Annotated in this window: 46 protein-coding genes, 1 other RNA gene and 2 pseudogenes (1 of these 49 running past the window's edge); 22 read left to right on the forward strand and 27 right to left on the reverse strand. The window is 41.1% G+C overall.

Annotation, left to right across the window (positions count from 1 at the left end; genetic code table 11):
• On the reverse strand, positions 1–167 hold the 5' end (the start) of the coding sequence (locus tag H6G86_RS05540) for an MBL fold metallo-hydrolase (protein ID WP_190933478.1). Its footprint begins 1,504 nt before the window's first position; 167 of the gene's 1,671 nt are visible here — the first part of the coding sequence; its start codon is at positions 165–167; its stop codon lies off the left edge, out of view.
• Between the two features lie 306 nt (positions 168–473).
• A complete protein-coding gene (locus H6G86_RS40130) occupies positions 474–596 on the reverse strand; it encodes a DUF8629 family protein (protein WP_041565249.1) in 123 nt (40 codons plus the stop codon).
• A gap of 325 nt (positions 597–921) precedes the next feature.
• Here H6G86_RS40130 and H6G86_RS05545 point away from each other — a divergent pair, with 325 nt between their 5' ends.
• Positions 922–2,133: a glycosyltransferase family 4 protein gene (locus H6G86_RS05545; protein ID WP_190933479.1), complete on the forward strand. Its 1,212-nt coding sequence runs from the start codon at positions 922–924 to the stop codon at positions 2,131–2,133.
• Positions 2,134–2,396: 263 nt separating this feature from the next.
• On the opposite strand, the gene H6G86_RS05550 is transcribed toward H6G86_RS05545, so the two are convergent.
• The 4 genes from H6G86_RS05550 to H6G86_RS05565 all read right to left on the reverse strand — a co-directional run bounded on the left by H6G86_RS05550 (position 2,397) and on the right by H6G86_RS05565 (position 4,346).
• Positions 2,397–2,687, reverse strand: a complete 291-nt coding sequence (locus H6G86_RS05550; protein ID WP_190933480.1) for a hypothetical protein — start codon at positions 2,685–2,687, stop codon at positions 2,397–2,399.
• Positions 2,668–2,913, reverse strand: coding sequence for a hypothetical protein (locus tag H6G86_RS05555; RefSeq protein WP_012408119.1), 246 nt, complete (start codon positions 2,911–2,913; stop codon positions 2,668–2,670). The genes H6G86_RS05550 and H6G86_RS05555 overlap by 20 nt, the downstream gene beginning before the upstream one ends.
• Before the next feature lie 343 nt (positions 2,914–3,256).
• Positions 3,257–4,045 (reverse strand): TspO-related membrane protein, encoded by a 789-nt coding sequence (locus H6G86_RS05560; protein WP_190933481.1) that lies wholly within the window; start codon positions 4,043–4,045, stop codon positions 3,257–3,259.
• Positions 4,046–4,190: 145 nt separating this feature from the next.
• Entirely contained in the window at positions 4,191–4,346 is a 156-nt protein-coding gene (locus H6G86_RS05565; RefSeq protein WP_190933482.1) for a hypothetical protein, read from the reverse strand.
• Between the two features lie 213 nt (positions 4,347–4,559).
• Here H6G86_RS05565 and H6G86_RS05570 point away from each other — a divergent pair, with 213 nt between their 5' ends.
• The 7 genes from H6G86_RS05570 to H6G86_RS05600 all read left to right on the forward strand — a co-directional run bounded on the left by H6G86_RS05570 (position 4,560) and on the right by H6G86_RS05600 (position 16,591).
• Positions 4,560–5,504: a M48 family peptidase gene (locus tag H6G86_RS05570; protein ID WP_190933483.1), complete on the forward strand. Its 945-nt coding sequence runs from the start codon at positions 4,560–4,562 to the stop codon at positions 5,502–5,504.
• Positions 5,505–5,918: 414 nt separating this feature from the next.
• A complete protein-coding gene (locus H6G86_RS05575; protein ID WP_190933484.1) occupies positions 5,919–6,299 on the forward strand; it encodes a hypothetical protein in 381 nt (126 codons plus the stop codon).
• Between the two features lie 157 nt (positions 6,300–6,456).
• Complete coding sequence (locus H6G86_RS05580; RefSeq protein ID WP_190933485.1) at positions 6,457–8,220, forward strand: Rieske (2Fe-2S) protein; 1,764 nt, start codon at positions 6,457–6,459, stop codon at positions 8,218–8,220.
• Positions 8,221–9,149: 929 nt separating this feature from the next.
• Positions 9,150–11,822 (forward strand): beta strand repeat-containing protein, encoded by a 2,673-nt coding sequence (locus tag H6G86_RS05585; RefSeq protein WP_190933486.1) that lies wholly within the window; start codon positions 9,150–9,152, stop codon positions 11,820–11,822.
• A gap of 683 nt (positions 11,823–12,505) precedes the next feature.
• On the forward strand, positions 12,506–13,312 hold the full coding sequence (locus H6G86_RS05590; protein ID WP_190933487.1) for a hypothetical protein: 807 nt from the start codon (positions 12,506–12,508) through the stop codon (positions 13,310–13,312).
• 915 nt (positions 13,313–14,227) lie between these two features.
• On the forward strand, positions 14,228–15,406 hold the full coding sequence (locus tag H6G86_RS05595; RefSeq protein ID WP_190933488.1) for an MFS transporter: 1,179 nt from the start codon (positions 14,228–14,230) through the stop codon (positions 15,404–15,406).
• Between the two features lie 207 nt (positions 15,407–15,613).
• Entirely contained in the window at positions 15,614–16,591 is a 978-nt protein-coding gene (locus H6G86_RS05600; RefSeq protein WP_190933489.1) for a hypothetical protein, read from the forward strand.
• A gap of 263 nt (positions 16,592–16,854) precedes the next feature.
• On the opposite strand, the gene H6G86_RS05605 is transcribed toward H6G86_RS05600, so the two are convergent.
• Positions 16,855–18,300, reverse strand: a complete 1,446-nt coding sequence (locus H6G86_RS05605) for a deoxyribodipyrimidine photo-lyase, 8-HDF type (RefSeq protein ID WP_190933490.1) — start codon at positions 18,298–18,300, stop codon at positions 16,855–16,857.
• A 327-nt stretch (positions 18,301–18,627) separates the two neighbouring features.
• On the opposite strand from H6G86_RS05605, the gene H6G86_RS05610 reads away from it, so the two are divergent.
• The 3 genes and pseudogenes from H6G86_RS05610 (at position 18,628) to H6G86_RS39965 (ending at position 20,103) form a co-directional block, all read left to right on the forward strand.
• Complete coding sequence (locus H6G86_RS05610; RefSeq protein ID WP_190933491.1) at positions 18,628–19,182, forward strand: acireductone dioxygenase; 555 nt, start codon at positions 18,628–18,630, stop codon at positions 19,180–19,182.
• 61 nt (positions 19,183–19,243) lie between these two features.
• Positions 19,244–19,645 (forward strand): RpnC/YadD family protein, encoded by a 402-nt coding sequence (locus H6G86_RS39835; protein WP_313930541.1) that lies wholly within the window; start codon positions 19,244–19,246, stop codon positions 19,643–19,645.
• An 86-nt stretch (positions 19,646–19,731) separates the two neighbouring features.
• A pseudogene (locus H6G86_RS39965) lies at positions 19,732–20,103 on the forward strand (DUF4351 domain-containing protein).
• Between the two features lie 5 nt (positions 20,104–20,108).
• Here H6G86_RS39965 and H6G86_RS05620 read toward each other — a convergent pair.
• Positions 20,109–20,906 (reverse strand): hypothetical protein, encoded by a 798-nt coding sequence (locus H6G86_RS05620; protein ID WP_190933492.1) that lies wholly within the window; start codon positions 20,904–20,906, stop codon positions 20,109–20,111.
• A complete protein-coding gene (locus H6G86_RS05625) occupies positions 20,903–21,046 on the reverse strand; it encodes a hypothetical protein (RefSeq protein ID WP_190933493.1) in 144 nt (47 codons plus the stop codon). The genes H6G86_RS05620 and H6G86_RS05625 overlap by 4 nt, the downstream gene beginning before the upstream one ends.
• 231 nt (positions 21,047–21,277) lie before the next feature.
• Between H6G86_RS05625 and H6G86_RS05630 the strand changes: the two genes are divergently transcribed.
• Positions 21,278–21,724: a TOBE domain-containing protein gene (locus H6G86_RS05630; RefSeq protein ID WP_190933494.1), complete on the forward strand. Its 447-nt coding sequence runs from the start codon at positions 21,278–21,280 to the stop codon at positions 21,722–21,724.
• Positions 21,725–22,223: 499 nt separating this feature from the next.
• Positions 22,224–23,246 (forward strand): tRNA-dihydrouridine synthase family protein, encoded by a 1,023-nt coding sequence (locus tag H6G86_RS05635; RefSeq protein WP_190933495.1) that lies wholly within the window; start codon positions 22,224–22,226, stop codon positions 23,244–23,246.
• Positions 23,247–23,369: 123 nt separating this feature from the next.
• On the opposite strand, the pseudogene H6G86_RS05640 reads toward H6G86_RS05635, so the two are convergent.
• Positions 23,370–25,514, reverse strand: a pseudogene (locus H6G86_RS05640) (calcium-binding protein); the annotation flags it as partial.
• Between the two features lie 1,081 nt (positions 25,515–26,595).
• Between H6G86_RS05640 and H6G86_RS05645 the strand changes: the two are divergent.
• Positions 26,596–26,766, forward strand: coding sequence for a hypothetical protein (locus tag H6G86_RS05645; RefSeq protein ID WP_190933497.1), 171 nt, complete (start codon positions 26,596–26,598; stop codon positions 26,764–26,766).
• A 197-nt stretch (positions 26,767–26,963) separates the two neighbouring features.
• The gene (gene topA / locus H6G86_RS05650) at positions 26,964–29,135 is read left to right on the forward strand and encodes a type I DNA topoisomerase (RefSeq protein WP_190933498.1); all 2,172 of its coding nucleotides are present in this window, start codon (positions 26,964–26,966) and stop codon (positions 29,133–29,135) included.
• A 31-nt stretch (positions 29,136–29,166) separates the two neighbouring features.
• Here topA and H6G86_RS05655 read toward each other — a convergent pair whose 3' ends face one another.
• The 3 genes from H6G86_RS05655 to H6G86_RS05665 form a co-directional block, all read right to left on the reverse strand.
• Positions 29,167–30,795: a DGQHR domain-containing protein gene (locus H6G86_RS05655; RefSeq protein WP_190933499.1), complete on the reverse strand. Its 1,629-nt coding sequence runs from the start codon at positions 30,793–30,795 to the stop codon at positions 29,167–29,169.
• 3 nt (positions 30,796–30,798) lie between these two features.
• Positions 30,799–31,353, reverse strand: a complete 555-nt coding sequence (locus H6G86_RS05660) for a GIY-YIG nuclease family protein (RefSeq protein WP_190933500.1) — start codon at positions 31,351–31,353, stop codon at positions 30,799–30,801.
• Positions 31,354–31,595: 242 nt separating this feature from the next.
• Positions 31,596–32,114 carry a phosphoribosyltransferase gene (locus H6G86_RS05665; RefSeq protein WP_190933501.1) on the reverse strand — a complete coding sequence of 173 codons (519 nt, stop codon included), beginning with the start codon at positions 32,112–32,114 and terminating at the stop codon, positions 31,596–31,598.
• Between the two features lie 98 nt (positions 32,115–32,212).
• Here H6G86_RS05665 and H6G86_RS05670 point away from each other — a divergent pair, with 98 nt between their 5' ends.
• The gene (locus H6G86_RS05670) at positions 32,213–33,664 is read left to right on the forward strand and encodes an MFS transporter (RefSeq protein ID WP_190933502.1); all 1,452 of its coding nucleotides are present in this window, start codon (positions 32,213–32,215) and stop codon (positions 33,662–33,664) included.
• A gap of 233 nt (positions 33,665–33,897) precedes the next feature.
• Here H6G86_RS05670 and surE read toward each other — a convergent pair whose 3' ends face one another.
• A complete protein-coding gene (gene surE, locus H6G86_RS05675; RefSeq protein WP_190933503.1) occupies positions 33,898–34,578 on the reverse strand; it encodes a 5'/3'-nucleotidase SurE in 681 nt (226 codons plus the stop codon).
• 380 nt (positions 34,579–34,958) lie between these two features.
• Here surE and psb32 point away from each other — a divergent pair, with 380 nt between their 5' ends.
• Positions 34,959–35,690 (forward strand): photosystem II repair protein Psb32, encoded by a 732-nt coding sequence (gene psb32, locus H6G86_RS05680; protein ID WP_190933504.1) that lies wholly within the window; start codon positions 34,959–34,961, stop codon positions 35,688–35,690.
• An 88-nt stretch (positions 35,691–35,778) separates the two neighbouring features.
• On the opposite strand, the gene H6G86_RS05685 is transcribed toward psb32, so the two are convergent.
• The 3 genes from H6G86_RS05685 to H6G86_RS05695 form a co-directional block, all read right to left on the reverse strand.
• Entirely contained in the window at positions 35,779–36,162 is a 384-nt protein-coding gene (locus H6G86_RS05685; RefSeq protein ID WP_190933505.1) for a DUF4346 domain-containing protein, read from the reverse strand.
• A 90-nt stretch (positions 36,163–36,252) separates the two neighbouring features.
• Positions 36,253–37,434 (reverse strand): GNAT family N-acetyltransferase, encoded by a 1,182-nt coding sequence (locus tag H6G86_RS05690; RefSeq protein ID WP_190933506.1) that lies wholly within the window; start codon positions 37,432–37,434, stop codon positions 36,253–36,255.
• 175 nt (positions 37,435–37,609) lie between these two features.
• Entirely contained in the window at positions 37,610–38,353 is a 744-nt protein-coding gene (locus tag H6G86_RS05695; RefSeq protein ID WP_190933507.1) for a RibD family protein, read from the reverse strand.
• Between the two features lie 295 nt (positions 38,354–38,648).
• On the opposite strand from H6G86_RS05695, the gene H6G86_RS05700 reads away from it, so the two are divergent.
• On the forward strand, positions 38,649–40,778 hold the full coding sequence (locus H6G86_RS05700; protein ID WP_190933508.1) for a sensor histidine kinase: 2,130 nt from the start codon (positions 38,649–38,651) through the stop codon (positions 40,776–40,778).
• Positions 40,779–40,936: 158 nt separating this feature from the next.
• On the opposite strand, the gene H6G86_RS05705 is transcribed toward H6G86_RS05700, so the two are convergent.
• The 7 genes from H6G86_RS05705 to groL form a co-directional block, all read right to left on the reverse strand.
• On the reverse strand, positions 40,937–41,083 hold the full coding sequence (locus H6G86_RS05705) for a tetratricopeptide repeat protein (RefSeq protein WP_012407980.1): 147 nt from the start codon (positions 41,081–41,083) through the stop codon (positions 40,937–40,939).
• A 518-nt stretch (positions 41,084–41,601) separates the two neighbouring features.
• Entirely contained in the window at positions 41,602–42,690 is a 1,089-nt protein-coding gene (locus H6G86_RS05710) for a Gfo/Idh/MocA family protein (protein ID WP_190933509.1), read from the reverse strand.
• Positions 42,691–42,827: 137 nt separating this feature from the next.
• Positions 42,828–43,547: a ribonuclease III gene (gene rnc, locus H6G86_RS05715; protein ID WP_012407978.1), complete on the reverse strand. Its 720-nt coding sequence runs from the start codon at positions 43,545–43,547 to the stop codon at positions 42,828–42,830.
• Positions 43,548–43,645: 98 nt separating this feature from the next.
• Positions 43,646–44,073: RNase P RNA component class A (rnpB, locus tag H6G86_RS05720), an RNA gene on the reverse strand.
• A gap of 46 nt (positions 44,074–44,119) precedes the next feature.
• Positions 44,120–44,818, reverse strand: a complete 699-nt coding sequence (locus tag H6G86_RS05725) for a hypothetical protein (RefSeq protein WP_012407977.1) — start codon at positions 44,816–44,818, stop codon at positions 44,120–44,122.
• A 64-nt stretch (positions 44,819–44,882) separates the two neighbouring features.
• Positions 44,883–46,028, reverse strand: a complete 1,146-nt coding sequence (corA, locus tag H6G86_RS05730; RefSeq protein ID WP_190933510.1) for a magnesium/cobalt transporter CorA — start codon at positions 46,026–46,028, stop codon at positions 44,883–44,885.
• Between the two features lie 410 nt (positions 46,029–46,438).
• The gene (gene groL, locus H6G86_RS05735) at positions 46,439–48,121 is read right to left on the reverse strand and encodes a chaperonin GroEL (RefSeq protein WP_163934614.1); all 1,683 of its coding nucleotides are present in this window, start codon (positions 48,119–48,121) and stop codon (positions 46,439–46,441) included.
• A 158-nt stretch (positions 48,122–48,279) separates the two neighbouring features.
• Here groL and H6G86_RS05740 point away from each other — a divergent pair, with 158 nt between their 5' ends.
• Positions 48,280–49,362 (forward strand): MraY family glycosyltransferase, encoded by a 1,083-nt coding sequence (locus tag H6G86_RS05740; RefSeq protein WP_190933511.1) that lies wholly within the window; start codon positions 48,280–48,282, stop codon positions 49,360–49,362.
• 124 nt (positions 49,363–49,486) lie between these two features.
• On the opposite strand, the gene H6G86_RS05745 is transcribed toward H6G86_RS05740, so the two are convergent.
• Positions 49,487–50,623, reverse strand: coding sequence for a cob(I)yrinic acid a,c-diamide adenosyltransferase (locus H6G86_RS05745; RefSeq protein ID WP_163934608.1), 1,137 nt, complete (start codon positions 50,621–50,623; stop codon positions 49,487–49,489).
• A gap of 378 nt (positions 50,624–51,001) precedes the next feature.
• Between H6G86_RS05745 and fraC the strand changes: the two genes are divergently transcribed.
• From fraC to H6G86_RS05760, 3 genes are read left to right on the forward strand one after another with little or no spacing between them, the layout of a single operon-like run.
• A complete protein-coding gene (gene fraC, locus H6G86_RS05750) occupies positions 51,002–51,547 on the forward strand; it encodes a filament integrity protein FraC (protein WP_190933512.1) in 546 nt (181 codons plus the stop codon).
• A 56-nt stretch (positions 51,548–51,603) separates the two neighbouring features.
• Positions 51,604–52,611, forward strand: coding sequence for a septal junction protein FraD (fraD, locus tag H6G86_RS05755; RefSeq protein ID WP_190933513.1), 1,008 nt, complete (start codon positions 51,604–51,606; stop codon positions 52,609–52,611).
• Positions 52,612–52,668: 57 nt separating this feature from the next.
• Positions 52,669–53,448, forward strand: coding sequence for an ABC transporter permease (locus H6G86_RS05760; RefSeq protein WP_190933514.1), 780 nt, complete (start codon positions 52,669–52,671; stop codon positions 53,446–53,448).
• Between the two features lie 92 nt (positions 53,449–53,540).
• Here H6G86_RS05760 and H6G86_RS05765 read toward each other — a convergent pair whose 3' ends face one another.
• On the reverse strand, positions 53,541–53,936 hold the full coding sequence (locus H6G86_RS05765) for a hypothetical protein (RefSeq protein WP_190933515.1): 396 nt from the start codon (positions 53,934–53,936) through the stop codon (positions 53,541–53,543).
• A gap of 438 nt (positions 53,937–54,374) precedes the next feature.
• Positions 54,375–54,539: a hypothetical protein gene (locus tag H6G86_RS05770; protein WP_190933516.1), complete on the reverse strand. Its 165-nt coding sequence runs from the start codon at positions 54,537–54,539 to the stop codon at positions 54,375–54,377.
• Positions 54,540–54,833: the final 294 nt, after the last annotated feature.

Consider the following 54,833-nt stretch of genomic DNA (forward strand, 5'->3'; position numbering starts at 1 on the left):
GATGAAATATCTTCCATACCACAGTCTAACAGGATGCGGTGTGGCCCCATCTTTACCAATAAACACACGCCCTCATCGTAATGCTGGACACTATAGGGCAAGCATTCTAATTCAGTACCCACTTCCGCAGCATCTACGCTAGAAGATGCCGACAGATTATCCCTCATACTGTCCTCCCCTCCAACCTCATCATCATGGACATATCCCAAAAGCCAAAAGTTACGTTACACAAGTTTTGGTTTTGTGACTTAGGGGTAAGTTTTAGCGTGCGCCCCTACACCCTGAGAATACAGATTTTTGATTGGGGAGGACGCCTCAGCCGAACCCGCACTGGTTCGGAAAGGTGGGCTAACGAAAAGCCATCAAACTAGGAGCTAAAGGAGTTTGCCTCTTGTGTGTTTTACCTTTGCAACTTCTGAGCGTCTTAGCAAACTCACCCTACGGAAAGTCGCCCAAGCCTCTACAGATTTATTTCAATGTGCGGAACCGTTGCCGTGATAGTTATCTGAATCATAGAATCCGTTTTTCGTGCCAAAGAATAAGCACGAAAGCGTGAAGATAACTGTTAATCCAGCTAGAATCAGCTTTACATCCATTTGTTTGCTGCCCCTTACTCAAGACTTTCTTATCTTAATTTAGTGCTTCCGCAATCAAACCGGATCACTAGAAAATCTTTACTATGCTTATGTGGATTGGGCAATAGGTAACTTTACCACAATCAGTCAGATTGTAGAACTTTTCGGTTCACCTGTCCATCCATCTAAATTTAAACTAAAATTTTCACTGTTTCCGGCGTAGTTCTGGATTTAAAAAGAGGTCTACGCACTGTCTATATGATTTGAAAACTGCTGTAAATCAAATGATGACATACAGCCTCCAATGAGGGCATGGTGTACATATCACATTTGATTCATAACTTATATGAACATCTTAATGCTATCTTCTACCTTTCCCTACCCACCAACGCGGGGGGGAACCCAAGTCAGGACATTTAATTTACTTAAATACCTGAGTCAACGCCATACTGTTACCCTTGTTACTCAACGCGAGGGCGATGTGACAGATGCAGAAGTAGCAGAATTAGGCAATTATGTGGATCATTTAGCCATTTTTGAACGCCCTTCAGATTCTGGAACCACTGGAATATTGAAGAAAATACAGCGATTTGGTCAATTTTTGCAACAAGGGACACCGCCAAGCGTACTTAACCGCTACTCACTTGAGATGCAAAGATGGGTTGATAACTGGGTGGAAGCAGGGAAATGTGATGTAATTACCTGCGAACATAGCGTCAATGAAATTTATGTGCGATCGCATTTTCAGAAACAGCTAAAAACTATCGTGAATGTTCATAGTTCTGTTTACGCTACCTGTCGCAACCAACTAGCCACAGGCATTTCAGAAAATTCCCTGAGAGACAAAATTAATCTACCGCTTCTGCGGCGTTATGAGCAAAGCTACTGTGGTAAGTTTTCGGCAATTGTAGCGACAACAGAAGAAGATAAAATTCAACTACAAGAATTTAATCCCAATAGTGAAATTACAGTTATTCCCAATGGAGTAGATTTAGTTTCTTTCCCCAACCGTAGCAACGATCCAGGAGGACATCGCTTAATTTTTATTGGCGCAATGGATAATTTGGCAAACATTGATGCTGTATGCTTCTTCAGTAACGAAGTCTTGCCAGCAATCCAAAAACTTTATCCTGATACAATTTTCGATATCGTCGGTTCTCATCCAGTGCCAGAAGTTTTAGCACTCGATCAAAAACCAGGAATTAATGTAATTGGGCGTGTGCCTTCGATGGTAGAATACTTGCATAAATGTACCATCTGTGTTGTACCCATGCGAACTGGGTTTGGTATTAAAAATAAAACTTTAGAAGCAATGGCAGCTGGTGTACCTATAGTAGCTAGCGATCGCGGCTTAGAAGGATTAGCTGTAGATGGCGTTAGTCATCCATTACGGGCATTACGAGCAAATACACCAACAGAGTACATCACCGCTATTAGTCAACTCTTCGATCAGCCACATCTGCGTGCAGAATTGTCTCATAACGGTAGACATCTGGTAGAAACAGATTTTACTTGGGATATCGCTGGTAAAAGCTATGAACAAGTTTGTCTAAGCTAACGCGCCTACATATTGCACTATTTTCGGTGTAGACCGTCATTAGTCATTAGTCATTTGTGTGTTACCAAGGACAAATGACAACCTCACCACTTGATGTGCTTTCTTATATGCGTAACAGCTTAGTAGATAAATTCTAATTGTTTTTTCTTATCGGTCTGTAACAAATGTATGCAGAGAGGTTGCAATGCAACGTCTCTGCATCGGTTGGGCAAATTATGTGATCTAAATCGTATTGGTTGTTAGTTAGCTTGTAAAGAAACACGTCAATTATTATCAAACCTAGTAGAAGCACCTAAAACAAGTAATTTTTTATGCTTGCGCTTATTCTTATTCTTGAGAGTATTCAAATAACTATCAACGTAGCGGAAAGCAGCAGCACCGTCATAATCAGCAATGGCTATAGCTTGTAAGAAAACCTTTGAAGGAATTTCAAACGCTAAAAATCTTTCTGTTAAAATCAACAAATCTTTATCTGTGGCGGGAAAAGTAGTCTCTTCTGTCTCTTCTGTCTCTTCGGGTTCGTAGAAAATGTCTTCAATTAATGCTCTGTACACTTTGTACCTCCCCAAAAGCATAAGATGCAAAGCCTGTGATAAAGTTTAACTGCTGATCGCGAGTTTGTAAGTTAACTGGGAGTTCGGTACCAGGACATCCTATTTCCCGTAAAATTTCTAAACAATAAGCACCGAGTTGAGTGTATGGAGCTTGCTCCAATTCTTGAGCTACCTCTAGAGCCATCTCCAGATTGACTTGGATAACCGTCGTTACAGGGTTGGTCATAAACACGCCCTAATAAACTGGATGTTCTTAGTTTTGATCACAAGTACAAATAGCGTAACGGTGTTTTTGCGGAATTTATGAAGAGGGGAAAATAAAGTATCAGCGCATTTGCGGTAATGTATCGAAAATTATCCAAACAAGACTGAAAGCTTAACAATTCCGATCTAAGTGCGATCGCTACACTAAAATACATTGGCATTCACTTAATGTCAAAGGCAAGCCAATATTTATCTTAATGCGTATAAATACTTATTAAAGGCGAAAGCGCTTGCCAGAACACTAGCGAGGAAATGTGAGATATGCCTGAGGCGTGAGCCTACGGTGGGCATGTACGCGATCGCAATTAAATATTTTCTTGTTGGGGGCGTAAGCTTTTAATCGTAGCGGTCAAAACTAGGACTATTGCCAAAACAAACACGGTATTTCTGAGTATTGAGTTATCAGAGTGTTTGAGTGCGATTGCTATTAGTGCCCAAAGTATTACTCCTGCATAAGCGATGTCTCGACGCTGGATAACTATAACTGCTGCAACTGCTGTTGCTATCAATGCCATGATGAGAGTCCATGTTATCGCAGAAATTCCCCAACCGTTCCACCCGTGAAAATACAAGGCACACGCTATATTGACAATGGTCGCCACGCTAATCCAGCCTAGATAAATGCTGATCGGAAAGTGAAGACACCATTTTTTCAGCCTAGGTACACGCGATTTGCCAATTTCTAACTGTACATAAACACCAATCAGGGGCAACAGAATCAAAAGCATTGCAATTACAGAAAGAGCAAAAAGCCGAGACAAAAACAGATATACCCAGATACTTTGAGCAACACAGGCAATCACCAACAGATAACCTGTCTTACGTAAATCAGGCTCATCTCGTTGGTTAGGTAAAGCTTGGTATACCCCAAAAGCAAACAACCCAAGGTAAATCAGCCCCCAGATAGCAAAGGCGTAATTGGCAGGGATAATCAGGACATTTTTAAATAAAGTATTGGAAATTTCCCCAATACTGAGTCCATTGAGCGGAAAAACGTTCGATACTACGTTGATAACGAAAGCACCAAAGATTGCAGCCAACGTAACAAGCTGTCGCCAAAAATCCCGGTAATTGCCTCTTGTGGACTGCTGCATAGGATGTTAACTGCTCTGTGATTCGTTGACCAAAGTGAGTATTTATACTCAGGTATGATCTCTTGGTTTTAAGGTTACATAAACCCTGAACTTTCCGCAACTGTATGATTTTAAAACCAAATACTAAAACTGCGATCGCGGAACTTTAAATCAAGTCTTTAGGCTTGTCCTGCGACAGACTGATGGTTACAGTGATAATTTGAACAATATGCGATCGCGGATTAAGCATATTAGCAATAAGAATAGAAACTATTGCGTTGCCGATAAAATTTAGTTGTTGTTCGTGTCGCCTTTGATGCATAAAGGAAGCGATACAGACGTTTGAAGTTCTATGGTCTTCACTTGTAGCTAGAATTAGCTGTAACTTATTATAGGCACAATACAATACTCTCCATAGCTTTGACTTGGTGCAAAGATAGTTTACAAAAGTTGCTCAACCAGTTGCCATAATATTGTCTTCTAGCCTTTGAAGACTTAAGGGTAAAGCTAACTAATTCAATTTATTACAAATAAGATGAATACTGAGAGTATTAGTATAAAAAATATCAAAACACAACAAAATATTATCTTACAAAAGATTTTCGATGCATCTTCAACTCCAACCCCAAATGCTGATCACATACAACAAATAACCGAGACTTTAGTAAAAACAGTGACAACAATTGAAAAAATATGTTTCCAGCAGCAAGTAACGCCTGCCAACCTGACTAGTTCATCGCGCCAAATATACTCCTGGATGAAGTTTTTGACAGATGAATGTAACCTGCAACTTCATCTGCAAAGAACTTATTATGTACGGCAAATTGCTAAAGAAATCCTCTGCACACATGGTCAAGAATCAGTCGAAGTAATGATTGAATTCACTAATATTGCACTCTTATACAAGGGTAAAAAGTCTAGTAAGATTGCTAAAATCGTGATTAATGAAGGTTTTATTAATGCGTCAGAAGAAGTTTTACAGGCGGTAGTCAAATCTGCCCTTTTGGGGAATAGCCAAGCTAGTACACGACTTATTAGGTCATTTGCCAGTTCATCAGAATACAGCGATGTACTACTAGAACTTGATTTAATTGCTGAAGTAATTGCAGAGAATGCACAAGGTAAATTTTATAACCTACATCATTTATTTGACAAACTGAACTACGAATATTTTGCGGCAAATCTTGTCAAACCACGCCTTACATGGAGCCAAATTAATACTTACCGTAAGTTCGGACATTATGAGACAGCTAGAGATCGTGTGGTGATAAGTTTGACTCTTGACGATGCGAATATACCGGAGTTTGTAGCTGAATTCGTTTTATATCACGAATTGCTGCACAAGTACCACGGCATAAAGTGGGTTCAGGGCAGAAGAATGGTTCACACAAAAGAGTTTCGTGTATATGAAAGCAGGTTCAAGTTGTACAAAGAAGCATCTGTGTGGCTGAAAAAGTTGGCATCTAGCCCAAGACCTTAAATATACTTAGATGTAATGAAAGAGTGTGTAATGGTTATTGTTAGTGAACTGCGAAAGTTCTAGAGCTTAGTGGTGCAAAAAACTTTTTGAATTTCAAGTAGAGAAAACAGTGACTTTCGAGAACTCAACTCTGGTCTATAATTGTTCCCGTTTTTTAAGTGACGCACAATCAGGTAGAGGACTTTTTCGAGGTAAAGAAGCGAAGGTAGGGATGGGCAGACATTGATAACATAGTCGTTTAATCTCGCGCAGACCCAATTGTAAAAAGCTCAAACCTCTTTGATCATGCCTGCCTGTAACACTAATAATTATATTTGGGACGATTGGATATTGGTTGAGTCAATCTTTTATGGCACGTTAACGCTATACAAAATAGTAATATAGATTAAAAAACATAAATTACTGTAAACTCCTATGGCGGACATAAATGGTAATTGGTTAGGAACTTATTGGCAAGATGAAATGCCAAGTCGATTTGAAGCAACTTTTGTGCAAAGTGGAAATGTTCTCAAGGGTTCTATTTTGGATGATAACTATTTAGGAGAAGCGACTGTTAGCGGTGAGGTAATTGGACGTAATATCAGCTTTACAAAGCTTTATGTAATAACTTCGCCTTCACCAGTTACATACACAGGTACAGTCTCAGAAAACGAAGATTATATGCAAGGAAAGTGGAGCATTGGCTCTCGCTACTCTGGTTTATGGGAGGCACGACGAAATGGAGAGAATCTGATTGTAGATTTACAAACTTTGCTGGAAAAACAAACTGTATTAACAACTTCAAAAAATACATAACTGAAATAGAGTAGAAAGCAGCCTTAAGCGAAAGGGTTGCTGTAGGCCTTACTACTGATTCTAAAGTTAACAAAAATTAGAATGCACAAATGCTCAAACCTGAAAAACTTTGTCAGAGTAGAAATAAGGGTTTTGACATTTACCTGTGTGCAATTAAATGACTCAAATATTTGAAGGTGCAACGAAAACAGACGATTATATCCGTGTTGCTCAACTTGCAGAAGTTCAGGCAGCAGGCAGTTTATTAGTCCACAAGGAAAAGCATACCATTGCTTTGTTTTATTCAAACAATACAGTTTATGCAATTGATAACCGTTGTCCTCACATGGGCTTTCCCTTACAAGGAAGCACTTGCAAAGATGGTATTGTTACCTGTCCTTGGCATTACGCCCGTTTTGATCTTGCTAGCGGTGGAACTTTTGACTCGTGGGCAGATGATGTTCCTTGTTTCCCAGTAGAAATCCGTGATGGTGAAGTTTGGGTAAATTTAGCGCCACTAGTTAACCCTCATAGCCACCACTCCCAACGTCTGCAAGACGGTTTAGAGCAGAATATTTCTTTAGTGATTGCGAAATCAACGCTTGCACTCTTAGATATAGGGGTGAATCCGGTAGAACCATTTCTCATGGGGCTAGAATTTGGCACTCGTTATAACAAAGCAGGTTGGAGTACAGGTTTGACTATCCATACCTGTATGATGAATCCACTACCTTATCTCGATGTAGAAGACAAACCCCGTGCTTTATTCCACGGACTGTCAGCAGTAGCTAATGATAGTTCAGGTGCGCCACCAGAGTTTGTCGTTCACCCATTACCCAACTCTAAAGTAGATTTTGCGACTCTCAAAAACTGGTTTCGCCAATTTATTCAGGTGCGGGATGCTGAAGCGGCACAAAGATGTTTAGTCTCTGCTATTCGTTCAGGAGCTAATTCAAAGCAAATAGCAGATATGCTGTTCTGTGCTGCTACGGATCGTCGCTATCTTGATGTTGGGCATACGCTTGATTTTATCAATAAAGCATTAGAAGCACTTGATGCTATAGCTTGGCGAGCAGCAGAATCAATTCTGGCTAGCCTAGTTTCGGGTTTAGCCAATGCCTCCCGCATGGAAGAATCCAATTCTTGGCGCTACCCTGTAGATTTGGTGGCAATGTTAGAGTCGGCTTTTGAGCAATTACCGACTGCATTAAGTGTGGGCAAATCTCGACAAGGAAGTTGGTCACAACCAGATGAACTAATACCAATTTTATTAGGTGAAGACCCACAAGCGATCGCAGACTCGCTGTTGAATGCACTAGAAGCAGGTTGTACTGAAGAACAATTAGCTGGTGTAGTTACTTATGCAGCAGCATTACGAGTAGCTCGCTTCCACACCAATAATGACTTTGGAGATTGGAATTCAGCCCACCATCCATTTACGTTTGCAAATGCCGTACATCAAGCTTTACGAAGAGTACCAACAGTAGAAGTGCTAAGAGGTGTGTTTGATGCAGCGATGAGTGTGTATTTAAATCGTTTTTTGAATGTCCCACCAGCACGCCTGCCAGAGCCTAAAGACACTGTGGAAAATCCCGAACAATTACTCCAGCAGTTACCAGATTTATTAAACCGTCAGCAGCAAGTAAACCAGACAGGGCAATTAGTTACTAACTATTTATACAGTGGTGGTAGTGCTGAAAAACTGATGGCAAGACTGGGGAAATTGATGCTACAAGAAAACCGTGATTTTCATGTCATTCAAGAAATAGAAGCCGCTTTTCGTCAGTATTCTTTCCTCGGTCAAACTTCGGCTGGAATTCATATACTAGTGGCTGCATCTCGGTATTTAGCCGCTCATTCTCCGACAATGCGATCTCAAGGGCAAACTTATCAAATTGCGGAACGTTTACATCAGGGCGATCGCTTATTTGAGGAATCGTGACCGAAAATTAGATGCGTTTGCTCTGAGTCGGAGACGCTGCGCGTAGCTTGCTTCCCCGTAGGGGTACGACGAACGCTCATCAACATTCATCAGTAATTATCAAACAAAATGCTGATGATAACATATCCAATGATTCTAGTAGTCTGCCAACCCAAAAATGCTGCGTGATGGCAGGGTAAAGGGGAAGGGGTAAGGGGTAAGGGGTAAGGGGTAAGGGATTTGAAACCTTTCCCCTTTACCCTTTACCCTTTACCCCGCCAAGTTCACTTGGCGAACTACTAGTAATTGAAAAATAGAATAGGGAGTTGGGAGTTATTATCTTGATCTCCCTCATCTCCCCCACTCTGCTTTCTATTACAAGAGGTAATATCAAGTCCAAATAATCACTTATTATTAAAATCTAGAAAATTTATTACAACAGTTTTTGATAATAACTAACAGCTATAGCAATCCTAAATCAATTTTAAAAAATAGATTAAGCACAATGTGCAATATATCTTGATTAAAAAAACGTATTTTAAGAATTACTCATTGGCAAGATATACCAAATATAGATAAGTTTAAAAACAACATTTTTCATAGGGGCACAGCATTGCTTGCCGCTAAAGAAGGCTTATTCGCTCTTATAAGGATATTCTGGAACAGCCTATTTTTGTTACATATATCATGATAATGTTGTACAGATAATAAGTTTTGTATATAGTTGGGTTTCAAAAATTGCGACGCTTTTGTGCAGGCATTTTTGACAGCTTTAAAGAGGTCATAATAATTTCATAGTGAGCAGTATTTTTATTTCGCCAGAGATATAAAACAGGATTAATTATATTTAGGTTTATTTCATCAGAAATTTATAATTGCGATCATTGTATTATGCGAGTATTACAACGATCAAATAAATTTGATCTGCAAAACTATAAAGGTTATACATTATGTCCATTATTGTTGGTACTCCTAACAATGACTTTTTGGTGGGTACTAGTGGTGACGATCAGATTTCTGGTCGTGCAGGCAATGACAACATCTCCGGGGATCTTGGAAATGACATCATTGATGGTGGAGAAGGCAACGATACTTTGGCTGGTAATGGCGGCAATGATACATTCAAGGGCAGTCGAGGTGACGACAGCATTGATGGTGGTGATGGCTTTGATACCGCAGACTACAGCAACTTAGGCACAAAAATTACCCTCTCAGGTGTAGGAACAATTACCAAAGCTGGGGGTTTTGGAACAGATACAGTCTTTAAAGTAGATAGGGTAATTGCAGATGCAACTGTTGCCAACAACACTATAGATGCCTCTCAATCTTTGCCTGGGGTAGCTGCTGTTGCTGACTTAGAAGCCCAAACCATCTCTGCTCTTAACGTTCCTGGTTTGGGAACATTGACATTTAATGTAGTCAACTTTGACAACGTTATCGGCACAATTAACGATGACACCCTTAAAGGCGACAGCCAAAATAACCAATTAACTGGTCTTGCTGGCAACGACCTGATTGATGGTAGAGGTGGCAATGACCTGATTGATGGTGGAGATGGCAATGATACATTGTTCGGTGGAGATGGCGATGACACCTTTAAGGGTGGTCAGGGTAACGACAACATTGATGGTGGGGCTGGCTTTGATACAGCAGACTACAGCAAATTAGGTAAAACTATTACCCTCTCAGGAGTAGGGACAGTTATCAAAGCTGGTGGATTGGGCCAAGACCAACTCTTGAAAGTAGATAAGGTTATTGCTGATGCTAGTGTTGCCAACAATACTATAGATGCCTCTCAATCTTTGTCTGGAGTAGCTGCTGTTGCCGACTTAGAAGCCCAAACCATCTCTGCTCTTAACGTTCCTGGTTTAGGAACATTGACATTTAATGTAGTTAACTTTGACAACGTTATCGGCACAATTAACGATGACACCCTTAAGGGCGACGGTCAAAATAACCAGTTATCTGGTCTTGCTGGTAATGACCTGATTGATGGTAAAGGTGGCAATGACATCATTGATGGTGGTGAAGGCAGTGATACGTTGTTTGGTGGTAATGGCAATGACACCTTTAAGGGTAGTCAGGGCAATGACAAGATTGATGGTGGAGTTGGTACAGATACCGCAGACTACAGCAAACTAGGTCAAACTATTACCCTTTCAGGAGTAGGGACAGTTACTAAAGCTGGTGGATTGGGACAAGACCAACTATTGAAAGTAGAAAAGATTATTGCTGATTCTACTGTTGCCAATAACACTATAGATGCTTCCGCATCTTTAGCTGGTGTATCGATAACTGTTAACCTACAAAGTCAAACTTTGACAGCCAATAACGTTCCTGGTCTAGGGACATTGCCATTTACTGTAGTTAACTTTGACGATGTAATCGGCACAAATGGAGATGACTTCATTGCTGGCGATCGCCAAAATAATAAATTAACAGGCAATGGCGGCAATGACACATTTAGAGGCAGTCAAGGTGACGACAGCATTAATGGTGGTGATGGCTTTGATACAGCAGATTACAGTAGCTTAGGCAAGAAAATTACCCTCTCAGGTGTAGGAACAATTACTAAAGCTGGCGGTTTCGGAACAGATACAGTCTTTAAAGTAGATAGGGTAATAGCTGATGCCAGTGTTGCCAACAACACTATAGATGCATCTCAATCTTTATCTGGGGTAGCTGCCGTTGCTGACTTAGAAGCCCAAACTATCTCTGCTCTTAACGTTCCTGGTTTGGGAACATTAACATTTAATGTAGTTAACTTTGCCAATGTCATTGGCACAATTAACAATGACTCCCTTAAGGGCGACGGCCAAAATAACCAGTTATCTGGTCTCGCTGGGAATGACCTAATTGATGGTAGAGATGGCAACGACCTGATTGATGGTGGAGATGGCAATGACACATTGATAGGTGGTGCAGGCGATGATACTTTCAAGGGCAGTCGGGGTAACGACAGCATTAATGGTGGAGATGGTTTAGATACAGCAGACTACAGCAAACTAGGCAAAGCCATCACCCTATCAGGTGTAGGACAAATCACCAAGGCTGGCGGCTTTGGAACAGACACAGTATTTAAAGTAGAAACAGTTATTGCTGATGCTAGCGTTGCGAATAACACCATAGATTCCTCTCAATCTGTTGCTGGTGTATCTGTCATCGCTAACTTACAGGAGCAAACTATCTCTGCCCTCAATGTTCCTAGTCTGGGGACAATAACATTTAATGTACTCAACTTTGATAATCTCATCGGTACAAATGCAAGTGACAGCATTACTGGCGATAGCCAAAATAACCGATTAGAAGGTAGAGATGGTAATGACACTATCTCCGGTGGCTTCGGTAATGACACCATCATCGGTGGGCAAGGTAACGATATTCTCACCGGTGGTTTTGGTGCAGATAAGTTTGTTTTCAATAATGTTAATGATGGTATTGACACCATTACAGATTACAACTTTGGTCAGAGTGACGTAATCCAAGTTTCTAAAGCAGGGTTTGGTACTACTAATCTTAGTGACTTTACCTACGACTCTTCTAGCGGTAACTTGTCTTTCTTAGGAAATCAACTCGCCTTCATTGAAAATCTCTCATCCAATTTGAGTATTCAGTTAGTGTAAAGTTCTACGGGTTATATCTCCATGACAAGTTAAAGCTTTTTGCCCTTTATTGTAGATTTGTTGTGGAAGCACTGACTATTAGTTTACACATAACAAATTGAGAGTGGTACAGACATGAGTAATTGTCTTTGTACCCCAGGATAAAAGTTATGTTGCAAAAATAGAATGAGGTTGGGCTGGTAAAAGTATGAATTGTGTCAACTCTCACCAGCTAGCCCTCAAAAAGTTTGGTTATTCAGTACTTTATATCCTAAATCAATCTGCTAGAAACCTGAAAATATCGCTGTACGGCAAAAACAGGCGTTATCTTTTAAAATTTTACGCTTTTCTATTATTTAGGTATTCGAAGCTAGATTTTAAAGCCAAATTTTGATGTTTGACTAATAATTTGGGGCGAAAAATACTGGAAAACCAAAAGTTTTTGCAACATATTCATTGAATATGGCAGTTGCTTCAAATCTCTCGACCCAACACACCAGGGTAAACGCATCTAAGGTATAATAATCCTTTAAGAGTAAGGGGGTTAGCGTTTGATAATTTAGGCTATTTTATAGCTAGAAGCTTTGCTTAGCAAGAGTTTTATAAATTCGATGCGTTTGACATGAAAAACATACTGTTTAATTTTTGGTGTTGAATTATCCTATTTTAATGATATTATTCTACAAAATTAAGGAGTGAGCTTGGTGCAATTTACAATCAATCCATTATTCAAGAAGCTGTCTGTAAAATATTTAACCGTAATTACAGCTATAGTCACAATTCTCCCATTACCAGTTAATGCAGCTACATTTTTAGTAACGGAACGCGCTGGTTTAGAAGGCAACGATCAAGTCAATTGGGGAAGTTTGGGTAAAGTATTCAATCCCTCTGCTCCTGACTTTTCTGTTTTTTTACCTAATTCTTTCTCAACAACATCCCAAGGTGGTTTAGGGTTAGATATAAATATAGCTCCAACTAATAATCCTCGGGTTACTCCACCGTTTGTTTTTCAAACTTTACCTTCCCCTGGAATTCGGAGTAACTTTGCTTTAGGTGATTTTATTCTCTTTGGAGGTATAGATCCAACAGGTTTTATCCCTCTTCCTCCTGGTACTCCTGATCCTGGTACTAAGGGTAACGGTGAACCTTTAACAATTAGTTTTGCCCAGCCTGTTTTCGGCGCTGGGGCTCAGATAGCTATAGACAGTAGTAAATTGAAAATTGAAACTTTTCTCAACGCTTTTGATAGCACCAATAACCTGTTGGCTAGTTTCTCAGTTCCAAATATTTCGTCCTTAGCATTAGATAATTCGGCAGTGTTCTTGGGAGTTCGTAGTGACACTCCAAACATCTCACGACTAGTTTTTAGTAGTTCTGCTCCCCAATTCGGTTTGGCCATTAATCAGGTAAGTATTCTTGCAGTTCCCGAATCGACTTATACCTTGGCAATATTAGCTTTTGGTGTTTCTGGTGTTGTTTTGAAGCTACGCCAACGTAACTTAGCCAAATAATTAATTCTAATTCGTAATTTGGAAGAGGGTACAGTAGCCCATACCAAAATCTCTGATTGGGTGGTCTGCAACATACTCTTTCCGAGGCACTTTGAGTAGTAAGATCCCCGTAGCAATGGTTACGTGGACTCGCTTTCTGGTGTCGCTATCAGTCATTAGTCCAGAGCTAAGGAGATTTTTGAATAAGAAATTACCAGATCAAACAGTCATTTTCCCATTAGGGAATCACAACTAACTCAATAGATCAGGGCGATCGCACGGGATTTCTGAAATTCTTGCTGTATGAGGATATTGACGAAAAATAGGCTAACTCAAAAAAAGCCAAAACCCTTGCTATTAAAGGATTCTTATACTTTAGATGCCTTTACCCTGCTCAATAGGTCGATCAGGTAATTTATTTTACGGAAATCATCTAGCACTGATTGTAATTACGAATGATGTTAACAATACTCGTTAACGTCACGATCAATACGACTTATTTTGAGGCTCACACAGCGTCGAAATAGCTCGTGATTGAAGAAGTTTGAAGTTCTAGACATACTCCAACTTCTATCAGACGTAAGTTCCGCAACATTTTGATCTTTAGCCAAATCAAAGTCAATGTCATACAAAGAAGTAGAACACATCATAGAAGCTAAGATACAAAAAGCTATACGGAAGCACGAAATCGTAGTTGCTTTTATTAGTAGTATTACTGGCTTAATTTTCATAATGGGTTTATTCCACGCTATTTCGCTCAACCACGCTCAAATACACGCATTTTGCTTGAACTGATTACTGATTGCATTCAATGGGTCTTTACGATTGAGCATTCCCTGCTGTCCATACAACCAATCCAAGTTACACATATTTTTTATAAAAGGGAATTGCACTATGGAGAGCAAAAATAATAGCAGGCCTATATTGGTCTTATTTTTGACTGTATTTATAGACCTGCTGGGCTTCGGAATTATTCTGCCGATACTGCCTTTGTATGCTGAACAATTCGGCGCAAAACCTAATGAAGCCACTCTACTTGTAGCTATTTATTCTTTAATGCAGTTATTATTTGCACCAGTATGGGGCAGATTTAGCGATCGCTACGGTCGTCGTCCGGTTTTATTACTGACCTTATTCGGTTCTGTAATAGCATACACAGGCTTAGGCTTTGCTAACTCATTATGGATGTTGTTTCTTGCTCGTAGTCTTGCGGGAATTATGGCAGGAAATATTAGTACTGCTCAGGCATATATCGCAGATATTACCACACCAACGAATAGAGCCCGTGGTATGGGCATAATCGGAGCAGCTTTTGGTCTTGGCTTCATTCTCGGCCCAGCTATTGGAGGTCTTCTCATCGGGTCAGATCCAGACAACGCTAACTTTCATTTACCGTCGTTGTTCTCAGCTGGATTATCTTTATTCGCATTGCTTTGTGCTTTGACGTTACTTCCTGAATCTCTAAATTCTGAAACTAAAGCCAAAATGCAAGCTAATCGCCACCGCCGGCGACGGCTGAACTTATTACAACTGTTACAGCGTCCCCAGTTTTGTGTGCTTGTAGGCATCTACTTTTTTGTTACCTTTGCAGTTGCAGCTATGGACTCTACATTAGCTTTATGGTCTAAGCAGCAATTAAACTGGGGCCCTCAACAAACTAGTTATCTTTTTGCTTTCATGGGGATTGTTAGCACAATCGTTCAAGGAGGACTAATCGGATTTCTCAAGAAACACTTTGGTGAAATAAAATTACTTACCTTGGGGATATTAGGTTTAGGTTTAGGATTACTGCTAATTGGATTCTCACAAAGCTTAAGTTTATTGTTGGTTGCTACTACACTTGTGGCATGGGGAATCAGTGTCAGTCAACCACTATTGAATAGCCTAATTTCCCAGATGACTGCCCCAGAAGAGCAAGGACAAATATTAGGAATTGCCAGTTCTTGCTCTGCCTTAGCACGCATTGTTGGGCCAAGTTGGGCAGGGATTAGTTTTATGAAATTTGGGAGTGATTCTCCTTTTTTGAGCGGATTTTTAGTAATGATCGTAGCTTTGCTTCTTAGTTTACGAGTTACTAAAAGTGCATCTGAATCAAACAAAGAACGTGTAGCCTAACATCTATATCTTAGAGGATCTAAATTTATTACTGATGTATCCAAAACTTTATATCCTCCTAAATCCTCCTTAAAAAGAAGGACTTTGAGAAGGTTATTCTCCCCTTGTTATTAAACATTACGAATTACGTTAGCGAGTCTTATCTGCGACACGCTCCGCGAACGAGCGTCATTACGAATTACGAATTACGAATTACGAATTAATAATATGACAGGTCGCCGAGTATTATTTTTAGGCATCTTTGTAAGCATCCTCCTAACCTACGCAATTTGGATCGGTGGGAGCATTCCTGCAAGCATAATCAAACTTCCTGACCAAGGATTAAACTGGTACTACTGGAAGCTTCCCCAACCAACCTTTTGGAGTCGAACGACAGCTTGGGGTATGTACATTGGGCATCAGTTTAGTATCTGGGCGTGTATATTGTGGGCGCAGCGATCGCAGTTGAAATACAAATCAGCTCTGCACCCGATAAATTACCTCATGCTTGGTATCAATGGTATCTTTATCGCTTTACACTTCCTCCAGACCTATATTTGGTACGATGCTCTCGCTCAAGATACTTCAATTTGGGCTTCTCAAGGTGCAGTTGTACTGTTACTGGTGTTCGTACTGATTTTAGAAACGCCTCGACGCGGTTTGTTTTTTGGCAATTCTGTTCCATTCCATCAACAGTTTTTGCAAATTATCAAGCTGTACCACGGCTACTTTTTCTCCTTCGCCGCCATCTACACCTTCTGGTATCATCCAATGGAAGCGACTGTAGGACACTTAATTGGTTTTCTCTATATGTTCTTGCTTCTGCTCCAATCGTCGTTAATCTTTAACCGCGCCCATGTCAACCGTTGGTGGACATTCACTTTAGAAATTACAGTGGTTTTACATAGTGTAGTTGTATCTTTGATGCTAGGACAAAGCAAGTGGCCAACATTTCTCTTTGGTTTTCTTGGCATTTTAGTACTTACCCAACTCCACGGTCTACCTGTTGGTATCTGGACTAAACGTACTATCTACGCAGCCTTTTTAGTGAGTGTAATGGTCGTTTATGGACTTACTGAACGCGGATTGGGCAGAATTTACGAAGTAACCTATATTCCTCTGATTGAGTTTGGATTGGTTGGCGCAATTTACTTAATCTTTTTGATCGTGTTATGGACAATTTCTCGTGTACCTATCAAGACGTAATCTGATACCCGTTAAAATATTTGATATGTTTGTAGTCAGGACTTACGCACAAGCAACGGAAAATCGAACCACAGAGGACGCAGAGGACACGGAGGAATAAGAGTTTGAGAGGTTTTTTGCGTAAGTCCTAGTAGTAAAGACTTTAGTACTTCCTCCGAGACGCTACGCGAGCAAAATCAGGACTTCAGTCATGACTACAAACGTTTTTGAAGTAAGTTTGATTAGCCAGAGATGCTATGAATAAATATTAAAAACCAACTATCTTACTCACCACCACTAATATTTTTTTGTTGTTGATAACGCAGTTTAAACTGGTTTTGTTGTATTTTATGATCCACAATTGGGTCGGGATAGCCAACAGCATGACGTTCTAAAGGTGGAATTTTTCCAGTAACTAAATATTCTGTATCTACAGACCTTAATTCTGATACCCATTGCCGAATATATTCCCCTTCTGGATCAAATTTTTGTGTTTGACTAGCTGGATTGAAAATCCGCACAGGTTTGGGGTCCATACCGCTAGAAGCACTCCATTGCCAACCGCCATTATTAGCAGACAAATCTCCATCAATCAACTTCTGCATAAAGTATTTTTCTCCTAATTGGGGATTAATAAGCAAGTCTTTGGTGAGGAAACTAGCAACAATCATTCGACAACGGTTGTGCATCCAGCCACTTTCATTCATCTGGCGCATTGCTGCATCCACAATCGGGTAGCCAGTTCTTCCTTCACACCAAGCTTGGAAATGTTCTTCATTAGTTTCCCAAGGAAAGTTCTTAAAGGTGTCGCGGAAAGCACCATCAGCTAATTCCGGGAAGTTATACATTGCATGTTGATAAAACTCCCGCCAGGCTAATTCCTGTTGCCATGTGCGGATATTAACTGCTGTTTCCTCACTGCGGCTATTTTCTAGTGCTTCTATGGTGGCTTGCCAAACGGTGCGAATGCCAATTACCCCAAATTTTAATGCTGCACTCAGTTGTGATGTTCCGTCAACTGCGGGGAAATTTCTCTGTTCTTGGTATTCAGTAATAGCTTTATTTGTAAATTCTTCTAATCGTTCTTCTGCCGCCGCTTCTCCTGGTGAAATAATTAATTGTTCATCCCAAATAAACCCTAAATCTTTAGCTGAAGGTAATGTCACAGAACCCGTAAGTTTGGCAATTTCTTGTTCAGCTTCTGTTAATCCCTCAACATTTTGCAGTGTTTCAACTGGGTTCGCTTTCGGTTTGATAATCCAATTTTTCCAGAAGGGGGTATAAACCGTGTAAGGACTGTTACCACCTGTGCGGATCTCATCTGGGGAATTGAGGATTTGATCCCAGTTTTGATTAAGAAACTCAATCCCTTTTTCTTTGAGGGCATTGATAACGGTGCGATCGCGTTCTTGTGAATAAGGTTCTACATCCCAATTCCAAAAAACAGCTTTGGCATTTATTGCCTCTGCTAAAGCTGGTATAGCTTGTACAGGATCAGCGTGTAGTATTAATAACTCGCTACCAACTTGAGCATATCGCTCTTGGAGTTTCTGCAAACAGCCAATCATATAAGTTACTCTCACAGGAGCAACATCATCCCGTTCTAAAATATGTGGATCGAGGCAAAACACGCCCACAACCTTCGGACTCCGCCGTTTTGCCGCAGCCAGCCCCGTATTGTCAGAAATGCGTAAATCGCGCCGATGCCAAAACAGAATTAAGTCAGACATTCTATCCTAGATATAGTTCACCCGTACTAGCTTAGATGCTAGTGGTACCAATGAACATCATTCTGGCGATAAATTATATTCTGTAAATGGGAATTGGGCATTGGGAATAGGGAATAGGGAATTGGGAATTGGGAATTGGGCATTGGACATTGGGAATTGGCATTGATTATTAAATCAATATTCTCCTCTGCTCCCCCTGCTCCCCATGCCTCCTCTGCTCCCCTTCCTTCCTACCTACCCCATTCCCCGGTTTGTCAGTCGGGAATAGTGACTTTTTAGCTCAAAGATAGAGTATACTCTTCTTAACAGTTAATTAGTCTTTTTGTCATGGCTAACCTACTACTTGACGACGGTACGATTGAGAGCGATTTAGGCGAAATAGCTCGTGAACTTGCGCCTTTTGGCATTCAACTCAGACACTACGATCCAGGAACATCGCTACTCTTCCCCAATCTGTTAAGCCAGGACGTTTTAACTGAGTCGGAGAAACGTTATTGTGTGGAACTCCATAACAGCGTTTTTGAATTTCTTCAGCAAGAAAATGGCGCTATCTGGTGTGACTTGTTAAATGTGCATCCAGGTTCCTTTAATCTTCACCATCTGATAGCAACCTACAGCCGTTACCATACTCATCCTGCACCTGAACCCCTCTACGTGTTAGCAGGAGAAATCATCTATGGCTTTGTACGACCTGATGGCAGTCAGGTACAGCTTTTAGTTCAGGCACAAGACTATCTTTACATCCCCGCCGAGGTTGAGCATTGGTGTAGTCCAACTGCGTCGTTGAATTTCAAAGCAGTACGCTATTTTGCGATCGCCGAAAGTTGGGTTCCCAATTATACGGGTACTCAAGTTAGTGATTCACTCAATAAGCCAGGTTAAAGCTCAGTTACATTATTGCAAACTCTGATATTTCTTACTTAATGCTTTAACTTTAAACTCAATGTCCATCGATAACGTTTGCCGCTATCTTTCAGAACAGTATCCCGAAAGCTTTGCCACCTGGTTGTTAGGCAGAACTCCAGCAGACGTTAAAGACCTCAAAACTGAGTTGAGTGTTGAGCCAGTTAGAGCAGACTGCATTATTTTGCTAAATCCCCAAGAAGAGATTCTCCACCTGGAGTTCCAAGTTGCACCTGTCTCAATCCCGCCAATGCCGATTCGGATGCTAGACTACTACGCGAAGCTGCGTCGGCAATACAGTTTTTATCCTATTGAACAGGTTGTCATCTACCTCAAAGAAACCACTGCAAACGCAGTTTTTATTGAACAATTTACTGACACTAATACAGTTCATACTTCCGTTCCATTCGCATTTGGGAGCAAGACCCCGCTCCTTTGCTAGCGTCTGTTGGTCTTTTACCTTTGGCGGTTTTAGTGCGAACAGATTCCCCTGAATCCTTGCTCTCTCAAGTTTCTGCTCAGGTAGATATGATTGAAGAACCCAGCCAGCAACGAAATATCTCAGCCTGTACTCAGTTGCTTGCAGGGTTAAAATATAACAACAATCTCATCACAAGCCTTTTGCGGGAGGAGCTTATGCAGGAATCTGTGGTCTATCAAAGAATTATTAGACAAGGAATTGAGCAGGGAAGACGAGAAGAGGCATTGTCAGTAATTATGCGCCAACTTCCTCGGCGAATTGGTATAGTTGCTCCAGAATTGCGTAGGCACAGCCCGTCGTAGACATCGCAGATTGAAGATTTGTCTCTTACTCAATTAGAGGATTTAAGTGAGGCGCTATTAGATTTTTCCACATCATCTGACTTGACAAAATGGTTAAATAATGTAGTGCGAAGCTGAAAGATTCACTCAACTTCCTCACAGAGAATTAACAGCGTTTCCATCGCTTCTGCTAGAGAAATCAACTCTGTCCAAGAGGAGCCACTAACTAGATTTTGGGCATGAGCTAATCGGTTTCGCAACTGTTCAGCAGACTTTAGGAAGCGTTCACCAAACCGTTTGGATTTTAATCCCAGTTGCTGGAGAAGTTCTGGCTGATTCAAAATCAACTCTCGCTTATCACAGAATTGCAGATAATCTAACAAATCCGTAGCTTCGTTTCTTTCCTGACTCTCTCGCCATAACCGTTGAGCAACATCTAAGCGCTCAGGTTTGAGGACTTTTTGCCAAGAATCTTGAGGATAATAAATCCGCACCAGCCGCAGCAAATTCATTTCTAGGAGCGTTACCAATCCAAACAGCAGCATTCGCGCGGGTGCTTTCTGTAAGTCGCCACAGGTAATAATACCACTTACCTGATTGCAGTCCAAGACAAACAATCGCGGAGTTTGTTGTAGGATGGGTAGCAACTTGATCAATGGGGTAGAAATGGCTATTAGTTCTTTGGGATGAAACACCCGTTGATAGTCGCCACATTTGCCTTCTTTACCTTGAATCAAACTAGAGCGTTCTACATAACCGCTGATAATATCTCCTGTCTCAACGCCGATAACATCAAAATTTTGTGCCTGCATCCAATGCAGCACTTCTGTCACCTCCGCATTAGCTGGCATAGCTTTGAGGGGTTCTGCCACATATTCAATGGTGATATTGTTCTCAAATAAACTCCGCAGGTCTTGAGAACGCGATTTTAGGTGTTTCATCCTCCGGTTGTGAACTCACGCTTAGATAATCCTAGGGCACTCAAGCGATGTCTGCGACGGGCTACGCCTACGCCAGTGGAATTTTCTGCCAGATTACCCCTGCAATCGCTATCTCGACAAATGCCATAGACCAATATCATACTATCCTAGTTAGTATAAAGATAGTGACGCTTAGACATTTTCAAGTAACAAAATATTTTGCAACTACAAAAAAATAAATATTTATGTAGTTATTTGGAGCAGATTAGTTGATTAATTTTGCTAAAAATGCCGAAAATTATCGCAAAAAAATGTTATTACTAAAACGACATATCGAATTGATAGTTGGTAGAATTTTACCAAGATAACCAAAATTGATAAATAATATTATTATGCCAAGAAAAGAACAAGGATGGGTTACATTTCAAACCTCAGAGGACGAGCGGAAGATTCTAGAGGAGTTTTGCGAACAGTCTCAACGCACCAAGACTGAGATTTTGCGAGAACTTGTGCGTAGTCTCACTCAACACTCAACAGCCGCCGTATTACCACCACCTCAGCAGGAAAAACGGGAAGATATATACTATACTCAAAAGCCTGACATAGAAAGTACTATTCCCAAAAAATCACTAAAAGTTAGTTCTCGTAATATTCTTAAAGGTGTTGTTAAACGAGTTGTTTATGGAGCAGTTAATAGTGAGGTAACTCTGGAAATTATTCATAAAGTAGAATTAACCTCAATTATCACCAGAGCTTCGGCAGAAGAGTTAGAACTATCTGAGGGGAAAGAAGCTTATGCAGTGATTAAGTCGAACGATATTGTCATTGCTAGAGAATAAAAATACGGGATTTTAGGCGTTGGGTATTAATTTTTGATGGTGAAGAACTGCAAGATAAATTGAGTATATATCATTTGATGAAATTGCAGAGCTAAAAGAATTATCAACAGGTAAAAAAAATTGCTGAGGGATTAACTAGTATGATTCTTGTTTTGCTTGTTGCCACACAATATTTTATACTGCTTTTCAAAAATCTTGATAATCAATTAATTGGCTGGCTATAGAGGCGTATATCTATGCGTCCCTACTGCTTTTAACCGTAATTTGAATTTGACACAAATAACAGATGTGTACTCTTACAAGTTTTGTCTAGCGTAGGTGTAGCCCGCACTTCTCTACGAGACGCTGCACAAACGATATACTTCCACTGCGCTCAATACAAGAAGCTCAGTGACCATCGTAGATATCGCATCTACACCTACAGCAAAACTGACAAAGGTTACAACTTTTAGTAAGGATTTTTTGATAGAGTGATGCTTTGTCAAACGTTCTCATATTCATGTCGTCCCAGGTATCGCTCCCCCAATCGCTCCATCCATACCTACCGCTCACCGCTCTTGCGCCTATGCAGGATGTGACAAACCTCTGGTTTATGAAGGTCATTGCCCACTACGGCAGCCCTGACTACTTCTTTACCGAGTATTTCCGCGTCAATGATACCTCACGGCTCAATCGTAACATTCTGGCAGCAATCACCGAAAACGACACGGGTCGCCCCGTTTTTGCTCAAATGATTGGCGAAAGTATTCCAGACTTAGTAAGAACAGCAATTGATCTGTGCCGCTATAATATCGCTGGAGTTGATTTGAATATGGGCTGTCCAGCACCTAGAATCTATCGCAAAAATGTTGGGGGTGGATTGTTGCTCTCACCAGAAAAAGTGGATCGGATTTTAGCAGAATTGCGGCAGGCAGTGAACGATCGCCCTTTGACTGTCAAGATGCGCGTAGGTTTTGAAAATACAGATAACTTTTACAAAATTCTAGATATAATCAATCGCCACAACATTGATTTGTTGAGTTTGCATGGTCGCACAGTCAAAGATATGTACCACGGGGCAGTGAGATATGATTTGATTGCTGAAGCGGTTAGACGAGTTCATTGTCCAGTACTTGCCAATGGCAATATCAACTCTGCAAAAACTGCTATTGAAGTGCTTTCTCAAACGGGCGCGGCTGGTGTGATGGTAGGGCGCTGGGCGATTGGCAATCCTTGGATTTTTAATCAAATTCGGCAGGCTTTGCGCTTTGAGCCGATCGCACCCGTTCCTTTAGTAGAAGTCCGCAACTATATTGATCGTTTATGGCAGACCCCCACAGCAGCAACTATGCCAGAGCGATCGCGTGTAGGCTATCTGAAAATGTTCCTCAACTACATTGCTCTGAGTGTTGACGCTGAAGGTCATTTCCTGCGGCTGATGCGACAGACGCAGACCGAGATAGAATTGTTTAACCTCTGCGATCGCGTTCTCCTTGCCGATCTGACGAAAACTTTAGCCCTAGCACCCTCCTTGAGCGTTTAAGTAACTATGGCAACTATTTGAAATAGGCATTTTTGACGCTTTATGAATACGAATGCGAGGTGCTGAAAATAGTACCTCGCAATCTATCTGTGCTGTTTATTTATGGAAGAGTGTTAATCACCATTAAGCAACAACAATTTTGTCGTTGGTTAGTGACAATCCAGCAGATAATTGGGCAAATTTTACCTGATTAAAGGCAGATGCACTGCCATCTTGGTCAAAGAACAGTCCACCTGTAGAAAAATCATAGATAAATCGTTGATTGCTTGTCGTTGCAGATGTTCCGACAATAAACTGACTTTGTTGAAGTGAACCTATTGATAACCCGCCACCAAAATCAGCAGCCGATACCTGAATCCGGTCATTAGTTACGTTGAAGTCATAAAGATGATCAACACCTTGATTAAAGCCATTGAAAACAAAGGTATCATTACCATCATTTCCATAGAGGCTATCATTACCAAAACCACCTGTTAGGATATCATTTCCATTGCCACCTTTGAGGGTGTCATTTCCATTACCACCGCTAAGGGTATTATTCCCTAATGCGCCAAATGCAGAGATGTAATCATTATCATCACCTCCTAAGAGTAGGTTATTGCCTGTTGAATAATCAACAATCAATTTATCAGCACCCGTGCCACCGTTGAGGGTGTTATTGCCTGATGTCCTGCGATAAACTCCTTTTTCGTCGCCAGAATTGTCGTATTCGTAGCCAGAAGCTGAGAGATAATCATTGCCATTATCTCCATTGAGTAGATTATTGCCCGTTGAATAATCAACATTCAAATTATCGTCACCAGCACCACCGTTGAGGGTGTTATTTCCAGTAGTGTTATAAAAAGCTCCTCCGAAGCCGCGGCCGTAGCTAGAACCGGAGAGAGAATCATTGCCATCTCCACCAGAAAGCAGATTATTGCCTCGTGAATAGTTAACATTTAAGTAATCGCTACCAGCGCCACCGTTAAGGGTGTTATTCCCCGAAGTGTTATCAAACCTATAGCCCTCAAATTCTGAGGCAAAGAGAGAATCATTGCCATCGCCACCAGACAGCAGATTATTGCCTGTTGAAATATTAGCACTCAAGTAATCGTCACCAGCACCACCGTTGAGGGTGTTATTACCAGAGGAAAGATTGACAGAGAGATAATCGTTATGATCACCACCATCCAGGAAGTTCTTACCTGTTGAAAGTAAGGCACTCAAGGTATCGTTACCAACGCCACCCTTGAGAGTATTATTACCAGACACTTTAGGGTCGTAGTAGCCACTAGAGGCAGAGAGATAATCATTGCCATTGGAACCATCCAGTAAGTTATCGCCTGCGGAACCGTCAGCAATCAAGGTATCGTTACCAGCGCCACCCTTGAGAGTATTATTACCAGACACCACATTACCTTCGTAGTCCCCTAATGCCGAGAGAATATCATTGCCATCGCCACCACACAAAAGATTATTGCCTGCTGAAGAGTCAACATTCAAGTTATCGTCATCAGCACCACCGTTGAGGATATTGTTCCCAGCACCACCCCGTAGCAAGTCATTACCAGCACCACCGTTGAGGGAATCATTGCCAGCATCACCAATAAGGGTGTCGTTCCCCGCACCGCCAATGAGGGTATCATTTCCCGTACCACCCCGCAGCAAGTCGTTGCCACTCTTGCCATCGATGCGGTCATTCCCACCCTGACCATTGATAACATCATTTGAGTTATCTAAACCTGTAACATTGTTGTCGAGGTCATTGAGGAAAGTCACCGTGTTCTTGTTGAACACGCTAGTTTTAGTGGAGTTGGCATCAAAGACATCAAAACTATCGGTGATGCTAGTTTGCCCATCAAACAGGATATTACCAATAGCTGGTCTGTTTCCAGAAGCTTTCAGGTTATCGAGGTTTTCTAGTTTGAAGTTTTTTAGAATCGTTTTGGTATTAGCAACCCCATCAAAGGTGATTTCCAGATTATTACCATTCTGGGTAAGCAACAGATTTTGGGCAGTCAAATCAGCACCCTGGAATTTGATCGTATCCACTTCGCCAATAACTGCTGCTGTCGGGTTTGTTCCTTTACCTATGCCACCAAAATCAGTGATAGTATCAGTCCCATCACCCAAGTTGTAAATAAATTTATCCTTGCCGCCACCACCAGTCAGAGTGTCATCGCCCTGTTGAGCTGTAATGGTATCGTTGCCTACTTTACTGTTAATTATGTCAGCGTCATTACTGCCCAGTAGAATATCATTACTGTTAGTTCCAATGATATTTGTCATAACTTTTACCTTCCTTAATCGATATTCCCGTAAATTTAAATTTCTCAGCCCTGATTTAATACTGTTTTAGAACACAAAAACCCGCCGATAGTTGACACTTTCGACATATTTTGATTTCCCTCTGGAGGGACAGTAATTTTTATTGAAAATCCACACTGTTGAGCAGATTGCAACTAGCACCTATCTGCATATCAAAATCTCATGCACTGTACAAATTAATGACTTTGTGCATGAACTCAAATAGTTCATTTCAGGCTTTTTACAAGCATCCTTGATTAAATACCGTAGGCGTAGCCCCAACTTAGGCATTCTTGCAAAAACATCACGAAATCAAGCTTAAATGCCTGAAAATCACACTTCATACTTTAATTTTTTTGTCAATGCGTAAATCCTAGTGTCTTGAAAATAGGGAACAGTTAACTCTTGATACAGAAGGTTATTTTCATCCCCTCGTTGTGGGCTATTGCCTGTGGGTGTCTAGCTTAAAAAGAGAGAACATTTAAATAACCTGATACTAACTAAATACTGAAATTTACTTGTATGTCTATACTTCAAAAAGTATCTTTGCATACTCTTTACATTGTAGGGGAAATATGTAAGTAAATAGTCGTGAAAAAAGTAAACTATGTAAAGATAAATAAATCGCAATCGGTTTGAAGAAGGAATCAGAATGGGCTACGCCCCGCTACGCTAACAAAGACGTTTCCGTTACTCCGGTCGTAATCAAGATGCTCTCTACGAGACGCTGCGCTATCCGCCAATCATACAGATTCAGGATGAATCCTGACTCCTAAATTCTGTTTTGATAAACGGGAAAAGCTTGGTCTACAAAGACTTTGGTATAAACTTTCTTCGAGGATGAAAAGCAAAGTGCAAGGAGTCAGACATAGTTTTTTTGGAAGAATGCCTGAAACATGATTAATTTGTTGTTACATACTTGTAAATTTTTCTGCCGACCTACTTATGTGCTAAAAAATCCTCTTAGTGTGTTCTTCACATTTTCAGAGTTTATAGTCAAAATTTTACAGACAGCAGTTACAAAGAAGTTTGAGCCGAGGCTTTCAAAGCAGGAAACCTCAAGATGCTTGAAGTATTGATAAAATACATCTTTTTATTTTTGAGCGCTGCGATGCCTGCGGTTCTTGCTAGCCTACGGCTGGTAATAGATTATATCTGTGCAATAATCGCGATCGCTTACCAAAATTACAGACGCAGAGATACTCAAACGAATTGCGATCGCAATTCACATTAGTTCATTATCGTCAGGTGACAGAAGCAACAGTTATACAAAGGTATAAATGGATAGTGTTGAGATGATTTACCTCTAAACTGAGTTGAGCAATTTCCAAAGCTTTTTGGTACAGTATTCTAGAAAATCCAGATGACGAAGATAGGCGAGCGCTAATTGCAATTGCCAGTTTATTGCTCAAAATCTAGAATGCAGTTGCTATGATCAAACGCCTGCTTGTGGTAGAGTCTCCCGGAAAAGTCAAAAAACTCAGTCAAATTCTGGGTTCAGATTGGAAAGTTTTAGCCAGTTGTGGCCATATCCGAGAACTCAGCAATGAAGGGGACGATTCCTTGGGCTTCGTCATGGAAGGCAGTAATGTAAGGTGCAATTACGTTCCGCGTGACCAACGAGCAAAAGAAACAATCCAGAAGCTCAAATCTGCGGTGAAGCAGGTTGATGAAGTTGTCTTAGCAACTGACCCAGACCGGGAAGGCGAGACAATTGCTTGGCATCTCAAAGAAACGCTGGGTTTAAGGGAACCGAAACGAGTAATTTATACTGAGATTACAGCATCGGCGGTACAGAGTGCGATCGCTAATCCCAGAAAGCTAGACCAAAATTTGATTGGTGCTGGATTGTGCCGAGATTGTCTAGATAAGCTGGTAGGTTACAAAGGCAGTCCTTTAGTTTGGGCATTAAATAACGGCGCGAAGAGCGTTGGCAGAGTTCAAAGCGCGACGTTGCACCTAATTTGTCAGCGAGAAAACGAAATTCTGGCTTTTGTCCCCCAAGATTACTGGAGTGTTTGGGTAGATTATGCTGAAGGATTTCGGGCTTTTTACAAAGGGACGGTCGATTCTGCAAAAGATACAGCAGACCAAGAAACTGAAACTCATGATGACGCGAAGGTTGGTAATAGTCCAGAAACACCGGAATCTAAACGTGTTCTTTCCGAAGCAGAGGCTACACGTTTAGTTGAAGAAGCACAGCGACATCTTCATCAGGTGATTCATTTTGAAGGAAAAATTGTTAACCGTCAGCCACCGCCACCATTTACAACTTCCAGCCTTCAGCAAGCAGCCGGTTCAAAGCTGAGGTTTGCTCCTGACAAAACCATGATTGTGGCTCAAAAGCTCTATGAGGCAGGGCTGATTACATATATGCGAACAGATTCAGTGATGCTGAGTCCAGAATTTTGTGCCAGCGCTCGTAAATGGTTAGAGCAAAATGATCCGCAGAATGTACCGCAGCAAGTCGCCAAGCATCGTAGTAGCAAATCAGCTCAAGAAGCACATGAGGCGATTCGTCCAACAGATGTATTTCGTCCCTCAGTTCAATTGCGTTTAGAACTTCCTAATGATGAGTTTAATCTTTATGTAATGATCTGGAAACGGTCAATTGCTTCTCAGTGTCGTGCTGCCCAATTGCGTAAAACTCTGGTGATTACTCAGTCTGGTTCTCTACTGTGGTCAGCTAGAGGGCAAGTGATTGAATTTTACGGTTATGCCCGGTACTGGAACAATCTCAGCAAGGATAGTATTTTACCTTCATTACAACAGGGACAAGCATTGAAACTGGAGAATGCTGGACATGAAAAGAAGCAGACGCAGCCACCACCTCGTTATAGTGAACCCAAATTAGTACAACTGATGGAACGTAAAGGAATTGGTCGCCCAAGTACTTATGCTCCTACTGTTGCTACCTTAAAAAAACGCAATTATGTCGAGTTAAAAAAAGACCATCTGCAACCAACAGCTTTAGGGTTAGAAGTTGATGCGTTTTTGCTCAAAGCACTACCAGATTTACTAGAGGCGGAATTCACAGCGAAAATGGAGGATGCCCTTGATGCAATTTCCGAAGGAAAAAATTCTTGGCAGCATTATTTAACTAGTTGGAATCAGAATTATTTTGTACCAGCGCTTTCCAAAGCTAAAACTGTAGTTGCGAGTTCCCCAACAGGTAAAGCTAATGTGATAACTGAGCGAAAATATGAAACTTCCAAAACGCGATGCCCTGAATGCAAAAATTTTCTCGCCAAAATTCCGAGTACTAAAGTTAAAAAGAAATATTTCCTCAAATGTACAAAAGGCTGTGAAAATGTCGTGCTATTTTGGAGCGACTTTAACAAAACTTGGCAGCCACCACAAGCTAAAACAGTCAAAGCTGAAAATCAACAAAAGCCTCCCGTCAAGATGACGGCATATCCCTGCCCGGTATGTAAGAAACCTCTAGAGGAGTACAGTTACATCAAAGAGGGGCAGAGTAAGACAATGTTGCGATGTTCTGACTCACAATCCCGTAAAGATACGAAACATAAAGATGTAGCTTATTTCAGTACGCCAAAAGGGTGGTGGAGTCCTAAGTTTGGGGAGATATCAAAACCTAACTGATTTTAGCTATTAGTGTTGGAGGTCATTCAATTTAGTCTTTTACTTCCTCAGTTTCTTTAAAAATATCCTCATCATCTTCAATTTCATCAGATTCCTCTTCGTCCTCCTCAGAAGAGTCAAGAAAATCTCGAACTTCAGCAAAGGATTCATCTGATTCAGAAGATTCTTTTATCTGCTCATCAATTAAATCAACTTTAGGTAATTCCACGTGAAACTCTTTTCTCCAATTAGAAATCAAGGTTTCATTCCAGTCAACCTCATTACTGATGTCTTCTTTAGTTCGTTTTATCAATTCTCTTACGCCATCAGAGGAATTCAAAAAAATCATTTTGATAAGCTCTATACATCTTTCAGATCCAGGGCCTTTAGTTATCATGTTAAGTTTTGCATTTGGCTGCACTAAAACATGATGCCAATGAGATTGATTGCGTCTGAAAAATTCAGCTTCATCCATTTTAGTAATACTCTGCGAGATTTTATCAAGAATCTCTGGAATACGGTGTTCGGCTCTTATCCTAAGTAAGAACCTTGAAACAGCGGAAAAAAGAATTTTTTGTCCAAAAATAGTATATAAAATACTGGCATCTCGCATTGCCTTTATACTTGCTTTTTGATTTACATCTAATTTAGGTTGCTCCGGTTGAATAGGAATATTTATATTTACATGATGAATTTGTGATACCCAATCCTTGAATGGCTGAAGTTCATTGAAAAACCACTTAAGCAATTTTTTTGTACCTATTTCTTGAAGTTTAGGATGAGACTCGTAATAAGTCTCCAGAGCAATATTACGCTCAGTTGGTGAATTAAATGATTTCTTTAAAGCTTGCTTCGGATAATCTTTTAATAATTCAATAGTACATTGGCTAACCAAATCTAGAGTGGTTAAATAAGGTTCTGATTGGGTCAAACTTGTTGATGTGGAAGACCATCTAATGAATCTCTCTTCAAGTATTCTTTCCTCTAAAAGCTTTCTAGGAATCAATGCTGATATTTTACTGTCATCAAGCAATAGCTGAGTTTGCTTATCTATTGATTTCGCAGTCTTGTTTATAACTGTAAAAATATTGCGAGTTGATTTGATTATCTCATCTCTTACAGTTTCGCTTAAGCCCGCATGACCAACCCTGCCAAGATCGCCAAACACTAAATAAACCACTGGGATATCAAATGTTTCTGAGCAATTGAAATTCTCATTCATTTGTTGAGAACTTAAAGGGTCTTTTCCAGTATGAGCGTTCCAATATCTTTTTAATGAAAGAAGTCTATGTTGACCATCAATTACAATTCTAGCTACATTCTTATACAGCTTTAAATTTACCCATTTTTCGACAGTTTTCCCCTGACTTCTAACTTCAGAGAAGTCCCAAAACTCTCTTTGATCATTCGAGTTGGGCAAAAGCACGATTACAATTGAATTAAAAAAGCGAATTCCACCCTGCGCTAGGTAACGAAATATGTCTGTATTCGCTCTATTTTCATCTAGTTTTCTCTGAACTCGTTCAGAGAAGCTCCAACTATTTTGAATGTCATCAGCAAATTGAATATTTTCAACTGCATCGCTTTGATTAAGAGTTGTTATAAAGTACCTAACATCACCAAACTTACCACTGATTGCTTTATATTCAATAGTTTCTGGAGACTGATTATCTAATTCCATTTTTTAACTCCTTTGTGTATTAAACTTAGGCTGACATAGTTGAATTAACAGGCTTTCCAACTCCCTAGAAATATTTTTTGAGCAAGGGAAACTAACGAATAGAAATTCATCATTTAGTCTTGAGTTTCCGTACTTTGAGAAAAAACCATCTTCTCGCTCCAAATGCTGAATAAATCTATCTCTTAAGTTGTTTGCAGTGCCAATGTAATCTGGACATTGGAAAATGCTACATGAGATTAGAAGATTTTTTAACAATCTTCTATCCTTAGGCTGAGAAACAGCTTGGAGAAATTTATCCATTTTTGGAGACAAACCAACTGACTCTCCACAAGTATCCACAATGAACTTGCTTCTATTATCTTTCTCAGAAAACTTTGTTTTAAATACCGTATTTTTCATACGGTTATCTATATGGTCAGATAATTTATTTTCTAAAAAATCAAATGCATGATACAAGGCATAAATACCTGATGTTTCAGGAAGATAATCTGCGGCAGATATAGTTGCCGTGACTACAGTAAAGTTCTTGAAAAAGTTGTCGTGGACTGTTTCTTCCATAGATAGAAATCATAAAAAATTTAAATGAAAAAGCTCTATTCTATACCCATGAGCAGAAAGCTATGCCTTTCCTCAACACATAACATTTAAGACGGCATCTACTCACGCCTGAAGAACAAGAGTACATCTCAAAGACAAACGATGCTCCTAAAACAGAATATAGACTGTTTAGAGGTTGCAATCTGGGCTTTAGCATAAGTAAAGAACAGCTAAAAGCTGGTGAATATGAGCCTATGTATCTTTTAACACAGTTTCCTTGCTTTAGCCGCAAGTTCTGCGGGGTTCAAATTTTCGTAGCGTTCAAAGGGTTGATGAATCCAGGGGTTGTCAGCCAAGTAATCGACATAATAATTGGGTGCTATAACTGAACAGGCTTTATACCAAAGAACGGCGGTGCGAATTTCCGCAATTGGGGAATCAGTATTTTGCTTGAGCCAAGGTATAGTCTGTTGGAGTGTGATCCCAGAGTCTACTAAGTCATCTACTAGGAGAATGCGCGAACCTAACTTTTCGGCAGTCATTGTCAAGTGGCGGGAGAAAATTAAATTACTTCTTTCTTGCTTACCAGCGCCACTGTAAGATGAGGTTGCTAAGATTGCCAGAGGTTGCTGATATATCCGGGAGAGAATATCTCCAACTCTTAATCCTCCTCTGGCAAGACAGATAATCTGGTTAAATTCCCAACTGGATTGATAAATCTGGATAGCCAGTTGTTCAATTTTTTGGTGATAATCTGACCAAGAAACATAAAGGTCTGGCATAAGTCTAACGGGAGTGGTAGATGGCTAGTATTGAAGGCGATGTCTACGACGGGCTACGCCTACGCAAACTTTTTATTTTAGTATGAGCGCAAGTTATTATGAAAGATTATGCTGCTGATGGCGATGCCCAACGAGATATTCTTAGTGAAAAACTCGACTTAAAAACAAAACTGGCTTACGGTGCAGGAGATTTAGGCCCGGCAATCACTGCAAATATCTCCGTCTTTTTTCTGCTGGTTTTCTTCACGAATGTCGCTGGTATCCCTGCGGGTTTAGCTGGCAGTATTTTGATGATTGGCAAAATTTGGGATGGGGTAAATGATCCGGTTGTCGGGTTTCTGACTGATAAAACGAAATCTCGTCGTTGGGGTCGTCGTCTTCCTTGGATGTTTTATGGGGCTATTCCCTTTGGGATTTTCTTCTTCTTGCAGTGGATTGTACCGCGATTTAGTGCAAATCAGAGTGAGAATATTTGGCCGCTGTTCTGGTATTACGTAGCGATTGGGGTGATATCTCAAGCGTTTTACACGGTTGTAAATTTGCCTTATACGGCAATGACTCCAGAACTGACTCAAGATTACGACGAACGCACCAGCCTTAACAGCTATCGCTTTACATTCTCGATTGGTGGCAGCATTCTGTCGTTGATTTTAACGCAAATTATTTTTTCTCAAATTAGCGATCGCCAACAACAATATATAGTTTTAGCAGCAGTTTCTACTGTAATTTCGATTTTAGGATTATATTGGTGCGTTTTTGGAGTCCGCGATCGCATTTTGGCCTTTGAGGCCAAACGCATCCAAACCGAGGAACCTGAATCTCTCCCTTTCTTTGAACAGCTAAAAATTGTCTTTAGTAACCGACCTTTTTTATTTGTTATTGGTATATATCTTTGTTCTTGGCTAGGTGTGCAGGTAACAGCCAGCATTATTCCCTATTTTGTAGTCAATTGTATGGGACTCAAAGAATCAGATGTGCCCACAGTCATGATTGCAGTGCAAGGAACTGCTTTATTGATGCTATTTGTTTGGGGAGCGTTGAGTAAAAAAATCGGCAAAAAAGTTGTTTATTTTCTGGGAATGAGTTTGTGGATTATAGCAGCGGCCGGACTATTTTTCTTACAGCCTGGTCAAATAGTTTTGATGTATGTGATGGCTGTGATGGCAGGTATTGGTGTATCCACAGCTTATCTAATTCCCTGGTCGATGATTCCAGATGTGATTGAATTAGATGAACTGCAAACCGGACAGCGCAGAGAAGGCATTTTTTATGGCTTCATGGTTTTGCTACAAAAATTTGGTTTAGCTTTGGGGCTATTTTTGGTGGGAAATGCTTTGCAAGTATCGGGTTTCAAAGAATCTGTAGCCGGAAGTCCACTACCCATCCAACCGGAATCAGCACTGTTTGCTATTCGCGTTGCTGTTGGCCCCATACCTACAGTTTGTTTGATTTTTGGCTTAGTTTTAACGTATTTTTACCCAATTACCCGCGAGATGCACGCAGAAATTATGCTAAAACTCAAAGAACGACAAGAGAAGAGGGGAAGTTAAAATAATTCGTAATGACGCGACGCTCCTGCGTCGCTAATGCTTCGCTATCGTAGACTCGCTACCGCTACGCTAACGTAATTCGTAATTCGTAATTACGTTTTGTAAGGGAGATTTTAATTAGGCATCAAAATGTACTGTCTGTACAGGTAGGGGAATTAAACCCCCAAACTTGGTTAATGCTGTTTGGAAAAATCAAGAATCTTAGCATCTTTAGACCTAAGAGTGTCAAAGTTTCAAACCCTTAACTGAGTTACAGCAATATTGCCGGAAAAACATACATCCACATCACTACCAGGGGTGCGATCGCGTTTGCCATATTCTCCTACATAATAAAAATCATCGCCTTCAATTCGATAGTTGACAGGCAAAGGTCTGCTACAGGCTTGGCAAAACACTATCTCAGGATGTGGTTCTCCTGGTAGCAGATTCGGCAAGTTCACATTCCAAAAGCTTCCCGGTTCTAGGGGACGCTTGAGTAAGTCAGCTAAAACTTCAGCTGTCAATTTGGCAGCCAGATCCCAATCAAAATTCTGCTTGGCTTTGCGATAGTGGGAAATAGCAATTCCGGGAATACCGTGCATTGCGGCTTCCCGCACAGCAGCCACTGTGCCAGAAATGTAGACATCGACTCCCAAGTTGCCCCCAGCGTTGATACCTGAAAGCACAAAATTGACATCTGCGTTAATTTGTGTTATTGCAATTCTCACACAATCGGCGGGAGTGCCTGCGATCGCATATTCAGTCTCAGAACGTCGCTGGAGGTTGATGGCACGAGTGGTAGTAACTTGATGTCCACACCCAGACTGATGATCGGCAGGAGCAGCGATAATAACATTTTTGCCATTTACAGCTTTAATTAGAGCTTTTATACCGGGGGCATCAATGCCATCGTCGTTAGTTAAAATTATAGTCATGTATATATTATTCTAGATTTAGCCAAAATATCAGAGAAGTTGCAGAGATAACCCATAAAAGGGTATAGCAGGAAAAGCAACTTGCATATATGAAAAGTTATACTTCTTTCTGCCAAAAATACTCATTATACGATATCATTTCTAGATGGTTTGCAAATTCCGCCCTAAGCATTTGGGTTAATTCTCAAAATGGGCGGTATTTCTTGTCAATTTTATGCTTGCAAACGCGATCATCAGAAGTTTGTGCAATCAAAAAATCCCGTAAAATATATATCTGCTGGTAGTAGCAAAAACTTGATCCCGGAGAAAACCGCGAACGAGGTGATTTTTGCACTAGTTCTGTAGTATTTTTGGTGCAAGTCTGTCTTAGGGATCACACGATGAAACAGCTCCTCAAACAAATATTTAGTAGTCAAAAACACCTCATCCGCCTGGTTTTAACATTGGTGACGGTTATTTTAACAGCCTCGCTGTTTGCCACACCTGCTTTAGCCACAGGTGTGTATCAATTATCCAGCCTCACAGCAGACACCTGGGTTTTGGATCAAGGTGAGGTTATCAGCCGTCTGAATGAAGGTAAGATTAGCAGTGCTTTCGAGGATTTGGCAAAACAAACAAATAAGGAAGTCAGAATTGTGACTGTTCGCCGCCTTGACTACGGTGAAACACCAGAAAGCTTTACCAAAGAGTTGTTTGAAAAATGGTTTCCGACAAAAGAAGCCCAAGCAAATCAAACTTTATTGGTTATTGACACAGTTACCAATGGTACTTCCATTATTACTGGGGATGAAGTCAAACCTTTACTCACTGACGCTATTGCCGAGAGTGTCGCTACTGAAACAGTAAGTGTGCCGTTACGCAATGGTAACAAATACAATCAGGCATTTCTAGATGCTAGCGATCGCCTTGTTGCCGTCCTCTCCGGTAAAGCCGATCCGGGGCCACCCCAAGTTACTGACAATGTACAAGTAGAAGGCACCTACAAGAAAGCAGAAGAAACCAACCAAGGTAACGCTACTGCTTGGGTAGTAGGGTTGTTAATTGCCGCCACCGTCATCCCAATGGCGACTTACTACATTTATCAGATAAATCAGCCATCATCTGATGGGTAATTGGATAATCAGGGTCATTCAATTTTAGATTTTAGATTTCAGATTTTAGATTTTTCCTTCAATCCAAAATTAAAAATCTAAAATTGGCTTAATCCTGAACATACTCTTGCCCTTTTACTAAAGCCACCTCAGCCCGAACAAATTCTCGACCCAAATAAGCCGCATGATTTAATTGAGTTACAGGCAGGGGCTGAGTTTCTTCAAAAATCTTCACGCAAAGTTCTTTCGCCGTCCTCGCACTAAAAACCGTTGTGTAAGTTCGTTCTACCTTTCCTCGTGCCGGAATTACCTTTCCCGTTTCGGGATCGATAGCTAAACCACGCTCATCAATTACGTTTGTGAAATGCTTGGCATAAATTAACCCTGCGTCTCGATCCAAATAAATAATAAAATATCCACCGGGATCGAGATCGATATGACGCTGGGAAAGTTTATCATCAATTGCGGCTAAATCTTCAAGTATTAAATCCATAAGCACTAGCAAAAGAAATTTTCTTTTTTCAGGGTTTTTACACTATATATTAAGTGTAATTCGTCGTTCCCCCTCTGCCTTGGCAAACTTTTAAGAATCTCGGTTACTAAATGGCAACTCTGCATTAATCGCCTCAATCTGTTGCTGTTCGAGTTGATTCACTTCCTTAATATAAGGACGGATAATTTGTCCTAAACGATTGTTGTAAAAGCGGTGCAGACTGTGATTGGGCATAGCGGGGAAACCACGGCGTTTTTTGTGGCGACCACCTGCACCAGGATCAAAAATTTGGATTCCGTTAGCGATCGCCCACTCAATGGGCGCATAATAGCAAGCATCAAAATGTAAGCAATCTATTTCTTGAAAACTCCCCCAATAGCGTCCATAGAGTTTGTCACCTTTAAACAAACAAAAGGACATTCCTAAAGGATGAGAATTATCTTCTTCACTATATGCAGCGACAAACAAGACTCGATGGCGATAATCATTGTGTAGCTGCTCAAAAAATCGCTGTGTGAGATATTTGCTACCCCACCAGCCAAATTTATCACAGGTGTCTGCATAAAATTGGTACATCGAAGGAAATAAAGAGTAGGGAATTTCATCACCACTCAGAGGTTGCAATCTTAAACCAGCTTTCTCTACAGCTTTGCGTTCCCGCTTAATATTGCGGCGTTGATTGGCATTAAACACTTTCAAGTAGTCATCAAAAGTTTTAAAGCCAGCATTTTCCCAGACGTAGCTGTGGTGTAGCCAAGTTGTAAAGCCATGTCGTTCCAGCATCGGCCGCCATTGGGGATCGACATAGAGAAAATGACATCCAGAAATCCGATTTTTGGAGCAGAATGTGTCAATTTCATGCACCATCATCGCGGTGATTTCGTCTTCGTCTTCTCCTGGGGCAATTAAAAAGCGATAACCTTCAGCTGGGGTAAATGGTGTCATGCCCAGCAATTTTGGGTAATATTGAACTCCGATGCGATCGGCTAACTCTGCCCATTGGTGATCGAATACAAATTCACCAGAACTATGTCCTTTGAGATAAAGTGGTGCAGCCGCAATCAGCGTTCTATCTCGCCACAATGTTAAGTGATTTGGCAACCAACCAGTTTTAGCCGTAGCACTTTGGGAGGTTTCGAGATTATTTAGCCACTCCCATTCTAAAAATGGCGTTTTGAGTGGCATTGCTAAAGCATTCCAGGCATTTTGGGGTACTTCAGCGATTTTGTTTGTCCAAACGACAGAATAGCGAGGCTTAAGTTGTTCTACCATCTTAGGGGAGTAGGGATGAGTAAGAGGCAGGGGGCAGGGGGGCAGGGGAGCAGGGGGAGCAAGGGAGGCAGAGGAGGCAGGGGAAGAAAAGAAAAACTATTGATTATTAGCCCATTCCCAATTCCCAATGCCCAATTCCCAATTCCCAATATCCAATAACTTAACTTAGCGTAATCTAATCTGCTGGTTGTTGCAGGCGATAGTGCAAAAACACTTCTTGCTCAACAGTATGAACTTCTAAAAGTTGCAACTTGGGAGCTAAATCGGGTAAAAAACCTTTCCCTTCTACAGGTGTGGGGGCAGTACTACCACCTAAAATCAGGGGACAGACAGTTAGCCATAATTCATCAATTAAATCTAGACCCAACAGGGAAGCGACTAATTCACCTCCACCCAAGACCACCAACCGTGTTATATCTATATTGGCTAGATGCTTCAAAGCTGCGGGAATGTCAATTTCTCGCGTTGGTGTTTCAAAAACCAGAATCTGCTCAAATTCTGGAGGACACTCTTGTGTTCCGGTTCCCAGCGTTGAAGGAAGCGTCTGTAAACAACGTCCTTTCCATGAAAGTTTTCCCAGTGCTGTCGTGAGTAGCCAGCGTCTAACTGGTTGCTTAAAAAAGTTAATTTCCGGATTGAGGTTTCCAGAATGTGTAGTCACTATATGAACTGGCTGCGGAGGCTTCCCTTCTTGTGCCCGAAGTCGCACTAGAGTTGGATCTGATACAGTAAGTGTCGTTCCATAAGCCCGGAGAGTACCAGCACCGAATAAAACCGCATCAGAGGCAGCGATTTGTTTTTCTAGATGTGCTTTATCAACCCTTGAGCCAAACCGAGCAGGCGATCGCTTAAAATCTGCTATCTTGCCATCTGCACTCATTGCTAAAACAACTGTAGTATGAGGACGATGTTGCAACATTAAATTGATTTGATAGTTGGAATATTTTCTTTGTTTGTATGTAGATTCTCAAAAAAAATCCATGCCTGCAAGTTATTTATTTACAATTTTACCACTGTATTTATATGCAACACAAACCACTTTTACATCTAGCATATATGAGTTTTGGTATACCACGTTTCTTTTTGAAAGATAGCAATTTGTTATTTTTAAACATTGAAAATAAAATTCTGATAATTTAATAAAATGTCTCATCTAGCCAGTCTAATTACATATCTTTGCTATTGTGGTTTGCAGATGCAAAGTGAGACACTCGATGACTAATTCCCGCCAATCTTCCTTTCGTCGAATTTTAGTAACGAGAATATTGCTGCTGTTCGTTCCAGTTTTACTTATAGGCGAGATTGTAGCCTTGAATAAGGCACGTTCTAGCATATTGGGAACTGCGCGTCAAAATTTAACAGAAAGCGCCATTAGTAAAGGGGAGAGAATTGGCGATGCGATCGCAATCTTAAAAGCTAATTTGCTGAGTGTAAGTAAAACAACGGTGATTCCGTCTGGTTCGCCTATACAAGAGCAAGAAATTCTCACGCAGCTAAAGCAACAACTGCCAGTCAATATTGAGTGCATCCAATTAACGGATCTCCTAAATCAAAAAATAATTGCTAGTAGCTGTGGAGATCAAGCAATTGGAGAATTGAGGTTCCCTTTGCCTAGTGATGGAATTGATGTCAAAACAATCTTCCCGCCAAAGGCAGGAATGACTGGAAAAAGAAACGCACAAAATCAATTACAATTAGTTTTATCTGCACCAGTCTCCGATAGCCGAAAAAATTTAGTTTACAGCTTAAGTATTCAGTCTGCATTGTACCAACAAACCAGAAATCCACCGGGATCGCTTACAGGCGCGATGGTAGTTATTGCTGAAGATGGCACAATTTTGGCACATCCATTTACAGACTGGGTGGGAAGTAACATTGATCAACATCCAAATGCTTCCCAACTCAAGAGCATAATTAAAAATGCCCTTGCAGGACGAAACGATTCGATAAATTTGTCTTTTAAAGAGGGAAATGAATTAGTCGCTGGCTATACCGCTATTGCTAATCCACTCACCCAAGAGCAGCAGCAAAAATGGATAGTCTTAGCTGTTACTAGTGTTGATAATGCGCTTTTTGGTTTAGAGGAAATTAAACTAATTCTTATTGTTTTGACAGTTGGTTTGATTGGTGCAAGTTTGTTAGCATCCCTATATCTAGCTCCTTACTTGGCACGTCCTGTAGAAGAATTGCGAGACTACGCTCTCAATATTCACTCTCACCACGCCGCACAACCAGTTCCGCACAATTTCCAAATTCGGGAATTCAATCAACTGGCCCAAGCATTAGACCAAATGGTAGAACGGCTCAAAGCTGGGGCAGAAGAATTAGAAATAGCTTGGAAAGAAGCAAAAAACGCTAACCAGATTAAAAGCCAATTTTTGGCTACGACTTCCCATGAATTGAGAAACCCATTACATACTATTATTAACTGCATTCGCGTGGTTGAAGATGGCTTATGTGATAGCCGGGAAGAAGAAATGGAATTCCTCAAACGTGCCAATGAAACAACGATTCATTTGCTAAATATTATTAATGATTTACTCGACATTTCTAAAATCGAAGCGGGTAAGCTTTCTGTAGTTATCACACCTCTTGATCTCCGACAAATATTGCTAGAGGTGATTAATTTACAATCAGTTAATGTTCAACAAAAGGGCTTGCAATTGAAATGCGAGTTAGAGCCTCAGCCGATACCAATTAAGGCAGACGCGGCAAAACTGAAGCAGGTTTTGATTAATGTTATTGGCAACGCTACTAAGTTCACCGACACAGGAAGCATCACCATTGCTACAGAAATTCAATCTAGTAATGGTAAATCTCAAGTAGTGGTAATAGTTAAAGATACAGGTATAGGCATTGATCCCAATCAACAGCACAAACTATTTCGCCCCTTTGTGATGGTGAATGGCACAACTGCACGCCAGTTTGAAGGGACTGGACTAGGACTAGCAATTTCACGAAACTTAATCGAACTTATGGGAGGCAGCATTACTCTTGAGAGTACGGGACTTCATCAAGGTACGACACTAAAGATTACCTTACCCTTGATTGATATCTCACTGTTACCTGTTGACAACAAAGAAGAAAATGTCGGGAATCTGGGATTTTCCTCTGGGAAAAAGGGGGCAAAAGCCAACCAATACTCTAGCCTACAGAAGTCTGGGGAAAGCCCCTCTTTGGGGAGCAACAAATCTGTAAAAGCAGTTGTAGACAAAGAGAAGTCGATGAAATTCCAGGTGTTACTTGGGAACGAGACTTACGAGATTAGCTTTTCGCCGCAGCAAACTATCTTGGTAAGTCTTCCAAAAACAGAAGTTTATGCAAATGGGACCTCTGAAAGGTAATTTTTACTAGATTCTAATTCAAAAATCAAAAAAGTAAACTGGAATCCTCACTCCTAACGGCTATGGTTTTGGCCCTGATTTAGAAGTGTGACTAAATAGCCAAGACACAAGATTAGGAATTGTAGCAGCCCCAAAAGAAAATAGAACCTAAGCCATTATTAGCAAGAGTTATGAGCGCTGGCTGGGATTATAGAATTATCTTCTGGTAATGTTAAAGTTTTTTGGTAGGCGGCAACTGCTGCATCTAATTTCTTCTGCTCTCTCAAGGCAATGCCGAGATTGTAGTAAGCTTGAGCATTTAGCACATTCCCTGAACCTCAGAGCTTCGTGAATGAGTCTTTGAACTCCGTTGATGAACCTCGGAGCTTCGTGAATGAGTCTTTGAACTCCGTTAATGAACCTCGGAGCTTCGTGAATGAGTCTTTGAACTCCGTTAACCTGAGTTCGGGATAAGAAATCCTCAAAAGCCTTGAATTATCGTTGTTCGGTCTAAAGCTCTGTTTTCATCTATTGTCAATAAGACATATTGCTGAGATTAGTTTCATTTGTGAACCTTATTGACAAAATGATTCCACTTTTATCCCTGCTTTGATCAATTCCAGTTTTATTCAATCCTGACAGAATAAGCTTTTTAGCTTCTGGCTTAACCCGAACTCAGGTTAATGAAGTAAAATGGGCGGTTATTCAATACGATCCCAAAGACGCGATAAATCGCCGTCTCTACAAAGGACTGATTCTTGTAGAGACGGCGATTTATCGCGTCTTTTTTATCGCGCCTATTGCCTTAACCGAACAGTATTGGGCGGTTAATCTCAGGGGAAAATTAGACTTGAGGGCAGTTGTTCAGAAAAACAGGTTGGCCGCCTTGCTCAAGAGATAGCGTTAGTGCAGCGAGAATTTCTACTAACTGTGTGCCTACCCAGCCAGACGAAACCTCTGAGGGAGTATTGTTGAGGATAGAGTCAACAAAACAAGAGCAAACTCGCCCCAATGGTTCCCCTGGTTCTAATTCCAGCACCACCTGGTTTTGATTTACCGGAATAAAATGATTGCCCTGCTGTTCAAACTCCCCATGTAGCAGCGTTAGAGGAGACGATCGCGACATTTCATCAAAAATCAAACTACCAAGGCTACCTACAATCCCCAGCCGTCGCTGCTTATCAGAATTCAGCCAGCACAAATGAATATAAGCTTGAAAGCCATCTGGGTATGTCAGTGTTAGCCATACTAAATCAGCTAAACCTTGAGGCAGAGGAGAATTTGTATCTTTCTTCCCCTCTACTCCCCTGCTCCCCTGCTCCCCTGCTCCCTGTAGCCACACCGTACCCGTTGCTTGCACTTTTACAGGAATCTGACCCAGCCAAGCGTTAAAGATAGCAATATCGTGAATAGCTAAATCCCACAGCGCATCAACATCTTGGCGAACAGGCCCTAAATGGGTGCGGGTGGCGTAGCCGTAGCGTAAATAACCTAATTTACCCGCCTGTACTACAGTTTGCCCTTGCTCAACTGCTGGGTGAAATAAATAAGTGTGGTCAACCATCAGTATCAAATGATGCTGCTCTGCTAACTGGCAAAGTTCCCGACATTCTGCGGGGTCGAGAGTTAGCGGTTTTTCAGCTAAAACATGGTATCCGTTTTGAAGAGAGTCTTTAATTAAAGCATAGTGAGTGGTAGCCGGAGTTGCGATCGCAACTCCTGTCAACCCTGGCACTTTCTTTAAATCTTCCCATTGGGTTGTCAATACTACATTTTCATCTAAATTAAACTGCTGTTTTATCGCCGCTAATCGTTCTGGATGGGGGTCTACGACAGCAACTACATCTACTTGGGGATGTGCTAAAAAATTCCGCAGCAGATGCACTCCCCAACGCCCAACTCCGATAACAGCAATTTTAATTTGGTTTGTCATTAGTTATTTGTCATTTGTCATTTGTCATTTGTCATTTGTCATTTGTCATTTGTCATTAGTTATTTGTATACAAAGGACGAGGGACAAATGACCACTGACAACCAAATGATTATCGACTAATTTCCAGTCTTTTAAGCTCAGGGTGTTTGCGGATTAGGGATTGCTAAAAAAGCTACTTTAGCTGCGGCTTGTTCAGCAGTTTTGATCGATCGCCCCTTGCCTTCTCCGAGTTTCTTTCCATGCAGCCACACTTCAGCCATGAAACGTTCTTGATTATGGTGTGGTTGGGTGACTTCCACAACTCGATATTCTGGTAAAACTTTAAATTGCGCCTGAGTCCATTCTTGGAGAGCAGCTTTGTAATTAAGTCTGGCAGGATCGAGGCGAATTTCTGTTGTTAGTTCTTGGAAGTGGGGATCTAGCCAAGAGCGGATCAATTCAAGGTTTTGAGTACTTAAATAAAGCGCACCCAGAACTGCTTCAAAAGCATCTGCCAGTCGTGACTCTTGACCAACTTTATCAGCCGTAGCACTACCGGCAACTAATAAGTATAATTCCAAACCATAAATTCTGGCCAATTGGGCGAGGATGCGATCGCTCACCAACACTGAACGAATTGCCGCAAAATCCCCTACTGGACAATCAGGATAATTTTCCCACAACACAACAGCCGACACCAGGCGCACCACTGCATCGCCAACAAACTCTAGTTGTTCATAATTCGCCGAATCAGAGACAGTAGGATGAGTTAGCGCTAAATCTAGCAGTTCCCACTTGATAGGCGCTTCTCGCGACAAACCTAATTTTTGGACTAAACTTTCGAGTTGCCGTTGACGGCGTGGGTAGGCAAGGGGCATTAGGGGCGGGGGGCAGGGGGCAGGGGAAAAATACTACTTCTAACTCTTGTACAGACGCGATTCATCGCGTCTCTTCTAACTCAGCACTCAGAAAGGGGGGAAAGAGCAGTACATAAGCCGGGTTCTGTTCTCTTGCGAGGGCAGTTATCTATCTGGGACGCTTGTTACCAAACGCCTCTAGCGGCTCTCGTTGAGCGGAACTGGTAAAAGACCAACCGTAGTTCCTATCGCCTTGCTCCCAACTGGGGTTTACCGAGCCAGCACCTCTCGATACTGCTGGTGCGCTCTTACCGCACCTTTGCACCCTTACCAGAGCAATTAAAAATGTAAAACTAAAAATTAAAAATTGATTGCTCATTTTACATTTTTAATTTTTAATTTTTAATTGATCTGGCGGTATCTTTCTGTGGCACTATCCTCACGATCGCTCGCACTGGACGTTATCCAGCAAGTTTGGTCTTTCGGGAGCCCGGACTTTCCTCAAATCAGTGACTATGACTGATCTGCAACCGCCTGCGTCTACTCTCTCCTTAGATCCAGTGTAATCTTGGATGGCATAGTCTGTCTGGTTGCTATTGCTTTTTTTTATTCCAAGGTAGAGCGTAAGTCCAAGGTAGTTTCCTGACTGTGAAAGGACAATTGATAATGCTAATGGGAGGAAAATCACGACCTGGGGCTAGACCTAAACGCACTTCAGACACTCTGAGTACCAGTTGCAGGGAAAAATCCAACTCTTTTCTTCTGTTAATAAAGTCGTTGTACAGCTTTTTTTGCCCCTTTTGCAGCCCATTGATATCAATTAGTGGTTTTTTTGCTGAATAGGTTCCAGCTACTTGATCGCGCTCGAATACATCTTCTGCTGTCACTGTTTCAGAAAGTGTTTTCTTGGGAGCAATCAAGCTAGGACTTTGGGGTACTGCTAAGTCGCGGGTTAAATCTGGTGATTTCCGAATGACGCGACGCGATTGCTTGCTATGTTCAACTACTAAAGAACTGTTATCCCAGTCAACGTATAGGGCAACATTATCAGATTTATTTTCAATGCTAATTCCTAAATCTTTCAAATCATCAATTGGGTATGAGGCTTTGAGTTTAAAGGAAATTCCAATTTTATCATCGAGATTTTGTTCTTTGAGTTGCTCGTCAACTATTCCTTTTTTAAACTCAAACTTAACTTGATCATCGATGGATTCAACCATGCGGTTAAAAATATAGGAAACACCGATAATATAAACTGTCAAAACTACTAAATTCTGGTCGCTACTCCTCATAAATTAAAATATTAACTCCCGGTAATAATGAATGTATATTTCATTCGTCGTCCATCTGCAATTATTAATTACGCTTAATTGTTACAGAGTTTTGCAACCAGCCCCGTTGCCAAAAAAAGAATAGCAACCCAAGTGCGATCACTGCCATAACTGCCAAGCAAAGTGGATAACCCCAATACCAATTCAACTCAGGCATATTATATGGCGATTTTTCGGTATTGAAATTCATACCATATATTCCGGCCACAAAAGTCAGTGGAATAAAAATTGTTGAAACTACCGTTAGCACCTTCATGATTTCATTCATTTTATTGCTCACTGCCGAAAGGTACACATCCATTAATCCAGATGCTAGTTCTCGATAAGTTTCTACCATGTCCATAACTTGCACTGTATGGTCATAACAATCTCGCAAGTAGATTCGCACTTCTTCACTAATCAAATCACTGCCATCTCGAATCAAAGAATTAATTGCATCTCGCTGGGGCCAGATAGCACGACGTAGTTGCAGTAGTTCTCGCCTAATTTGATAAATATTTTGTAGTGTTTGTGGGGTTGGTTTAACTATTACCTCCTCTTCCAACTCTTCGATTCGCTCTCCATAAAGCTCCAGCACCGGGAAAAAGCCATCAATAATCGCATCTAACACGGCGTAAGCTAAATAATCTGCTCCTTGCTTACGGATGATCCCTTTGTTTTTTTCAATTCGCGATCGCACCGCTTCAAAACAATCATGTTCTGGTTCTTCTTGGACTGTCAGTAAATAATTTTTACCTAATATCAAACTCACTTGCTCGCTGTAAAAACCACACGATCTTTCCTTTGGTACTACCATGCGGGCAATGAATAGTAATTGATCTTCATAATCTTCGGTTTTAGGACGCTCTGGTACATTGACTATATCTTCTAAAACGAGAGGATGTAATTCAAAAACGTGACCCAATCGTTGTAATATATCTTGACTGCCTAAACCTTGTACGTCTACCCAAGAAATGGATTCCATCTCCAGATATGGAACACATTCTTCTGGAGTTGCCATTTGTTTGCGGATGAAATTGGTTTGGTTATAGTCAATCAAGAAAATTATCGGTGGCGGAGAATCTTCATCAATAAAAATTGTTCCAGGTATAGTACCTGGTTGGTGATGGAACTCATCTTTTTTATATAGCCTAGTTACTATTTTGGGAAGACGACGCAGTTTTCGTACCATACAATATTACCTACATTGGGAATTGGGAATTGGCAATTGGGAATTGGCAATTAAACAAGTTCCTCTTTTCACAGTTCTTAGTAAAGAAGTAAAATTCCCTACTCAGCACCCATGAGGCGTTTTTATTTATTTCAGCTTTTGCTATTAATATTACAAAAATTAATACAAAGACTATAATTTTTGAATTAAGCAGTTCTTTAGATTTGGGAATTTAGGAATCGGCATTTTTTTTAGTCGTTAGTTGTATTCATGACTAATTACTGATAACCATGATGATGACTTTTATTTATGCCCAGCTACTTCCCAGCAATAGAGATAACATATCGGCTCTGAATCAGCAATGCTATAAAAAAACAGTTTGCCTTAACAAGACAAACTGTTGAAAAAATATTTATCTGGGTGAGCAGAAGTTAGAACATGCCCATGCCGCCCATACCGCCCATGCCACCCATACCGCCCATGCCACCCATGCCGCCCATACCGCCCATGTCAGGAGCAGCAGCAGCGGATTTCTTCTCTGGCTTTTCAACAACGATCGCTTCGGTGGTTAAGACCAAACCAGCAATGGAGCCAGCATTTTGCAAAGCTGAACGCACGACTTTGGCGGGGTCAATAATACCAGCAGCAATCAAGTCTTCAAATTCGCCAGTAGCGGCGTTGTAGCCAATGTTGAACTCACTATCCCGGACTTTCGAGACGATTACAGAACCTTCAGCACCAGCGTTGTCTGCTATTTGGCGCAAGGGGGCTTCTAGCGCTCGTTCGACAATATCAGCCCCAATTCTTTCTTCGTCATTTTGTAGGGTCTTTTTAATCTCTTGTACCTTCTTAGCTAGGTGAATTAGAGTTGTCCCACCACCAGGAACAATACCTTCTTCCACAGCAGCTTTAGTAGCATTCAGCGCGTCTTCAATTCGCAGCTTACGGTCTTTGAGTTCGGTTTCGGTTGCCGCACCCACTTTAATCACTGCCACACCGCCAGCGAGCTTGGCGATGCGTTCTTGCAGTTTTTCTTGATCGTATTCAGAATCGGTTTCTTCCAACTGTCTGCGAATTTGACCAATCCGCTTTTGTACTTCTGGCTTGGTGACACTGCCAGCTACAATGGTGGTGCTTTCTTTGTCAATGGTGATTTTGCGGGCAGTTCCCAGCGCTTCTAGAGCAGCGGTATCCAAACTTAAGCCAATTTCTTCCGAAATCAACTGTCCATCGGTGAGAATAGCAATATCTTCTAACAAAGCTTTGCGGCGATCGCCAAATCCAGGTGCTTTAATGGCAGCCACAGCTAGTACACCCCGCGCTTTGTTCACTACCAAAGTTGCCAAGGCATCACCTTCGACATCTTCAGCGATGATTAGCAAGGGCTGACCAGAACGGGCGACTTTTTCCAAAATTGGTACTAAATCTTGGATGCTGCCGATTTTTTTATCTGTCACCAAGATGCGGGCGTTTTCAAATTCCACGATTTGCCGCTCGTTGTTGGTGACAAAGTAGGGTGAAATGTAACCCCTGTCAATCTGCATCCCTTCAACTACTTCTAGTTCAGTTGTCAGGGATTTAGATTCTTCAACGGTAATTACACCATCTTTGGTGACTTTTTCCATTGCTTGAGCTAACATTTGACCAACTTCTTCATCGTTACCAGCAGAAACAGTGGCAACTTGAGCGATCGCACTTCCTTCTACTGGCTTGGCTATCTTGGCAATTTCCAGTACCAATGCCTCAATAGTTTTGTCGATCCCGCGTCTCAAGCTAACTGGGTTACTACCCGCCGCGACGTTCTTCAAACCTTCCCGAATCAAGGCTTGTGCTAAAACTGTGGCGGTGGTTGTACCATCCCCAGCAACATCTTTAGTTTTTGAGGCCACTTCCTGGATGAGTCTTGCACCAGTATTTTCCAAAGGATCTTCTAATTCAATTTCCTTGGCAACAGTGATACCATCGTTGACAATTTGAGGTGCGCCAAATTTTTTCTCTAAAAGGACATTACGACCTTTAGGCCCCAAGGTGATTTTTACGGCATCAGCAAGGGCGTTAACACCCCTTTCTAGAGCTCGCCGCGATTCCTCGTCAAATGCAATAATTTTCGCCATGTTTTATTTCTCCAGCGCTTCCATTAGACAATTTAGCACTCACAGAGCAAGAGTGCTAATCTCTCAATCAGCTCAAGTTACAAATGGAAATAAAAAAAATTGATTAATATACAGGTGATGTTCTTTATAGATACTGGCAGTAATGCTTGAATTGGGAGATGAATCTAGACAACTCCCTTAAGTACCTTGGCATTGCCGACCCTAGCGGCACCGGCTGGTTGGCAGTAGTATTTACGTTTCTTTTGGCTTGGCTTGTAACGTGGCGTTCAATTCCGACAGTCCGCAAATTCGCCTTACGGGTAGGTTGGGCTGACCAACCCAACGCTCGGCGACTCAATCGCGAACCTTTACCCAATGCAGGGGGGCTGGCTATCTACGCGGGTGTCATTGCCGCACTGGTATTAGCTAGCCTTTTACGACCGATCGAACTCCAAAACGTATTGGCTCAGGTGCTCACTATTCTGTTAGGAGGTTCGATATTAGTCCTGGTGGGCTTTATCGACGATCAGTTCGGCTTACCACCCTCTATTCGATTGTGGGCGCAAATTGTCACAGCGCTGTTGCTGGTAGCTAATGGTATCAGTGTAAGAGTGCTGTTTGGTACTCCCATTGACTCGTTACTGTCTATGTTGCTGACGGTACTGTGGGTAGTAGGAATTACCAACGCCATCAACTTGATGGATGGTATGGATGGTTTGGCAGGAGGAATCAGCTTTATTACCGCTATGAGTTTGTTGGGGGTTGCAGCCCAATTTAATAACCGTGCGGCGGCAATCTTGGTACTCGCAGCTTTAGGAGGTGCTGCATTAGGCTTTTTGCGCCATAATTTTCATCCGTCACGAATTATTATGGGTGATGCCGGAGCATACTTTTTTGGCTATGTGCTGGCAGCAACTAGTATTTTAGGCAAACTGCAACAAAACACAGTTTATGCACTAATTCCCACGGTTTTATTTCTATTGTTGCCAGTAATAGACACTACCCAAGTATTTGTACGGCGGCTACTAGCAGGAAATAACCCTCTTAGTACTCCTGGCAAAGATCATCTGCACCACCGCTTACTTGCTTGGGGACTTTCCCAGCGCCATGCTGCGTTCACGCTTTGGTCAATTACCTTATTTTTCAACTTGCTGGCAATGAGAATACAAGGCATGAGTTTGGCTGTGATGATGACTACCGCCAGTAGTATTGTCATTCTTTTGGGCTTTACTGTCTGGCAAAGAATACGCCAACAGCCTTAGTTGCTTGTAGGGTCGGCATTACAATGCTAGCCCTACTGGTCTGGTTTTTTCTCAATTCACCAAAAATTCAAGCTTGAGAACATTACGAATTACGAATTACGAATTACGAATTCAGATGCAACATCTAAAAATCTACCCCTCGTTTAAGTTCTACACCTTGATTTGCATAATGTTTGTGGCAATAAACCTCTGAATGAACGCTAGCCAAGTCGAAGTATGCTGGTTGATTTTGACAGCGGCCAGTGATGATGATTTCGGTGTCGCGGGGTTTGCGGAGCAAAGCTTGAACAATGGGTTCAACGGGGAGTAGTTCTAAGTCAACAGTGGGATTGAGTTCATCGAGAATAATAGTTTTATACATTCCAGAGGCGATCGCAACTTTTGCGATTTCCCAACCTCGTTCGGCTTCTACATAGTCTAATTCTTGCCGAGAATTGCGCCAAACAATCGCATCTCCACCACAGCGCTGATGATCCACTACTTCTGGATATGACTGCTGCAAAGCGGCGATCGCAGCATCTTCTGTGTAGCCGCTACCACCTTTAAGCCACTGCATAATTAACACACGGGTAGACCCTGGATGATTGATTCCCCTACCAATTGCTTGTAAGGCTTTGCCCAAAGCACTAGTAGACTTGCCTTTACCAGCACCAGTATAAATTTCAATCCCTTCGAGGAATAAGGCTTTGGCTGTGGGATGGTGATGAGGTTTCATTTCTGAGTGCAAATCTGCAATATCGAGCAACTTTTGCGGTGCGGCGCGTCCGGTAGCAATGATTTCTAATTCTTGGGGTTTGGATTTTAATGTCTTTACCACTTCATCTACTGGTAGCAAACCCAAATCCAGAACGGGGTTAATTTCATCCAAGACGACAACTGAATATAAACCGCTAGCGATCGCACCTTTGGCAACATCCCAACCCCGCATCGCCTCATTTCGGTCAAAGGTAGTAATTTCTTCTGGTCCAAAAAATTCGGCTCTCCCAGTGCGAACCTGGTCTATTAAATGGGGAAACCCGCGCTGCAAAGCTGCGATCGCTCCATCTTCGTCATAATCACGTTCCGGCCCTTTTAAAAAGCGCAGCAGTAAAACACGGTTAGAATCGCTAGGCGTATTTATCCCTAAGCCAATAGAGCGCAAAACTACCCCCAAAGCCGCTTGAGACTTACCTTTACCCACGCCATCGTAGACGTGAATTTGACCAATGAGCCGTTCTTGACGCACTTGCGCCGTGCGAATACCGATACCGTTCCTTGTCATCTCTCGAAAAGCTATAAATGGCAGTCTTTAATCTTACCTAACGTCTTGTAATCTTAGGTAGAGAAACTACCCCTCTACCCGAATTTCTCACGTATTGTGTGGTTCGGGTGGGGAGTGTGGGAGGTGTGGGAGGCAATGCAGCGTTCATTGATGTGCAGTTATTCAATTCCTTCTCTTTCTCCCCACACTCCCCACACCCCTCACACTCAAGTCAGTCTAGCGTCCCCGTACAAGCATCAGCTTGATGTATTAACAATATCAATCAGGGAATACTGGCACACGAGCATAGTAAAGGACAAGAACAATGTAATAATTTCCCCCATCACCCTCACTATCCCAGTTATACTCTCTACAGTTAAACCTTACCCTTGACCATTTATGCCTGAGAATTGGATGCTTCCGAGGATTTTTCCCATTGGTGGAATTCTGTTTGACTTTTTATTTGTACTGATTGCCATCCCCATCGAAGCTTATCTTTTGAACTATCGACTCAAATTTGACAAAAAAACCAGTACTTTTTATGCTATTTCCATCAATTTATTTTCTAGTGTAATTGGTTGGTTCATATTTTTTGTATCAGAACCGATGTTACCGCTCCAGGTGAGAACAGAATTAATTAACTATATGTTTTTTAATAACTTTAAATCACCTAATACACAAGGGTTACTAATATTAACTGCTTTTATAATTTTCTTTTCTACTTTTCTAATGAAGTTTTTTATTTTAAAGGTATTGTTACTATCATTAGATGAGCAACTTATTAAAAAACAAGAGGAAGCAGAAGCTCCAATATCTCAACGGCGGCGATGGCGGACTTTTGGCAACTTGAAATTCCAAAGTAATAATTTAGTGATTACTGTACTAATAGCAAATTCTCTGAGTTATAGTGCTATAACTCTTATTCTATTATTTAGTGCAAAATAGCAAGTTTTTACTTAAAAGGAAGACGAGTGATTAGTTAATTAGGTGGAAGGAGGAACATGAATACGCTACTTAAAGATGTATTTGGAATTTTTAAATTTGCGGAAGGGATTTATGCAGGAATTAGAAAAGTATTAGTTCCACCCAAAGCTTATTCTTGGCAGACATTTATTTATTTGAGTGTTTTTTCTTGGGTACTTTCATATTTAGCTACAGGCTATATCAAAGATATTATTGCCTTTTTTGGTTGGTTATTTTTAATTGCTGGCACAGCTTGGTATACAACTCAAGATCCTTTAAGAGTTCCTGGTACTTTTATGCCAGTTGGGGCAGTAATCACTGGATTCTTAGTAAGTGTTTTTGCTTTTGGAAATCAACAGGATGTAATTACACCAAGAACAATCGTTTTTTGGCCGACAATTTCAGCACTAATTACAGCAATACCAGAGTTTATTGAAGGAACTGATACTGACGCTAAAGCTAGAATTCCTAAGCCACAAGACCGCCAAAGAATCATAATTTTAGTTGCTAGTAGTATGCTGCTAAGTTGCTGGATTCAGTTTTACTTTGTAATGGATCATTGGTTTCAACAATATCCTAGTTTGCAAGCAGATACTTTTAAACGTAGTACCTTTGTTGTCAGAACAGAAGAACGAGTAAAAATTCCACAAAACGGTGTTGTAATTCTAGAAAGACTTCAACCAATAGTAGTAGAACAAATAAACCAAACACCTTGGTCAGAAGTAGAAAAATGGTTGCTTGAGGCAAAACAGCGAGTAGGAACTCTAGGTAGAGCAGTAATTCAAAAAAGCCTGGGTAAATATGAAGAGAAGGATTTATGGCGCATTGAGCCGCGTGTAGCTAATACTAAGTCTGGATATATATTAGATTTATTAAGTATTTGGATAGGGCCAAGTTCTAACCCACGAGGCTATTACTTGAAAAAATCTTGTCGAATTGAACCAGTTGCAGCAACCAGCAATTCAGGCAATAAGATTACAGTTGCAGAAATTGAATGCGATCGAGCCAGTAAATTAATTGCCGGATCGCCGCCTCCGCAGCAGTGAGAAGAGATGAGGCAGGGGGAGAATGACAAATGACCAATGACAAATGACAAATGACAAATGACTATTAACAGAATTTTTGTATTGGCAAAGAATGTGTTTCAGGAAGTGGTACGCGATCGCATCCTATATATTATTGGTTTTTATGCGCTTATACTCGCTGCTGCCTTTCGCGTGCTTCCTGAATTTGCAGCTACGACTGAAGACAAAATATTTTTAGACTTCGGGATGGCGGCGATGAATGCCATCGGGTTAATTGTGACAATATTTGTTGGTACGGGACTGGTTAATAAAGAAATTGAAAAACGCACTATTTTGGTGTTAATTGCGAAACCTGTCAGTCGCAGCGAAATTATCGTTGGCAAATACTTAGGTTTATCCGCAGTATTAGCTGTACTTGTCGCCACGATGACGGTAATTTATCTGATATTTCTGCAATTTGGTAACATTCCTCATCCAACGGCAAGTATTCTAATTGCTGCAATTTTCTTAGTATTGCAGTTGTCATTAATCACCGCTATGGCTATTACCTTCGGTGTTTTTACTGCTTCTCTCCTAGCGACTGTTTTAACCTTTGCGGTATATTTAATCGGAAATATTACTCAAGATTTAGTCCAACTAGGCCGTTTGAGTCGTAACCCCGGTATAGAACTTCTCACTCAAGGTTTGTTTCTCATTTTGCCAGATTTATCTCGATTAGATTTAAAAAATGATGCCGTTTATGGTCTGCAAGCACTACCTGACACAACTGCACTGATTACAAATGCCGGCTATGGTTTAATTTATAGTGCCCTGTTATTAGCGATCGCTATTTTTATTTTCTCACAACGCGAATTTTAGTCATCGGGCGTTGAGGCAAGCAGGAGAGAAAGAATTACTGGTTAATAACTTTTTTTCCTTCCCTGCTTATGCGAACTGTATTGCTTACACATCTACAAAAGTTGAGTGCCTTGCATAGATGCTTTTTGTGCAATAGTTTTTAAGCGAGTCGCTCTGCTTTTACGGATACGTTCACTTTTGCGAACTCCACCAGCCATCTCATATTCACGGCTATCTTTGCCGTATTTAAAGCCGATTCCCATGAGCATTTTTTCGGAGAAAGTACCCAAGGTTTGTTCTAATTCTTCAATTTCTACTTTGGAAGAGTCAATAGTGCTGAGAGCAGTATTATGAGCTTCTAACTTGCTGCGTAATTCTTCAATTATTTCTGTCAGGGCTTTTAAATTACAAGTATTTCCAAGATCCAGATTGGCATCAATTGCTTTGAGTCCAGCAAATCTTAACTCAGCATTTTCTAGAACGCGGGATGTACGTTTTCTCAAAGACATAAATTTAGTTACTTGTAACATTTATACAGTTACTATGCCCTAATGAAAATACATTCTGGTTCAGCAAAATCCACAAAAATAATTATACTTTTTATGAGATAAATACTGGTAAATTCTCTTAATCTATGGCGGTTCTCAATTGCATGGAATATAGACCTAACCCTCTAACCCCCTTCCCTTCAAGGGAAGGCGAGTAAGATTCAAAGCCTCTCTCCTAAAAGGCTACCGTATACACACAAGTCTGAAATAGCTGATTAACCAAGGTTTTACCCCACCCTAACCCTCCCCTTATAAAGGGGAGGGAACTAGATTTCTTGTTTCCCCCCTTTCCAAGGGGGGATTAAGGGGAGTAATTAGACTTGTGTGTATACGGTAGCCTTTTAGGAGAGAGGTCAAAACTGTACTGTATCCAAGCAAGAACCGCTATATCTAAAGCGTTTATCTAATCTTAATTACAGCTTGAGCATTCATAACTACAGAAGAAGCTGTGCTAACTCCAGCTTGAGAATTTATAACCACAGAAGAAGCTGTGTTAACTACAGCTTGAGCATTTATAACCACAGAAGAAGTTGTATTAACTACAGCTTGAGCATTACTTATCATATAATAAGTATCTATAATTAATGCTTAACTTGTATTAACTACAGCTTTAACTTTACTTATCATATAATGAGCATCTGGAACTACAGCTTCACCATTAATAAGTACTGTTTAAGTTGTATTCACTACGGCTTAAACATTACTTATAACAGTTCCCGCATAGGTAATATCAAGTTTGGATAATATGGGTTAGGCGTAGCGACTGTCTTAAAAGTCAAGCGATCGTGAACAAAAAACCGGGACTGTGAACATTGACGCAACAGGGGAACGCTGCGCTAGATTCGGTGGTGGCTGGTA

Source organism: Nostoc sp. FACHB-133 (assembly GCF_014698055.1).
Taxonomy (GTDB): Bacteria; Cyanobacteriota; Cyanobacteriia; order Cyanobacteriales; family Nostocaceae; genus Nostoc.

Bases quoted from the DNA above. Each gene is read 5' to 3' on its own strand.
- H6G86_RS05745 (WP_163934608.1), bottom strand. From the start codon at position 50,623: ATGACAAGGAACGGTATCGGTATTCGCACGGCGCAAGTGCGTCAAGAA.
- H6G86_RS05575 (WP_190933484.1), top strand. From the start codon at position 5,919: ATGGCGGACATAAATGGTAATTGGTTAGGAACTTATTGGCAAGATGAA.
- H6G86_RS05625 (WP_190933493.1), bottom strand. From the start codon at position 21,046: ATGATATTGGTCTATGGCATTTGTCGAGATAGCGATTGCAGGGGTAAT.
- H6G86_RS05600 (WP_190933489.1), top strand. From the start codon at position 15,614: ATGACAGGTCGCCGAGTATTATTTTTAGGCATCTTTGTAAGCATCCTC.
- H6G86_RS05695 (WP_190933507.1), bottom strand. From the start codon at position 38,353: ATGTTGCAACATCGTCCTCATACTACAGTTGTTTTAGCAATGAGTGCA.
- H6G86_RS05660 (WP_190933500.1), bottom strand. From the start codon at position 31,353: ATGGAAGAAACAGTCCACGACAACTTTTTCAAGAACTTTACTGTAGTC.
- groL (WP_163934614.1), bottom strand. From the start codon at position 48,121: ATGGCGAAAATTATTGCATTTGACGAGGAATCGCGGCGAGCTCTAGAA.
- rnc (WP_012407978.1), bottom strand. From the start codon at position 43,547: ATGCCCCTTGCCTACCCACGCCGTCAACGGCAACTCGAAAGTTTAGTC.
- H6G86_RS05725 (WP_012407977.1), bottom strand. From the start codon at position 44,818: ATGAGGAGTAGCGACCAGAATTTAGTAGTTTTGACAGTTTATATTATC.
- H6G86_RS05670 (WP_190933502.1), top strand. From the start codon at position 32,213: ATGAAAGATTATGCTGCTGATGGCGATGCCCAACGAGATATTCTTAGT.
- H6G86_RS05685 (WP_190933505.1), bottom strand. From the start codon at position 36,162: ATGGATTTAATACTTGAAGATTTAGCCGCAATTGATGATAAACTTTCC.
- H6G86_RS05760 (WP_190933514.1), top strand. From the start codon at position 52,669: ATGACTATTAACAGAATTTTTGTATTGGCAAAGAATGTGTTTCAGGAA.
- H6G86_RS05655 (WP_190933499.1), bottom strand. From the start codon at position 30,795: ATGGAATTAGATAATCAGTCTCCAGAAACTATTGAATATAAAGCAATC.
- H6G86_RS05630 (WP_190933494.1), top strand. From the start codon at position 21,278: ATGCCAAGAAAAGAACAAGGATGGGTTACATTTCAAACCTCAGAGGAC.
- H6G86_RS05610 (WP_190933491.1), top strand. From the start codon at position 18,628: ATGGCTAACCTACTACTTGACGACGGTACGATTGAGAGCGATTTAGGC.
- surE (WP_190933503.1), bottom strand. From the start codon at position 34,578: ATGACTATAATTTTAACTAACGACGATGGCATTGATGCCCCCGGTATA.
- psb32 (WP_190933504.1), top strand. From the start codon at position 34,959: ATGAAACAGCTCCTCAAACAAATATTTAGTAGTCAAAAACACCTCATC.
- H6G86_RS05565 (WP_190933482.1), bottom strand. From the start codon at position 4,346: ATGCATCAAAGGCGACACGAACAACAACTAAATTTTATCGGCAACGCA.
- H6G86_RS05620 (WP_190933492.1), bottom strand. From the start codon at position 20,906: ATGAAACACCTAAAATCGCGTTCTCAAGACCTGCGGAGTTTATTTGAG.
- corA (WP_190933510.1), bottom strand. From the start codon at position 46,028: ATGGTACGAAAACTGCGTCGTCTTCCCAAAATAGTAACTAGGCTATAT.
- H6G86_RS05635 (WP_190933495.1), top strand. From the start codon at position 22,224: ATGTCGTCCCAGGTATCGCTCCCCCAATCGCTCCATCCATACCTACCG.
- H6G86_RS05765 (WP_190933515.1), bottom strand. From the start codon at position 53,936: ATGTCTTTGAGAAAACGTACATCCCGCGTTCTAGAAAATGCTGAGTTA.
- H6G86_RS05690 (WP_190933506.1), bottom strand. From the start codon at position 37,434: ATGGTAGAACAACTTAAGCCTCGCTATTCTGTCGTTTGGACAAACAAA.
- H6G86_RS05740 (WP_190933511.1), top strand. From the start codon at position 48,280: ATGAATCTAGACAACTCCCTTAAGTACCTTGGCATTGCCGACCCTAGC.
- H6G86_RS05555 (WP_012408119.1), bottom strand. From the start codon at position 2,913: ATGACCAACCCTGTAACGACGGTTATCCAAGTCAATCTGGAGATGGCT.
- fraC (WP_190933512.1), top strand. From the start codon at position 51,002: ATGCCTGAGAATTGGATGCTTCCGAGGATTTTTCCCATTGGTGGAATT.
- fraD (WP_190933513.1), top strand. From the start codon at position 51,604: ATGAATACGCTACTTAAAGATGTATTTGGAATTTTTAAATTTGCGGAA.
- H6G86_RS05580 (WP_190933485.1), top strand. From the start codon at position 6,457: ATGACTCAAATATTTGAAGGTGCAACGAAAACAGACGATTATATCCGT.
- H6G86_RS05585 (WP_190933486.1), top strand. From the start codon at position 9,150: ATGTCCATTATTGTTGGTACTCCTAACAATGACTTTTTGGTGGGTACT.
- H6G86_RS05770 (WP_190933516.1), bottom strand. From the start codon at position 54,539: ATGATAAGTAATGCTCAAGCTGTAGTTAATACAACTTCTTCTGTGGTT.
- H6G86_RS40130 (WP_041565249.1), bottom strand. From the start codon at position 596: ATGGATGTAAAGCTGATTCTAGCTGGATTAACAGTTATCTTCACGCTT.
- H6G86_RS05560 (WP_190933481.1), bottom strand. From the start codon at position 4,045: ATGCAGCAGTCCACAAGAGGCAATTACCGGGATTTTTGGCGACAGCTT.
- H6G86_RS05570 (WP_190933483.1), top strand. From the start codon at position 4,560: ATGAATACTGAGAGTATTAGTATAAAAAATATCAAAACACAACAAAAT.
- H6G86_RS05700 (WP_190933508.1), top strand. From the start codon at position 38,649: ATGACTAATTCCCGCCAATCTTCCTTTCGTCGAATTTTAGTAACGAGA.
- H6G86_RS05665 (WP_190933501.1), bottom strand. From the start codon at position 32,114: ATGCCAGACCTTTATGTTTCTTGGTCAGATTATCACCAAAAAATTGAA.
- topA (WP_190933498.1), top strand. From the start codon at position 26,964: ATGATCAAACGCCTGCTTGTGGTAGAGTCTCCCGGAAAAGTCAAAAAA.
- H6G86_RS05545 (WP_190933479.1), top strand. From the start codon at position 922: ATGAACATCTTAATGCTATCTTCTACCTTTCCCTACCCACCAACGCGG.
- H6G86_RS05710 (WP_190933509.1), bottom strand. From the start codon at position 42,690: ATGACAAACCAAATTAAAATTGCTGTTATCGGAGTTGGGCGTTGGGGA.
- H6G86_RS39835 (WP_313930541.1), top strand. From the start codon at position 19,244: ATGTCCATCGATAACGTTTGCCGCTATCTTTCAGAACAGTATCCCGAA.
- H6G86_RS05645 (WP_190933497.1), top strand. From the start codon at position 26,596: ATGCTTGAAGTATTGATAAAATACATCTTTTTATTTTTGAGCGCTGCG.
- H6G86_RS05605 (WP_190933490.1), bottom strand. From the start codon at position 18,300: ATGTCTGACTTAATTCTGTTTTGGCATCGGCGCGATTTACGCATTTCT.